This is a genomic window from Pseudomonas putida (genome assembly GCF_003228315.1).
Lineage (GTDB): Bacteria > Pseudomonadota > Gammaproteobacteria > Pseudomonadales > Pseudomonadaceae > Aquipseudomonas > Aquipseudomonas putida_S.
Map to the genome: position 1 here is coordinate 1,607,309 of NZ_CP029693.1, position 55,579 is coordinate 1,662,887.

At 62.3% G+C, this 55,579-nt stretch carries 55 protein-coding genes and 1 pseudogene (2 of these 56 cut by a window edge); 27 read left to right on the forward strand and 29 right to left on the reverse strand.

The features are described from left to right. On the reverse strand, positions 1-15 hold the 5' end (the start) of the coding sequence (locus DKY63_RS07195) for an SDR family oxidoreductase (protein ID WP_110963468.1). 729 nt of this gene lie to the left of the window's left edge; 15 of the gene's 744 nt are visible here — the first part of the coding sequence; it begins with the start codon at positions 13-15; its stop codon lies off the left edge, out of view. Between the two features lie 122 nt (positions 16-137). Here DKY63_RS07195 and DKY63_RS07200 point away from each other — a divergent pair, with 122 nt between their 5' ends. Continuing rightward, positions 138-1,055, forward strand: a complete 918-nt coding sequence (locus tag DKY63_RS07200) for a LysR family transcriptional regulator (RefSeq protein WP_110963469.1) — start codon at positions 138-140, stop codon at positions 1,053-1,055. A gap of 115 nt (positions 1,056-1,170) precedes the next feature. Further along, entirely contained in the window at positions 1,171-1,626 is a 456-nt protein-coding gene (locus DKY63_RS07205; RefSeq protein ID WP_110963470.1) for a hypothetical protein, read from the forward strand. A gap of 776 nt (positions 1,627-2,402) precedes the next feature. Here DKY63_RS07205 and mqo read toward each other — a convergent pair. Beyond that, the gene (mqo, locus tag DKY63_RS07210; protein WP_110963471.1) at positions 2,403-4,046 is read right to left on the reverse strand and encodes a malate dehydrogenase (quinone); all 1,644 of its coding nucleotides are present in this window, start codon (positions 4,044-4,046) and stop codon (positions 2,403-2,405) included. Between the two features lie 541 nt (positions 4,047-4,587). On the opposite strand from mqo, the gene ilvD reads away from it, so the two are divergent. Continuing rightward, positions 4,588-6,270 carry a dihydroxy-acid dehydratase gene (gene ilvD / locus DKY63_RS07220; RefSeq protein ID WP_110963473.1) on the forward strand — a complete coding sequence of 561 codons (1,683 nt, stop codon included), beginning with the start codon at positions 4,588-4,590 and terminating at the stop codon, positions 6,268-6,270. 149 nt (positions 6,271-6,419) lie between these two features. Here the strand turns inward: ilvD and DKY63_RS07230 are convergent, their stop codons facing one another. From DKY63_RS07230 to DKY63_RS07265, 8 genes are all read right to left on the reverse strand, one after another. Then, positions 6,420-6,860 carry a heme-binding protein gene (locus DKY63_RS07230; protein ID WP_110963475.1) on the reverse strand — a complete coding sequence of 147 codons (441 nt, stop codon included), beginning with the start codon at positions 6,858-6,860 and terminating at the stop codon, positions 6,420-6,422. 31 nt (positions 6,861-6,891) lie between these two features. Further along, entirely contained in the window at positions 6,892-8,526 is a 1,635-nt protein-coding gene (locus DKY63_RS07235; RefSeq protein ID WP_110963476.1) for an ABC transporter ATP-binding protein, read from the reverse strand. Further along, positions 8,516-9,424 (reverse strand): ABC transporter permease, encoded by a 909-nt coding sequence (locus DKY63_RS07240; RefSeq protein WP_239499383.1) that lies wholly within the window; start codon positions 9,422-9,424, stop codon positions 8,516-8,518. Before DKY63_RS07240 ends, DKY63_RS07235 begins: the two co-directional genes overlap by 11 nt. Then, positions 9,421-10,377, reverse strand: a complete 957-nt coding sequence (locus tag DKY63_RS07245) for an ABC transporter permease (protein ID WP_110963477.1) — start codon at positions 10,375-10,377, stop codon at positions 9,421-9,423. The genes DKY63_RS07240 and DKY63_RS07245 overlap by 4 nt, the downstream gene beginning before the upstream one ends. 55 nt (positions 10,378-10,432) lie before the next feature. Then, positions 10,433-12,034, reverse strand: coding sequence for an ABC transporter substrate-binding protein (locus tag DKY63_RS07250; RefSeq protein ID WP_110963478.1), 1,602 nt, complete (start codon positions 12,032-12,034; stop codon positions 10,433-10,435). Between the two features lie 101 nt (positions 12,035-12,135). Then, positions 12,136-13,629: an aldehyde dehydrogenase family protein gene (locus DKY63_RS07255; RefSeq protein ID WP_110963479.1), complete on the reverse strand. Its 1,494-nt coding sequence runs from the start codon at positions 13,627-13,629 to the stop codon at positions 12,136-12,138. Next, complete coding sequence (locus tag DKY63_RS07260) at positions 13,626-14,732, reverse strand: mandelate racemase/muconate lactonizing enzyme family protein (protein WP_110963480.1); 1,107 nt, start codon at positions 14,730-14,732, stop codon at positions 13,626-13,628. The genes DKY63_RS07255 and DKY63_RS07260 overlap by 4 nt, the downstream gene beginning before the upstream one ends. Continuing rightward, positions 14,713-16,395, reverse strand: coding sequence for a GMC family oxidoreductase (locus tag DKY63_RS07265; protein WP_204354309.1), 1,683 nt, complete (start codon positions 16,393-16,395; stop codon positions 14,713-14,715). Before DKY63_RS07265 ends, DKY63_RS07260 begins: the two co-directional genes overlap by 20 nt. A gap of 137 nt (positions 16,396-16,532) precedes the next feature. Between DKY63_RS07265 and DKY63_RS07270 the strand changes: the two genes are divergently transcribed. Next, positions 16,533-17,426, forward strand: a complete 894-nt coding sequence (locus DKY63_RS07270; protein WP_110963481.1) for a LysR substrate-binding domain-containing protein — start codon at positions 16,533-16,535, stop codon at positions 17,424-17,426. 84 nt (positions 17,427-17,510) lie between these two features. Here the strand turns inward: DKY63_RS07270 and DKY63_RS33030 are convergent, their stop codons facing one another. Next, the gene (locus tag DKY63_RS33030) at positions 17,511-18,374 is read right to left on the reverse strand and encodes a methyl-accepting chemotaxis protein (protein WP_430523148.1); all 864 of its coding nucleotides are present in this window, start codon (positions 18,372-18,374) and stop codon (positions 17,511-17,513) included. Then, positions 18,369-19,193 (reverse strand): annotated as a pseudogene (locus DKY63_RS33035) (MCP four helix bundle domain-containing protein); the annotation flags it as partial. The gene DKY63_RS33030 and the pseudogene DKY63_RS33035, both read right to left, overlap by 6 nt. Before the next feature lie 148 nt (positions 19,194-19,341). Between DKY63_RS33035 and DKY63_RS07280 the strand changes: the two are divergent. Then, complete coding sequence (locus tag DKY63_RS07280; RefSeq protein ID WP_110963483.1) at positions 19,342-19,773, forward strand: nuclear transport factor 2 family protein; 432 nt, start codon at positions 19,342-19,344, stop codon at positions 19,771-19,773. Positions 19,774-20,034: 261 nt separating this feature from the next. Here DKY63_RS07280 and nirD read toward each other — a convergent pair whose 3' ends face one another. Both nirD and nirB read right to left on the reverse strand, forming a co-directional pair. Further along, positions 20,035-20,415 (reverse strand): nitrite reductase small subunit NirD, encoded by a 381-nt coding sequence (gene nirD, locus DKY63_RS07285; protein WP_110963484.1) that lies wholly within the window; start codon positions 20,413-20,415, stop codon positions 20,035-20,037. Continuing rightward, a complete protein-coding gene (gene nirB / locus DKY63_RS07290; RefSeq protein WP_110963485.1) occupies positions 20,415-22,973 on the reverse strand; it encodes a nitrite reductase large subunit NirB in 2,559 nt (852 codons plus the stop codon). Before nirB ends, nirD begins: the two co-directional genes overlap by 1 nt. 590 nt (positions 22,974-23,563) lie before the next feature. Here nirB and DKY63_RS07300 point away from each other — a divergent pair. Genes DKY63_RS07300 through msrA form a run of 3 tightly spaced genes read left to right on the forward strand, consistent with a single transcriptional unit; the run spans position 23,564 to position 25,215 of the window. Next, on the forward strand, positions 23,564-24,169 hold the full coding sequence (locus tag DKY63_RS07300; protein ID WP_110963487.1) for an SCO family protein: 606 nt from the start codon (positions 23,564-23,566) through the stop codon (positions 24,167-24,169). Beyond that, the gene (locus DKY63_RS07305) at positions 24,169-24,657 is read left to right on the forward strand and encodes a copper chaperone PCu(A)C (RefSeq protein ID WP_110963488.1); all 489 of its coding nucleotides are present in this window, start codon (positions 24,169-24,171) and stop codon (positions 24,655-24,657) included. Before DKY63_RS07300 ends, DKY63_RS07305 begins: the two co-directional genes overlap by 1 nt. Before the next feature lie 51 nt (positions 24,658-24,708). Further along, positions 24,709-25,215 carry a peptide-methionine (S)-S-oxide reductase MsrA gene (gene msrA / locus DKY63_RS07310; RefSeq protein ID WP_110963489.1) on the forward strand — a complete coding sequence of 169 codons (507 nt, stop codon included), beginning with the start codon at positions 24,709-24,711 and terminating at the stop codon, positions 25,213-25,215. A gap of 128 nt (positions 25,216-25,343) precedes the next feature. On the opposite strand, the gene DKY63_RS07315 is transcribed toward msrA, so the two are convergent. Beyond that, the gene (locus DKY63_RS07315; RefSeq protein WP_110963490.1) at positions 25,344-25,754 is read right to left on the reverse strand and encodes a DUF1801 domain-containing protein; all 411 of its coding nucleotides are present in this window, start codon (positions 25,752-25,754) and stop codon (positions 25,344-25,346) included. 246 nt (positions 25,755-26,000) lie between these two features. Between DKY63_RS07315 and DKY63_RS07320 the strand changes: the two genes are divergently transcribed. Next, entirely contained in the window at positions 26,001-26,579 is a 579-nt protein-coding gene (locus DKY63_RS07320) for a hypothetical protein (protein ID WP_239499384.1), read from the forward strand. Positions 26,580-26,787: 208 nt separating this feature from the next. Here the strand turns inward: DKY63_RS07320 and DKY63_RS07325 are convergent, their stop codons facing one another. From DKY63_RS07325 to DKY63_RS07355, 7 genes are all read right to left on the reverse strand, one after another. Continuing rightward, the gene (locus DKY63_RS07325) at positions 26,788-27,660 is read right to left on the reverse strand and encodes a mechanosensitive ion channel family protein (protein WP_110963492.1); all 873 of its coding nucleotides are present in this window, start codon (positions 27,658-27,660) and stop codon (positions 26,788-26,790) included. A gap of 220 nt (positions 27,661-27,880) precedes the next feature. Then, positions 27,881-29,878 carry a peptidase U32 family protein gene (locus DKY63_RS07330; RefSeq protein ID WP_110963493.1) on the reverse strand — a complete coding sequence of 666 codons (1,998 nt, stop codon included), beginning with the start codon at positions 29,876-29,878 and terminating at the stop codon, positions 27,881-27,883. Positions 29,879-30,090: 212 nt separating this feature from the next. Continuing rightward, a complete protein-coding gene (locus DKY63_RS07335) occupies positions 30,091-30,471 on the reverse strand; it encodes a RidA family protein (RefSeq protein WP_110963494.1) in 381 nt (126 codons plus the stop codon). A 59-nt stretch (positions 30,472-30,530) separates the two neighbouring features. After that, entirely contained in the window at positions 30,531-31,652 is a 1,122-nt protein-coding gene (locus tag DKY63_RS07340) for an agmatine deiminase family protein (RefSeq protein WP_110963495.1), read from the reverse strand. 153 nt (positions 31,653-31,805) lie between these two features. Beyond that, positions 31,806-32,909, reverse strand: coding sequence for an extracellular solute-binding protein (locus tag DKY63_RS07345; RefSeq protein ID WP_110963496.1), 1,104 nt, complete (start codon positions 32,907-32,909; stop codon positions 31,806-31,808). Position 32,910: 1 nt separating this feature from the next. After that, the gene (gene aguB, locus DKY63_RS07350; protein ID WP_110963497.1) at positions 32,911-33,819 is read right to left on the reverse strand and encodes an N-carbamoylputrescine amidase; all 909 of its coding nucleotides are present in this window, start codon (positions 33,817-33,819) and stop codon (positions 32,911-32,913) included. Between the two features lie 4 nt (positions 33,820-33,823). Further along, positions 33,824-34,876: an agmatine deiminase family protein gene (locus tag DKY63_RS07355; protein WP_110963498.1), complete on the reverse strand. Its 1,053-nt coding sequence runs from the start codon at positions 34,874-34,876 to the stop codon at positions 33,824-33,826. A gap of 135 nt (positions 34,877-35,011) precedes the next feature. On the opposite strand from DKY63_RS07355, the gene DKY63_RS07360 reads away from it, so the two are divergent. Continuing rightward, positions 35,012-35,866, forward strand: coding sequence for a LysR substrate-binding domain-containing protein (locus DKY63_RS07360; protein WP_110963499.1), 855 nt, complete (start codon positions 35,012-35,014; stop codon positions 35,864-35,866). A gap of 136 nt (positions 35,867-36,002) precedes the next feature. Here the strand turns inward: DKY63_RS07360 and DKY63_RS07365 are convergent, their stop codons facing one another. After that, entirely contained in the window at positions 36,003-36,938 is a 936-nt protein-coding gene (locus DKY63_RS07365) for a Ppx/GppA family phosphatase (protein WP_110963500.1), read from the reverse strand. A gap of 201 nt (positions 36,939-37,139) precedes the next feature. Here DKY63_RS07365 and ppk2 point away from each other — a divergent pair, with 201 nt between their 5' ends. Next, on the forward strand, positions 37,140-38,057 hold the full coding sequence (gene ppk2, locus DKY63_RS07370; protein ID WP_110963501.1) for a polyphosphate kinase 2: 918 nt from the start codon (positions 37,140-37,142) through the stop codon (positions 38,055-38,057). Positions 38,058-38,618: 561 nt separating this feature from the next. Here the strand turns inward: ppk2 and DKY63_RS07380 are convergent. Further along, positions 38,619-39,617 carry a bile acid:sodium symporter family protein gene (locus tag DKY63_RS07380; protein WP_110963503.1) on the reverse strand — a complete coding sequence of 333 codons (999 nt, stop codon included), beginning with the start codon at positions 39,615-39,617 and terminating at the stop codon, positions 38,619-38,621. 341 nt (positions 39,618-39,958) lie between these two features. Here DKY63_RS07380 and DKY63_RS07390 point away from each other — a divergent pair, with 341 nt between their 5' ends. From DKY63_RS07390 to DKY63_RS07420, 7 genes are all read left to right on the forward strand, one after another. After that, entirely contained in the window at positions 39,959-40,549 is a 591-nt protein-coding gene (locus tag DKY63_RS07390) for an amino acid synthesis family protein (protein WP_110963505.1), read from the forward strand. A 43-nt stretch (positions 40,550-40,592) separates the two neighbouring features. After that, the gene (locus DKY63_RS07395; protein WP_110963506.1) at positions 40,593-41,426 is read left to right on the forward strand and encodes an alpha/beta fold hydrolase; all 834 of its coding nucleotides are present in this window, start codon (positions 40,593-40,595) and stop codon (positions 41,424-41,426) included. Next, on the forward strand, positions 41,423-42,904 hold the full coding sequence (locus tag DKY63_RS07400; RefSeq protein ID WP_110963507.1) for an aldehyde dehydrogenase: 1,482 nt from the start codon (positions 41,423-41,425) through the stop codon (positions 42,902-42,904). The genes DKY63_RS07395 and DKY63_RS07400 overlap by 4 nt, the downstream gene beginning before the upstream one ends. 12 nt (positions 42,905-42,916) lie before the next feature. Continuing rightward, complete coding sequence (locus DKY63_RS07405) at positions 42,917-43,402, forward strand: flavin reductase family protein (RefSeq protein ID WP_110963508.1); 486 nt, start codon at positions 42,917-42,919, stop codon at positions 43,400-43,402. 145 nt (positions 43,403-43,547) lie between these two features. Continuing rightward, complete coding sequence (locus DKY63_RS07410) at positions 43,548-43,937, forward strand: carboxymuconolactone decarboxylase family protein (protein ID WP_110963509.1); 390 nt, start codon at positions 43,548-43,550, stop codon at positions 43,935-43,937. Between the two features lie 56 nt (positions 43,938-43,993). Further along, positions 43,994-44,746, forward strand: a complete 753-nt coding sequence (locus tag DKY63_RS07415) for a GntR family transcriptional regulator (protein WP_110963510.1) — start codon at positions 43,994-43,996, stop codon at positions 44,744-44,746. Between the two features lie 2 nt (positions 44,747-44,748). Beyond that, complete coding sequence (locus tag DKY63_RS07420) at positions 44,749-45,312, forward strand: NUDIX hydrolase (RefSeq protein WP_110963511.1); 564 nt, start codon at positions 44,749-44,751, stop codon at positions 45,310-45,312. A 127-nt stretch (positions 45,313-45,439) separates the two neighbouring features. Here DKY63_RS07420 and DKY63_RS07425 read toward each other — a convergent pair whose 3' ends face one another. Further along, positions 45,440-45,727 (reverse strand): DUF1330 domain-containing protein, encoded by a 288-nt coding sequence (locus tag DKY63_RS07425; protein ID WP_110963512.1) that lies wholly within the window; start codon positions 45,725-45,727, stop codon positions 45,440-45,442. Positions 45,728-45,811: 84 nt separating this feature from the next. Between DKY63_RS07425 and ribBA the strand changes: the two genes are divergently transcribed. The 5 genes from ribBA to DKY63_RS07455 all read left to right on the forward strand — a co-directional run bounded on the left by ribBA (position 45,812) and on the right by DKY63_RS07455 (position 51,148). Continuing rightward, positions 45,812-46,921 (forward strand): bifunctional 3,4-dihydroxy-2-butanone-4-phosphate synthase/GTP cyclohydrolase II, encoded by a 1,110-nt coding sequence (gene ribBA, locus DKY63_RS07430; RefSeq protein ID WP_110963513.1) that lies wholly within the window; start codon positions 45,812-45,814, stop codon positions 46,919-46,921. Positions 46,922-47,206: 285 nt separating this feature from the next. Next, positions 47,207-48,232: an ABC transporter substrate-binding protein gene (locus DKY63_RS07440; protein ID WP_110963515.1), complete on the forward strand. Its 1,026-nt coding sequence runs from the start codon at positions 47,207-47,209 to the stop codon at positions 48,230-48,232. Beyond that, complete coding sequence (locus tag DKY63_RS07445) at positions 48,229-49,161, forward strand: ABC transporter permease (RefSeq protein WP_162634955.1); 933 nt, start codon at positions 48,229-48,231, stop codon at positions 49,159-49,161. Before DKY63_RS07440 ends, DKY63_RS07445 begins: the two co-directional genes overlap by 4 nt. Positions 49,162-49,167: 6 nt before the next feature. Continuing rightward, positions 49,168-49,977 carry an ABC transporter permease gene (locus DKY63_RS07450; protein ID WP_110963517.1) on the forward strand — a complete coding sequence of 270 codons (810 nt, stop codon included), beginning with the start codon at positions 49,168-49,170 and terminating at the stop codon, positions 49,975-49,977. Positions 49,978-49,993: 16 nt separating this feature from the next. Continuing rightward, a complete protein-coding gene (locus DKY63_RS07455) occupies positions 49,994-51,148 on the forward strand; it encodes an ABC transporter ATP-binding protein (protein ID WP_110963518.1) in 1,155 nt (384 codons plus the stop codon). Positions 51,149-51,357: 209 nt separating this feature from the next. Here DKY63_RS07455 and DKY63_RS07460 read toward each other — a convergent pair whose 3' ends face one another. Beyond that, complete coding sequence (locus DKY63_RS07460) at positions 51,358-52,560, reverse strand: NAD(P)/FAD-dependent oxidoreductase (protein WP_110963519.1); 1,203 nt, start codon at positions 52,558-52,560, stop codon at positions 51,358-51,360. Positions 52,561-52,855: 295 nt separating this feature from the next. On the opposite strand from DKY63_RS07460, the gene DKY63_RS07465 reads away from it, so the two are divergent. Continuing rightward, positions 52,856-53,425, forward strand: coding sequence for an RrF2 family transcriptional regulator (locus DKY63_RS07465; RefSeq protein ID WP_110963520.1), 570 nt, complete (start codon positions 52,856-52,858; stop codon positions 53,423-53,425). Between the two features lie 3 nt (positions 53,426-53,428). Here DKY63_RS07465 and DKY63_RS07470 read toward each other — a convergent pair whose 3' ends face one another. Together DKY63_RS07470 and DKY63_RS07475 are read right to left on the reverse strand one after the other, a co-directional pair. Beyond that, positions 53,429-53,770, reverse strand: a complete 342-nt coding sequence (locus DKY63_RS07470; RefSeq protein WP_110963521.1) for a hypothetical protein — start codon at positions 53,768-53,770, stop codon at positions 53,429-53,431. A 73-nt stretch (positions 53,771-53,843) separates the two neighbouring features. Beyond that, positions 53,844-54,062 (reverse strand): hypothetical protein, encoded by a 219-nt coding sequence (locus DKY63_RS07475; RefSeq protein WP_110963522.1) that lies wholly within the window; start codon positions 54,060-54,062, stop codon positions 53,844-53,846. Positions 54,063-54,229: 167 nt separating this feature from the next. Between DKY63_RS07475 and DKY63_RS07480 the strand changes: the two genes are divergently transcribed. Further along, the gene (locus DKY63_RS07480) at positions 54,230-54,469 is read left to right on the forward strand and encodes a hypothetical protein (RefSeq protein ID WP_110963523.1); all 240 of its coding nucleotides are present in this window, start codon (positions 54,230-54,232) and stop codon (positions 54,467-54,469) included. 30 nt (positions 54,470-54,499) lie between these two features. Next, a complete protein-coding gene (gene osmE / locus DKY63_RS07485) occupies positions 54,500-54,853 on the forward strand; it encodes an osmotically-inducible lipoprotein OsmE (protein ID WP_110963524.1) in 354 nt (117 codons plus the stop codon). Between the two features lie 148 nt (positions 54,854-55,001). Here osmE and DKY63_RS07490 read toward each other — a convergent pair whose 3' ends face one another. Then, positions 55,002-55,193, reverse strand: coding sequence for an SPOR domain-containing protein (locus tag DKY63_RS07490; RefSeq protein ID WP_110963525.1), 192 nt, complete (start codon positions 55,191-55,193; stop codon positions 55,002-55,004). 222 nt (positions 55,194-55,415) lie between these two features. Between DKY63_RS07490 and DKY63_RS07495 the strand changes: the two genes are divergently transcribed. Beyond that, positions 55,416-55,579 carry the 5' portion of an NUDIX hydrolase gene (locus DKY63_RS07495; protein WP_110963526.1) on the forward strand. 199 nt of this gene lie beyond the right edge of the window, so only the first 164 of its 363 coding nucleotides appear in the window; it begins with the start codon at positions 55,416-55,418; the stop codon falls past the right edge of the window.

Sequence of the window (55,579 nt, forward strand, 5' to 3'; positions counted from 1 at the left end):
GATGTTGTTGCTCATGGTTCAGTACTCCTGAAGGGGCTTGCTTGAGTTGATGGGTTCAGTCTGTACTGGTTTTATTCGTCAGAAAATGGAAGAGTTCGGATTTTAGAATTCCACTTTCTGGAACGGAGTCGACGGCCATGCTCAATCGAATGGAGCTGATCCGGATCTTTTCGGTGGCGGCGCAGTGCACCACCTTTCGCGAAGCGGCCACGCGCCTGGGCACCTCGCCGCAAACCGTGACGCGGGCGATCAAGGAGCTGGAACGCACCTTCGGCGAATTGCTGTTCCACCGCAGCACCCGTCAGGTGCATGTCACCACCTTTGGCGCCGAGCTTGCCCAGAAGGCCCGTGAAACCCTGGACCAGGTGGATCAGCTGTTTATCGCCCACAGCAAGCAGCAGGACCAGGGTATCGTCGGACGCGTCGGCATCACGGCGCCCCACGCCATCGGCAAGCTGTACCTGACGCAATTCCTCAAACCGCTGATGCGGGAAAATCCCGGGCTGCGCATTGACCTGAGCCTGGATGACCAGATCACCGACGCAGTGGCCAGCCGGATCGACATTGGCGTGCGGGTTGGCGCCGTGCGGGATCGGCGTTTTATCGCCAGGACGGTGGCGCGCATCGTGCTGAAAATCGTTGCGGCCCCTGCCCTGCTCGATACGGTGGCGCGTCCCGAGACTGTCGAGGAACTGAAGCGCCTGCCGCTGTCCATGTTGATGGATCGCAACAACGGTCGCCCCTGGCCGTGGCTGCTGGCCGAGGGGCAAGTGTTCCTGCCGGTGTCTCCGGCCTTCACCTGCGATGACCCGGAGACCGAGCGCGAGATGGTGCTGGAGGGGATCGCCTTCGGGCAGTTGCCGGGTTATCTGGCAGACCCGTACCTGACTGACGGGCGACTGGTGGAAGTTCTGCAACAGGAAGTCCCGGCGCCCTTCGAGCTGATCATGTATCGCCCGCAAACCGGGCCGGTGGCGCCTCGGGTGCGGCTGGTGTACGACCATCTGGTGAAGTGCTTCTCCGACCCGGAGATTTTCCCGCAAAGTTCGCCATGAACTCGACGATAGGCGCCGATCAGTACAATTTCCCTTAGGTTTCGCTTCACGAACCCGATTAATGAGCTATACCGGCTAATTCCCCATTGCAGTTCTTCGACACAGGAGTTTGGCAATGAAACCTGGAATCCCACTCGCGGCGCTCATCATCGGCACCAGCCTGCTCGGTTGCGCCAGCTCTTCCTCAGACCGTGGCGTGAACGTTCCCCTGACGGCCACCCGCAACAACGCCGGTCAGATCGGCAACGTCACCCTGACTGACCTTGAGCAGAAAACCGGCCTCAGTTTCTTCATCAGCGGCGTGCCCAATGGCGCCGTCCTGCCCTTGCGGGTGCAGTCGTTCATCTACAAAGGCAGCTGCCAGCAACCCGGCGCCGTGGCCTTTGCCATGAATGATCAGGTCAACACCTCACGGCAGCCAATCAAGGGCTGGACCTTCTCGCGCATCGCACCGGTGGCGAGATCCGTGCTGCTGTCCGGCGATTACTCCGTGGTGGTGCGCAGCACGGCGGACAGTGGCAACCAGGATCTGTTTTGCGGGGATATCAAGCAGGGCAATCCGGTGAAATAGCTGGGGCTGGAAAATTTCCGGCGCCTGAGCGGACGCCTTCGCGGGCAAGCCACGCTCCCACAGGGTTTCGCGGTGTACGCAGAAATCGCGGCCAACCCATATCCCTGTGGGAGCGGGCTTTCCCGCGAAGTGGCCCTGACAGGCACAACAAAATCCGGATCAGCTTCACACCGGCGAAATCGTCGCCAACACGCCAATCAAAATAGTCACCAGCAGAAAGCCACCCAGAAAAATCGCCATCTTGCCCATAAGGCCCCCTACACATTGAGTTTGCGGTGCACCGCGCGTGTGGCGGCGGAACGTGCCGTTATTGTGCGGCGCCAACTGAGTGCATTACAGACGCAGAAAGCGCGGAAAAATACGGATCAGATGGGATTCGGGGCATGAAAAAGCCCACTGACGCTCGGTCATGACGTCTATCGCGAGCTGCCTGCTCGCGATCGTGGTCTTCTTTTCGAATACATATCCATTGCTGCAGTAACAGCCACTTAAAGTTCAGCCCTTACGGCGGGGCAGATCGGTGATTCCTGTAGGAGCGAGCCTGCTCGCGATGGACGACAGAACACCGCGGGGTGTCAGGCTGCCAGCGTTATCGTTGACGACCATCGCGAGCAGGCTCGCTCCTACAGGGGATCGGGTACGTCCGTGAAATCAGGTCGGCTGGCAAGCCAGCTCCCACAGGTACCTGCGCGCCCATGAAATCCGGGGGCGACCATCAACAAAAAAGCCCACTGACCGTCTCCGGTTCAGTGGGCTTTTCGATTACGTGTATTTACTTACAGCGCCATATCAGTCGCCGCATTCTCTTTCACAGGCTTGGCCTTTTCCGCTTCAACAGCCGGAGCTGCCACCTGACCAATCACCGGAGGCGTAGGCAGTTCCAGCACCTTGGCGGTGTAGGCCCACTCCTCGGCCACTTTGGCCGGGTCGTTGTTCAGCTGGGTGCCGTAGCTCGGGACGATCTTGTGCAGCTTCTCTTGCCACTCAGGGGTCGCGACCTTGTCCTTGAACACCTTCTGGATCACCGAGAGCATGATCGGCGCAGCGGTCGAGGCGCCTGGCGAAGCACCCAGCAGGCCGGCCATCGAACCGTCGGCGGAAGCGACGATTTCGGTACCCAGCTTCAGCACGCCACCGGCGGCTTCGTCACGCTTGATGATCTGCACGCGCTGGCCCGCTTGCCACAGGCGCCAGTCTTCGGCCTTGGCGTTCGGGAAGTATTCCTTCAGGGCGTTGAGGCGGTCTTCATCCGACAGCATCAGCTGGCCGGCCAGGTACTCCACCAGCGGGTATTCCTTGATGCCCACGCGGGTCATCGGCCACACGTTGTGCGTAGTGGTGGTGGTCAGCAGGTCCAGGTACGAGCCTTCTTTGAGGAACTTGGTGCTGAAGGTCGCGAACGGGCCAAACAGGATCACGCGCTTGCCGTCCAGCACACGGGTGTCCAGGTGTGGAACCGACATCGGCGGCGCGCCAACGGAGGCTTTGCCGTAGGCCTTGGCCAGGTGCTGCTCGGCGATGGCCGGGTTGTCGGTCACCAGGAACGAGCCACCCACCGGGAAGCCGGCGTATTCACGGGCTTCAGGAATGCCCGACTTCTGCAGCAGGTGCAGGGCACCGCCGCCGGCGCCGATGAACACGAACTTGGCGTCGGTTTCCGACTTGCTGCCGTCCTTGAGGTTCTTGTAGCTCACGCGCCAGGTGCCATCGGCATTGCGGGTGATGTCCTGCACTTCGCTGGACAGCTTCAGGTCGAATTTCGGCGTGGTTTGCAGGTGTGCAACGAACTGGCGGGTGATTTCGCCGAAGTTCATGTCGGTACCCAGCGGGCTCCAGGTGGCCGCGATTTTCTGGTTCGGGTCACGCCCTTCCATCATCAGCGGGACCCACTTCTTGATCACTTCCGGGTCTTCGGAGTACTGCATGCCGGCGAACAGCGGGCTCGCCTGCAGGGCTTCGTAGCGCTTTTTCAGGAACTTGATGTTGTCATCGCCCCACACGAAGCTCATGTGCGGTGTGGTGTTGATGAACGAACGCGGGTTCTTCAGCACGCCCTGCTGGACCTGCCAGGCCCAGAACTGGCGGGAGACCTGGAAGGCTTCGTTGATTTCAACGGCCTTGGGGATCGAGACCTTGCCGTTCTCGTCTTCAGGGGTGTAGTTCAGCTCGGCGAGTGCGGAGTGACCGGTACCGGCGTTGTTCCAGCCGTTGGAGCTTTCCAGGGCGACGCCGTCCAGACGCTCGATCATTTCCATCGAGGTGCCGGGTTCCAGCTCGTTGAGCCACACACCCAGGGTGGCGCTCATGATGCCGCCGCCAACCAGCAACACATCGACTTTCTTGGCGTCTGCGGCCTGCGCTGTCGTCATCCCCAACGACAGAGCCAGCCCCAGCAGGGCCGTGTTCACTTTCTTAAACATCTGTAACACCTTTGATAAAACGTCATCCGCCCTTTTGATTCTTACCCGCAGGCCCCGTGTTTCACGGCATTCAGGCAAATGTCGTGGGCGCCTGGTCGTAAGTTTCGCAGGGTGGGCACACAAGGCCGATGAACCGCATCGACCCCAGTTATAAGTCCCTACTGAACTGACTTTTTATCTTTTTTGGCTTCAGCTACTTGAGCGACAGTGATTCCGTTCGCCCGCCGCGAAAGCAGGAAAACCGAATAGGTCAAACCAAGTTGTTGCGAAGAATATCACGACACGGCAAACCCGCGCGTCTGTTGATGCCCCTGTGGGAGCGAGCCTGCTCGCGATGGACCAGAGAACGCCGCGGGGTATCAGGCTCCCAGCGTTATCGTTAACGACCATCGCGAGCAGGCTCGCTCCTACAGGGGACAGCGGCTTCGCCAGCCGTTACAAAAATTGCGTTGAAAAGGTAATGGTGAACTGATCGGCATTAGGCGCCCCCGGCCTTCTATACTCAAGCGGGTCTTTTTTGAAGAGCGTGTGAGGGCAAGCCATGAGCGACAAAGACGATCTGCGCAAGTATTCCGCTGAAGTGGTCGATGGCATCGAGGCCGCGCCGGCCCGGTCCATGCTGCGCGCCGTGGGCTTTACCGACGAAGACTTCAAGAAGCCGCAGATCGGTATCGCCTCCACCTGGGCGATGGTCACGCCGTGCAACATGCACATCGACAAGCTGGCGCTGGAAGCCGAAAAAGGCGCCAACGCCGCCGGGGCCAAGGGGGTGATTTTCAACACCATCACCATTTCCGACGGCATCGCCAACGGCACCGAAGGCATGAAGTATTCCCTGGTGTCCCGCGAGGTGATCGCCGACTCCATCGAGACCGTGACCGGGTGCGAGGGCTTTGACGGGCTGGTGACCGTGGGCGGTTGCGACAAGAACATGCCCGGCTGCCTGATCGGCATGGCGCGGCTCAATCGGCCGTCGATCTTTGTTTATGGCGGCACCATCCGCCCGGGTGCCGGCCACACCGACATCATTTCCGTGTTCGAAGCCGTGGGCCAGCATGCCCGTGGCGACATCAACGCGATCCAGGTCAAGCAAATCGAGGAAGTGGCGATCCCCGGCCCCGGTTCTTGCGGTGGCATGTACACCGCCAACACCATGGCCTCGGCCATCGAAGCGCTGGGCATGAGCCTGCCCGGTTCCAGTTCCCAGGATGCCGTGGGCAGCGACAAGGCTTCGGACAGTTTCCGCGCCGGGCAGCAGGTGATGGAACTGCTCAGGCTCGACCTCAAGCCCCGGGACATCATGACCCGCAAGGCCTTCGAGAATGCCATTCGCGTGGTGATCGCCCTCGCCGGCTCCACCAACGCCGTGTTGCACCTGCTGGCCATGGCCCATGCGGTGGATGTCGAATTGACCCTGGATGACTTCGTTGAACTGGGGACAGTCTCCCCGGTGGTGGCCGACCTGCGCCCCAGCGGCAAGTACATGATGAGCGAGCTGGTGGCCATCGGCGGCATCCAGCCGCTGATGAAGCGCATGCTCGCCGCCGGCATGTTGCACGGCGATGTCATGACCGTGACCGGCAAGACCCTCGCCGAAAACCTTGAAGCGGTCGCCGATTACCCGGATGGCCAGGACGTGATCCTGCCCTTCGACCAACCGATCAAAAAGGACTCGCACCTGGTGGTGCTGCGCGGCAACCTTTCGCCCAGCGGCGCGGTGGCCAAGATCACCGGCAAGGAAGGCTTGCGCTTCGAAGGCAAGGCGCGGGTCTACCACGGCGAAGAAGGCGCGCTGGCGGGAATTCTCAACGGCGAAGTGCAGCCCGGCGAAGTGATCGTGATTCGCTACGAAGGCCCCAAGGGCGGGCCGGGCATGCGCGAAATGCTCTCCCCCACGTCAGCGGTGATGGGCAAGGGCCTGGGCAAGGACGTGGCGCTGATCACCGACGGGCGTTTTTCCGGTGGTTCCCATGGTTTCGTGGTAGGTCACATCACCCCGGAAGCCTTTGAAGGCGGGCCGATTGCGCTGATCGAAAACGGTGACACCATCACCATCGACGCGGAGAGTCGGCAGATCACGGTGGATGTGTCCGAGGCCGAAATGGCCAGGCGCAAGGCACGCTGGGTGCGGCCGCCGTTGAAGTACAAGCGCGGGGTGTTGGCCAAGTATGCGAAGACGGTGTCCAGTGCTTCGGAGGGGGCAGTGACTGACAAGTATCTTTAGGCAATAAGTCTGGCGGCGCCTGGAATGACGCCTTCGCGAGCAGGCTCGCTCCCACATGGGTTCTGTTGTGAACACAGCATTTGTGAACACTGAAGATCCCTTGTGGGAGCGAGCCTGCTCGCGAAGAGGCCTTATCAATCACCCAAAAATCAACAGGCCTGACGCTGCCCGACAGGCTCACGCAAGAAATCCAGCGCCGCAACCGCCACCTTGGCCACCTGCGCGTCCTGGTCCGGCTTGACCCCGGACACACCGACGGCCCCCACCACCTGCCCCGCCACCAGAATCGGCACGCCACCTTCCAGCGTGGCACTGAGCACCGGCGCCGAAAGGAAGGCGGTACGTCCGCCATTGATCATGTCTTCATAGGCCTTGGTTTCCCGTCGCCCAAGCGCCGCGCTGCGGGCCTTTTCCGTGGCGATGTAGGCGCCGACCGGCGCACAACCGTCCAGGCGTTCGAGGGCCAACGGGTGGCCGCCGTCGTCCACCACGGCGATGGTCACCGGCCACTGAGACGCCCGGGCTTCATCTCGGGCAGCGTTGAGCATCAGTAAAACTTCGGCTTGGGTCAGTACCATTTTGCTTTGCATGGTCAGGGCTTCCGGATTCAAGTCAGGGTAATCACGAGACACGTTCGGCCAGTCTTCGGGTCAGCCAGTCGGGGTCCATCTGCGGCACCGATGCCAGCAGCCGCGCCGTGTAGTCGTGGTGCGGCGGGCTGAACACCTGGGCCAGCGGCCCCTGTTCGACGATCTTGCCCTGATGCATCACCACCACCTGGTCGGCGATGCTGCGCACGGTTTCGATGTCGTGGGTGATGAACAGGTAGGACAGCCCCAGCGACGCCTGCAACCGTTGCAGCAATTGCAGAATCTCCTTGGCCACGATCTGGTCGAGCGCCGAGGTCACTTCGTCGCAGATGATCACCTTGGGCTCGGCAGCCAAGGCCCGGGCAATGCAGATGCGCTGCTTCTGCCCGCCGGACAGCTCACCGGGGAAGCGGTCGATGATCCGCGCGGGCGAGAGTTCGATCTGCTCGAGCAACTGATGAATTCGTGCTTCCTTGGCCTTGCCGGTGAGCCCCAGGTAGAACTCCAGTGGCCGCCCGAGGAAATCGCGCACCCGCTGACGCGGATTGAGCGCGGTGTCCGGCATCTGATAAATCATCTGGATGTGGCGCAACAGCTCGCGGCTGCGCTGACGATAATCGAGCGGCAACGCCTCGCCCTGGAACGACAGCTTGCCCTTGCTCGCCGGCAACAGCCCGGTCAGGACCCGGGCAACCGTGGACTTGCCGGAACCGGATTCGCCCACCACCGCCACCGTCGCCCCTTTCGGCACTTCCAGGGAAATGTCATGCAGGATCGGCAGCTGCCCGTAGCCGGCACTCACGCCCTCAAGCTTCAACACCGGCGCTTCCTTGGCAAACACCCTGGGCTCGTGATGCATCTCGCGCACCGCCCACAGGGTCTTGGTGTAGTCCATTTGCGGCGCGGACAGCATCCGCCGCGTGTCGGCCTCCTCCACGGTGTTGCCGTGGCGCAGCACCATGATCCGGTCGGCCATCTGCGCAACCACCGCCAGGTCGTGGGTGATATAGATGGCAGCAGTCCCGGACTGCTCGACCACCTCGCGGATCGCCGCCAGCACTTCCACCTGGGTGGTCACGTCCAGCGCCGTGGTCGGTTCGTCGAAGATGATCAGGTCAGGCCGGCAGGCCATCGCCATGGCCGTCATCGCGCGCTGCAACTGGCCACCGGAGACCTGATGCGGGTAGCGAAAGCCGATGTTCTCAGGGTCCGGCAGGCGCAGGCGGCGATACATCTGCACCGCATCGCTGCGGGCCTGTTCTTCGCTCATCACGTTGTGCAGCACGGCGGTTTCGACGAATTGATCGATCAGGTTGTGCGCCGGGTTGAAGGCTGCTGCCGCCGACTGCGCAACGTAGGCGATGCGCGAGCCCCACAGTTGCAGCTTCTGCTCGCGGGGTGCCTTCGAAAGGTCAGTGCCGTCAAAGACGATGCTGCCCTGGGTGATCCGGCAACCCGGCCGTTCGTAGCCCATCGCCGCCAGGCCAAGGGTCGACTTGCCGGCCCCGGACTCGCCGATGAGGCCGAGGATTTCTCCCCGGTGCAACTCCAGGTCGATGCCCTTGACGATTTCCTGCCAGGCCCCGCCGCACTGCGCCTCGATGCGCAGGCCGGTGATTTTCAGCAGCGTGTCTTTCGCTTGAATCTTGTTGTTTTCACTGGTCATCGCGCAGGCCACTCGTCAGATGCAGGAACCAATCCACCACGAAATTCACGCCGATGGTCAGCAGGGCAATGGCCGCCGCCGGCAGCAACGGCGTGATGTCGCCATAGGAAATCAGCGTGGCGTTGTCGCGGACCATCGAACCCCAATCCGCCGTTGGCGGCTGGATCCCAAGGCCGAGGAAACTCAAGGCGCTGATGAACAGAAAGGTGAAGCAGAACCGCAGGCCGAACTCGGCCACCAGCGGCGCCATGATGTTGGGCAGGATTTCGCGGAACATGATCCAGCCGTTGCCTTCGCCGCGCAGGCGCGCCACTTCGACAAAATCCATCACCGCGACGTTGCCGGCGACCGCACGGGTCAAGCGAAACACCCGGGTCGAATCCAGCACCGCAATGATGATGATCAACGCCGGAATCGAGGTACCGAACAGCGTCAGCAGCATCAGGGCGAATATCAGTTGCGGGATGGCCATCAGCACATCGACGATCCGCGACAGCGTTTGATCCACCCAGCCGCCCCGCGCCGCCGCCAACAACCCGGCCGCACCGCCTAGCAGGAACGCCAGGCTGGTGGCCAGCGCGACGATGCCGATGGTATTGCGGCCGCCATACAGCAAGCGGGTGAGCATGTCGCGACCGAGGTTGTCGGTGCCCAGCAGGAACTGCGGTCCCCAGGGTTCGAACGCCTGGGCGACCACCTGGGATTCGCCGTAGGGCGTCAGCCAGGGGGCGAAAATCGCGCCGAGGGTGTAGAGCACGATGACCAGCATGCCGAGCTGCGCCGTCCAGGGTGCCGCGCGCAATCCGCGCCACACGCGTTTGCACCGGCTTGAGCGTTGTGGAGGCTGGAGCACAGAGGCCAATCCCGAGCTGTCCAGGTTCATGTTTGACTTGATCATTTAGGGTGCCTCAACCGTGGGTTGCTGAGGACTGACAGCACATCCGCCGTCAGGTTGAGCACGATGTAAGTGGCCGCGAATACCAGGCTGCACGCCTGGACCACCGGCATGTCGCGCTTTTTCACCGAGTCGACCATCAACTGGCCCATCCCCGGATAGACGAACACCACCTCGACCACCACCACGCCCACGATCAGGTAGGCCAGGTTGAGCACGATCACGTTGATGATCGGCGCCCAGGCATTGGGCAAGGCATGGGTCAGGATCACCCGCCAGCGCGGCACGCCCTTGAGGGTGGCCATCTCGATGTAGGGACTGGCCAGCAGGTTGATGATCGCCGCCCGGGTCATGCGCATCATGTGCGCCATCACCACCAGGGTCAGGGTCAGCGCCGGCAGCGTCACCCGGTAGATGCGTTCCAGCAGCGGCTGGGACGGATCGACGTTGGCCAGGCTCGGCAGCCAGCCCGCCTTGACCGAGAACAGCAGGATCAGCAAGTAGGCGAGGAAGAACTCGGGGAAGGAAATGAAGGTCAGCGTGGCGCTGTTGATCATCCGGTCGAAGAAGCCATTGCGGTAGATCGCCGCGAGAAAGCCAAGGCCCAGGGCCAGGGGCACGGCGATCACCGCCGTGACCGAGGCCAGGAACAGGGTGTTGAGCAAGCGGCTGCCCAGCAGCTCGGCAATCTGCCGGCCGTTGGCCAGCGAACTGCCGAAGTCGCCCTGGACGAAAGCCGTGAGCCAATGGATGTAGCGCATGTGCAGCGGTTGATCGAGCCCCAGCCCATGCCGGAAGGCCGCGACGGCCTCCGGCGTGGCGGACTGGCCGAGGATTTCCGTGGCGATGTCGCCGGGCAGGAAATCCACGCCCAGCAAGATGATCACGGAAACGAACCAGAGGCTCAGGCAACCCAGCGCCAGGCGCCGGGTCAGCAGGGTTTTGATGTCGGTCATGAGTGTTTACCCCCGTGGTCGTTACGCGCCTGTCCACCAAAAGCCGGGGAACGTCTCATGCAAACCACCAGCGTTCCGCGGCACGCAGGCCGTCCAGGTCCCAGTTGCTGGCCAATTTGTCGTGGCCGATGCGCCGGGAGATGCCGTCGACATAGTTGGCGAACAGTGGAATCAGCGCGCCGCCGTCGTCACGCAACATGCCTTGCATCTCGCCGTACATCTGCCGGCGTTTGGCGTCGTCGAGTTCCGAACGCGCCGACAACAGCAGCGAGTTGAATTGCGTGTTGTCCCAGAAGGTTTCGTTCCAGCTCGCACCCTTGCCGTAGACCAGCGAGAACGCCCAGTCGGCAGTGGGTTTGCCGCCCCAGTAGTCCATGCTCCAGGCTTTTTTCATCCAGACGTTTTTCCAGTAGCCGTCGTTCGGCTCGCGCACGACGTTGATGTCGATGCCCGCCTTGGCCGCGTGCTCCTTGAACAGCACGGCGGTATCCACCGCACCGGCAAACGCCGCGTCGGCCGCGCTCAAATCCACCTTCAAGCTGTCCAGGCCCGCCTGCTTGAGATAGAAGCGGCTCTTGTCCGGGTCGTACTCGCGCTGCGCCAGCTCCTTGTTGAAATAGCGGTAGCCGGAACTGATCGGGTGGTCGTTGGCGACCTCGCCGTGTCCATGCAGGATGGTTTCGAGCATGGTCTTGCGGTCCACCGCGTGCTTGAGCGCCATGCGCACGTTGTTGTCGGTGAACGGCGCCATGGTGGTGTTCATCGGCAGGCTGTAGTGCTGGCCGCCGTTGATCGAGGAAATCTCCAGCGCGGGGTTGCGCTTGAGCAGGTGCACGGTCTTCAGGTCGCAGCCGTTCATGGCGTGGATTTCGCCGGTGCTCAAGGCATTGGTGCGTGCGCCGACATCGGCGATCACCAGGAACTCCACCGAGTCGAACCAGCCGCGATCGGGCTTCCAGTAATTGGGGTTGCGCTTGACCAGCGTGCGCACGCCCGGGTCGAAGGACTCGCGCATGTAGGCACCGCAGCCGATCCCGGCGGTGGCATCGACCTTGCCGTCCTGGGATGGCATCACTGGCAAGTGATAGTCGGATAGCAAGTAAGGGAAGTCGGCGTTGCCGCCGCTCAGGGTGATGGTCACCTGATCCTTGCCGTCGGCGCGGATATCGTCGATGGGCGCCAGCAGGCTGTTGGCCGCCGACTTCGAATCCTTGCCGCGATGGTGGTTGAGCGAGGCCACGACGTCGGCGGCTTCCAGCGGCTTGCCGTTGTGGAACACCACCCCTGGGCGCAGCTTGAACGTCCAGACCTTGGCGTCGGGCGAAGGCTCCCAGCTTTGCGCCAGCTCGCCGATCAGCTCGCCGGTGTTGGTGACTTCGGTCAGGTAGCTGTGGATCGAGTGACCGACCGACTGCATGTAGTTGTCGCCGAAGGTGCCGGGATCGAACGAGTCGGTGGTCGATCCGCTGGCGATACCCAGCTTGAAATGCCCGCCGCGCTTGGGCGCCGATGCCGTGGTATCGGCCATGGCAAAGCCCGGAAAACCGCTGGCCAAAGCCATGCCGGCGCCCGCCGCCAGCATGCCTTGCATAAAGGTACGTCGATCGATTCGCCCTTGTTTCAGGCCCTGTGTCAGATCGTCAATGAGTTTGCTCATGAGGTGTCCCCGTTATTGGCTGTTTTATCAGGAGTTGTCTCAGCGGGCTGTCTTCACCCTCGCCGGACCCACACACGTGTCGCTGTACCTGTGATCGCTTTTCAAATCCTTGCGGTCACCGCCTTGACCCGGCAATAACTGCGCAAGCCTTCCAGTCCCTTCTCCCGTCCGAAGCCGGACAACTTGTTGCCGCCAAACGGCGTTTCGACGCCACCGGCGTAGTACTCGTTGATGTACACCTGCCCGGCATCGATATCCCGCGCCAGGCGCAGGGCCTTGGTGATGTCCCGGGTGTAGATGCCCGCCGCCAGGCCGAACGGCGTGCCGTTGGCCAGCTCCAGCGCATGCTCGGCCGAGTCGGCCACTTGTACCGCCAGCACCGGGCCGAAAATCTCTTCCTGCACCAGGCGATCCATCGGCCGCAGGTTGTCGAGCAGGGTCGGCGCAAAGAACCAGCCCGAGCCGCTGGCCGGATCGGTCAACCGCGTGCCGCCGGCCGCGACCTTGATCCCGCGAGCCCTGGCATCTTCGACATAGCCGCTGATCTTCTCCAGCTGTTGCAATGAGCTGATGGCGCCAATGTTCGGATTCTTCAGGCCATGGCCGAGGGTCAGTTGATTGGCGCGGGCCGCCAGGCGCTCGACGAATTCGGCGTGGATGCTGCGCTCGATGACCAGCCGCGAGCCGGCCGAGCAGATTTGCCCGGCGTTGGAATAGATGGCCCACAGCGCGTCTTCGATGGTCGCGTCCAGATCACAATCGGCGAGCACCACCATCGGTGACTTGCCACCCAGTTCCAGGGTGACGCTGGTGATGTTGCGCGCAGCTGCCTGCATCACCGCGCTGCCGGTTTGCACCGAGCCGGTGAAAGTGACATGGCGCACCTTGGGATGCGCCACCAACGGCGCGCCGACCTTGGCCCCGGTGCCGGTGACGACGTTGCACACCCCTGCCGGCAGCCCGGCCTGATGCAGGATCTGGGCGAGCAACAGCGCGCTCAGCGGCGTCTGTTCGGCGGGTTTGAGCACCGCCGTGCACCCCGCCGCCAGCGCTGGCGCCAGGCCTCGAGCCGCCGTGGAAAATGGATAGTTCCAGGGAATCACATGGGCGGTGACGCCGACCGGTTCGAGCATCGTTTGGGATACGTAGTCCGGCCCCAGCGCCATGGTCTCGCCATGCAGCTTGTCGGCCGCACCGGCGTAGTACTCGAACAGGCGCGCGGCGGAACGCACGTCGGACTGGGCTTCACTCAGGGTCTTGCCGTTGTCCAGGGTTTCGATCACCGCCAGGCGCTCGGCGTTGGCGCGGATGCCTTCGGCGGCGCGCAGCAGGATGCGACTGCGCTCGGCGGGGGTGCCCTTGCTCCAGGGACCGCGCATGGCACGGTCGGCGGCATTCACCGCCAGTTCGACGTCCTGTTCGCAACCGCTGGCAAACGCGGCAAACGCGCGGCCCAATCCCGGATCGAACGTCTCCATGGCGTCGCCGCCGGCAGCCGCGTGCCACTGTCCGTCGATCCAATGATCCCGTGGCAAACCGGCCAGGGTGCCGGTGGCAAAATATTCGGCGATCAGTGCTTCGGTTTCGTTGCTCATTTAGCCACCTCGCTGACCTGATAGCTGGAACGTTCCAGCCACTGCGGCGAGACCTCGATGCCCCAGCCCGGCGCATCGCTGACGGTCACGTGGCCGTCTTCGACGGTGTACGGCGACTCGACGAACAGGCCGTCCTGCCACGGGTAGTAATCCAGGCCTTCGATGGACAGTTCCAGGTACTTGCCGGCGTTGGGAATGGCCTTGAGGTAGTGCATGGTGAACAGGGTCACCAACGACAGGTTGGCGCTGTGCGGGGTGCACGGCAGCCCCGCCTGCGCCGCCATTTTCGCGACCTTCATCGAACGGGTGATGCCGCCCAGGTACAGCACGTCCGGCTGCACCACATCGACGGCGCGCATGTCGATCATTCGGCGCCAGGTCGCCAGGTCGCAGTCCTGCTCGCCGCCGGTCACGTCCAGGCGCAGGGCGTCGGTCACCTGTTTGGTTTGCTCCAGCTCCCAGTACGGGCACGGCTCCTCGAAGTGCTCGATGCCGTAGTCCTGCAACATCCCGCCCACCTCGATGGCGCGGCGTGGGGAGAACCCGGAATTGCCGTCCACCAACAAGGACACGTCGTCACCCAACGCTTTGCGGACGGTCGGCACGATCTGTTCGGTGCGTCCTGGCCACTCGTCAACGTCATGCCCGCACTCGCGCCCGACGCGGAACTTGAAGGCATCAAAACCATAGCTGTCGCGCAATTGCTGGAAACGCCGGGCTTCGTCATCGGCGCTGATGTCGCGGCGCATCGACGAGGCGTAGGCGCGCAATTTCCCTGGCGTGCCGCCCAGCAACTCGACCACCGGCTTGCCTTCGACCTTGCCGCGCAAGTCCCACAGGGCGGTATCCAGCCCGGCCATCGCCCGGCACATATAAGTGCCGGGAAACTTGTGCTCACGCTCGGGGATCAGGGTGATCAGGCTGTCGATGTCCATTGCATCGGCGCCCAGCGCCCAGGGTGCGACCTGGCGATGGAACACTTGCGCGGTGATGTCGGCGTTGTAGGTGGACAGCTGCCCCCAGCCGACCGCCCCGGTGTCGCTGGTGACGCGAACGAACCCGACGTAAGGATCGCAAAAGGTTTCAAGCTTCTTGATGCGCATCACGACACTCCACTTTCTTGTTATCGGCCAGGATCAGGTCCGCTGCTTTCTGCGCGACCATGATGGTTGGGGCATTGGTGTTGCCCGAAGTAATGGTGGGGAAGATCGACGCGTCGACGACCCGCAGACGCTCGATGCCATGCACCCGCAAACGGGTATCGACCACCGAGGTGCGTGCATCCAGCCCCATGCCGCAGGTGCCGATGGGATGGAACACCGAGCCGCAGCGCTGACGGAAGTCTTCGAGGATCTGTTCATCGGACATGCCGCCCAGATCCGGCTCGATGGCCTCCTTGATCAGGCCGCGCAAGGCCTGGGTGCGGACCATTTGCTGAATCAGGCGGCCACCGGCGATGACCGCCTCGACATCCTCCGGCTCCGAGAGGTAATTGGGGCGGATCTGCGGGCTGACGCGCGGGTCGGCGCTGCGGATGTCGATGCGTCCGCGACTCTTGGGCCGGCACGGCTGGAACGAGATGATGAACCCCGCGAACGGGTCCGGATTCATCAACGGGCGCTTGCCTTCCGGAGCGGTCGAATAGGTCACCGGGTTGAAATACAGCTGCGTGTCCGGAGCACTGCCCAGCGCATCGGCACGCACGAAACCGCCGGACTGGTTGACGCTGACACTCAGCGGGCCCTTGCGAGTCAGCACATAGCGCAGCCCTGCCCACAACTTGCCGTGCATCGGGTGCAGCAGGTTGTTGAGGGTCGGCTCGGTGGCCTTGTAGTAGTAGTTGATGCCCAGGTGGTCCTGCAGTTGCCCGCCCACGGCCTCGTTGTCCAGCACCACCGGAATGCCGTGACGCTTGAGCAACGCGGCGGGCCCCACGCCGGATAATTGCAGCAGTTGCGGCGAGTTCACCGCGCCCGCGCTGAGGATTACCTCGCGCCGGGCATGGGCGACAAACACCTGGCCATCCTGTTCGAACTCGACACCGACGGCGCGGCGCCCCTCGAACAACACCCGATGCACCAGTGCGTGGGTCATCAGGCGCAGGTTGTCACGCTGCAGGGCCGGACGCAGGAAGGCATCCGCCGCCGAGCAGCGCATCCCTTTGTAGGTGTTGATCTGGTAGGACCCTACCCCTTCCGGGCTGCTGCCGTTGAAGTCCTCGGTGTAAGGCAGGCCGACTTCCCGGGCGGCGGCGAAAAAATGCCGGCGCAGCGGATGCAACTCGGCGCTGACGTCGGACACATACAGCGGGCCGCCCTGCGCGGCGTTGCCCTGGGCATCGACGCGGCGCTCGGAGCGTTGGAAGTAAGGCAGCACATCAGACCAGCCCCAACCGGTATTGCCGAGTTTTTCCCAGCTGTCGAAATCCACCGGCAGGCCACGGCAGTACACCATGGCGTTGATCGAGCTGGAGCCGCCGATGACCCGCCCGCGCGGCCAGTAGCTACGGCGTGAATCGATGGCCGATTCCGGCTCGGTCTCGTACTTCCAGTTGATCCGTTCATCGAAAAAGGTACGCCCGTAACCGATGGGCATCTTGATGAAGAACTTGCGGTCGCTGCCGCCGGCTTCCAGTACCAGTACCCGTGCCGTGCGGTCGGCGGAAAGACGTTCGGCCATTACCGAACCTGCCGAACCGCTGCCCACGATGATGTAGTCAAACGCCCCCATTACCGCCATGTCCCTTGCCTCTTGCTCGAAGTTCATCGCAGAACCGGTTGGTTAGCCGGCAGGCCTTTTTTGTTTGTGTGGCCTACTTGTTCGCGCTCATCATTTCGGTAAAGCTCCTTCAAGACAAACAAGAAAAAAATGGCCTTTGGGCCAAAAAAATTTAAGGCTCGGCCATGTCCTATAAACTCCCCCACCTCCCCTGGTTGCGTACCTTCGAGGCCGCCGCGCGCAGCCTGAGTTTCTCTGCCGCCGCCGAAGACCTGCACATGACGGCCGCCGCCGTCAGCCTGCAAATCCGCTCGCTGGAGCAGTACCTGGGCTTTCAATTGTTCGAGCGCCTGCCGCGCGGCGTGAAGCTGACTGACATGGGCCTGGCGTACCTGCCGTCGGTGCGCAAGGCGTTTGACGAGTTGTCGCTGTCGACCGTGGGGCTGTTCGGCAGTCGCGGCGACTGCTCGATCACCGTGCGCTCCACCGCCGCGTTCGCGGTGCTGTGGCTGGCGCCCAAGCTGCACTCGTTCATCGAGGCGCACCCGGACATTGAAATCCGCTTGCTGGCCGACATCTGGGCAGACGCACAGGGGGCGGACCAAAGCGCGGTGGATATCCGTTTTGGCGACGGACATTGGGAGGGATTCGAAGCTGAGCTGATCCAGAAAGAGGCGTCGATACCGGTGTGCAGCCCGGCCTGGCTTGAGCGTGCCGGATCCCCCCAGGCACTGGTCAGCCTGGCCCGGCAAAACCCGATTCACATCATGGGTTGCGAGGATCTATGGACCCGCTGGTTCCGCGCCGCCGGTGTCGCGCAGGACTGCGAGCGCAAAGGCCTGCAGGTCGACACCTCCCTCACGGCGCTGGAACTGGCCAGCGCCGGCTCGGGCTTCGCCCTGGTGCTGCGCAGCCTGACCAGGTCCTATATCGATTCCGGGCGGCTGGTGTCGCCCTTCGAGGGTGAACTGCCCATTGACCAGGCCCATTACCTGCTGCAGCCCAAGGCCGGGAAACGGCCGAGCCCTGAGGTGCTGATTTTCAGGCAGTGGTTGTTGGAAACGGCGCGGGGTCAGTAAAAAGCAAAAGATCGCAGCCTGCGGCAGCTCCTACAGAGGGCCGTTGTAGGAGCTGCCGCAGGCTGCAATCTTTTTAAAAACACCTCAAAGCCTGAAGCGGTCCACCGACTGCGAAAGCTGCCCCGCCAGGCTCGACAACTCATCGGTGGTCGCCGCCGTCTGTCCAATCACCTTGCTGTTGCCTTCGGACATGCCGGCGATCATCTCCACTTGGTGAGCAATCTCATTACTGGCCAGGCTTTGTTCGCCGATGGTGCGGCTGATGTCGTTGACCAGTTGCGTGGTGTTGAGGGTAGCGTCGAGGATTTCGCGGATGGCCCGTTCGACCTCGGCGGTCACGGCCATGCCCTTGTCGACCTGGGCCACGCCCGCCTCCATGCTGGTCACCGCCTCGCGGGTGTTCTGCTGGATGCGCGAGACCATGGCGGCGATTTCCTGGGTGGAGGCACTGGTGCGCCCGGCCAGGCTGCGCACTTCGTCGGCCACCACGGCAAACCCGCGCCCCTGCTCACCGGCGCGGGCGGCCTCGATGGCGGCGTTCAGGGCCAGCAGGTTGGTCTGGTCGGCGATGCCCTTGATCACCTGGATGATGCTGAAAATCCCTTCGGACTCCTTGTCCAGCGTGCGGATGACCTGGGCCGACTGCTGCGCGGAACGGGCGATGCCGTCCATGTCGTTGACCACCTGATGGATCACCCGTCCGCCATCCTTGGCCAGGGTTTCGGCCTGGTTGGCCATGTCCAGAGCGCGCTCGGCGTGCCGGGTGATTTCTTCGATGCTGGCGGTCATTTCGCTGGCGGCGGCCGCCATGGTGCTGGCCGCCGCGCTCTGCTGCTGGCTGCTGCCGGCGACTTCGTGGCAACCGTTGCTGAGCAACTCGCTCATGCCACTGACACCATGGGCGTTGCTGCGCACCACTTCGATCATGCCGCGCAGATCCCGCTGCATGGTCGCCAGGCTGCGGATCAATTGACCGGCTTCGTCTTCGCGTCGGGTCTCGGCAATCGGCTCGCTGAGGTTACCGTGGGCGATGCTTTGGGCAATGCGGCTGGCGGTCTGCAACGGCCCCATGATGCTGACGATGGCCGAGCGGCCCAGCACCAACAGAAGCAGCAGGCTGGCGATCAGCACCACAGCGACCGTGAGGTTGGCATTGCTGATGGCTTGGGCCGTGCCCTGGCTGGTGTGCTGAGTGTTGGTTTCAATCAGCTCGCTGAGCGCCGCCATCTGGCCTTCCAGTTGGCTGAATGCGTTGTTGAAACCACTGAGTTCCTTTTGCGCGGCCTCGGGGTTTTCCAGGGCCAGGCCGACAATGCGCTCGGCGGCGCTGATGTAGGTGTCGAGGCTGGGCTTGATCTGGTTCAGCGCGGTTTTCAGGGTGTCGTTGACCGGCAGCTTGAGGTTGTCCGCGAGCATCTGCCGAAAATGCGCGGCGTGTTCCTCCAGGGAACTGCGCACCTCGGCCTTGGTGCTGGTGCTCTTGTCCAGCCCCACCAGCATCGCCGACAGCACGTCGGCACGCAGGGCGTCGTGCATCATGTCGGCTTCGAGGTGATTGCGCAGCGCGGACATGCTGACGTCATTGTCCTGCACCGCTTGCGCCATCCGGCCATTCCCCAGGTAACTCACCAGTCCCATGATCATGGCGGCGAGCACGCCTGTTCCGATCAGCAACAGTAAACGCAGTTTTATGGACACTCTGTGGTTCCTCTTTTCGCACGTTTCGATTGATGCAAGCCCATTGCTGAAAGGGTTATCGGCGCGCATCGGCAGTAGTTGAAAGCCTGCACCCGGTTATAGCGAGTTTTACGACATGCGGTAGCAGGCGGCCCTGATCAATCTGCGTTCGAGCATCTTCCATTCCGGGCGAAACCTGCTAGGTTGTACGACGACTTACAACAACAAGGAAATACCCATGAAAAGAGTCAAAGTGCTGGTTGGTTTTCTCTGCCTGTTCAGCGGCTATGTCGCCGCCGCCCCCTCGTCCAGTGACAAGGACGTTGCGCAAGCCGTCGATCACCTGACCGATGCGATGCTGCACAAGAACATCGCGCAGCTTCAGGCGCTGACCGCCGACAACCTGACCTACGGGCATTCCAGCGGCAAAATCCAGGACAAGAAGGCCTTCATCGACGATATCGAGACGGGCAAAAGCGCGTTCAAGACCCTGGAAATGCAGAACCAGACCATCAGCGTTTCCGGTGACGTAGCGCTGGTGCGCCATCACTTCTCGGGGCAGGCGATCAAGGGGGGTGACGTGGTTCCGACCGAGATCGAGAACTTTCAGGTCTGGCAGAAACAGGGAGGGAAATGGCTACTTGTAGGACGACAGGCCTATAAATTCTGATGTTGGTTTAACTGATGGATCGCGCTCGACGGGTTCTTCTGTAGGAGCGAGCCTGCTCGCGATGGTCGTTAACGATAACGCTGGATGCCTGACACCCCGCGGCGTTCTCGGGTTTATCGCGAGCAGGCTCTCCTTCAAGTGAAAGGTGAGACTGCTCGCGGAAAACGCCAGGACAATGCAGTCATCCAGATACGGCGCGTTATCGTTTACGTCCATCGCGAGCAGGCTCGCTCCTACAGGGGACGGTGGGTCCTCGCTTGGTCAGGCGATGCCGACCTCCACCCTGCCCTCATTCAACCGTGCCGGCCACACCCGCAAGCGCTGCTCCGGATACTCCAGGCAACTGCCGTCTTCCAGGCGAAAGTGCTGTTTGTAAATCGGCGAGGCCACCACCAGGTCGCCCTTGATGCTGCCCACCAGGCCACGGCCAATGACATTGGCCCCCGATTGCGGATCGTGGTTGTCGATGGCGTAGAGGGTCTGGCCCTCGATGCCCGGCAGGTAGAACAGCGCCACTTGCGCACCGTCCAGCCACACCACCACACCGGAGTCGTTCACCAGATCCTGCTGGCTGCACACCGCTTGCCAGACGTCGACGTTTTCTGCACGGGCGGCCATGCGTTGGGTATTGGACTGATTCATCAGACACGCTCCTTGACGGGGATGAGGTTGAGTTCGGCGGCCATGATCGGGCGCCGCTGGCCGCGCTCCTGGACAAAGTGGATGTCCGGGTCCGGGCGTTTGTCGTTGACGAAGGTGCGGAAGCGCTTGAGCTTTTCCGGGTCTTTGAGGGCGTTGGCCCACTCGCACTCATAACGATTGACCACCAGTTGCATCTGCGACTCGAGTTCCTCGCCCAGGCCCAGGCTGTCGTGGATGATCACGTCCTTGAGGTAGTCCAGGCCGCCTTCCAGACTTTCGCGCCAGACCGAGGTGCGCTGCAACTTGTCGGCGGTGCGGATGTAGAACATCAGGAAGCGGTCGATGTAGCGGATCAGCGTCGCGTCATCCAGATCGGTGGCGAACAGTTCGGCATGACGCGGGCGCATGCCGCCGTTGCCGGCGATGTACAGGTTCCAGCCCTTCTCGGTGGCGATCACCCCCACATCCTTGCTCTGTGCTTCGGCGCACTCACGGGTGCAACCAGACACCGCGAACTTGAGCTTGTGCGGCGAACGCAGGCCCTTGTAGCGATCTTCCAGGGTCAGGGCCATCTGCACGCTGTCCTGCACGCCGTAGCGGCACCAGGTACTGCCGACGCAGGATTTCACCGTGCGGGTCGACTTGCCGTAGGCGTGACCGGTTTCGAAACCGGCCTCGATCAGTTCACCCCAGATGTCCGGCAATTGATGCAGCTGGGCGCCGAAAAGGTCGATGCGCTGGCCGCCGGTGATCTTGGTGTAGAGGTCGTATTTCTTCGCTACCACGCCGATAGCGATCAGCTTGTCGGCGGTGATTTCGCCGCCGGGAATGCGCGGCACCACCGAGTAGGTGCCGTTCTTTTGCATGTTGGCCATGAAGGTATCGTTGGTGTCCTGCAACGGCACCAGCGAGGGGTCCATGATCGGCTGGTTCCAGCACGAGGCCAGGATCGAGCCCACGGCGGGTTTGCAGATGTCGCAACCGGTGTGTCCGCGCCCATGCTTGGCCAGCAGTTCCTCGAAACTGATCACCCCTTCCACCCGCACCAGCGCGTACAGCTCCTGGCGGGTGTAGGCGAAGTGTTCGCACAGGCTCTTGTCGACGCTGACGCCCCGGGCGATCAGTTCATGCTCGAAGACTTGCTTGAGCAGCCCGGCGCAACCGCCGCAACCGGTGCAAGCCTTGGTCTGCGACTTGAGCAGGCCGAGATCGGTGCAGCCGCCGTCGATGGCCGAGCAGATGGCGCCCTTGGTCACGTTGTGGCACGAGCAAACCGTGGCCGATTCCGGCAAGGCGCCGGGGCCGAGGGTCGGCGCGCCTTCGGACGACGGCAGGATCAGGCCCGCCGGTTCCGCTGGCAAGGCAATCGCGTTCTGCATGTATTGCAGCAGGGTGTCGTAGTAGCTGTTGTCGCCGATCAGCACCGCGCCGAGCACGTGCTTGCCGCTGGCGTCGACCACAAGGCGACGGTAGCTGGCGCACGTCTCGTCGATGAACTGGTAGCTGCGCGCGCCGGGGGTATTGGCGTGGGCATCGCCGATGGAGCCGACGTCCACTCCCAACAGCTTGAGCTTGGTCGACATGTCGGCGCCACGGAATGGTTCGGCGCTGTCGTCGCACAGGCGTGCCGCCACGCTGCGGGCCATCTGGTAGCCGGGGGCAACCAGACCGAACAGGCTGCCGTTCCACGACGCGCATTCGCCGATGGCATAGATGTTCGGGTCGCAGCTCAGGCAGGTGTCATCGATCACCACGCCGCCGCGCGGGCCGATCTCCAGCGCACATTGGCGGGCCAGTGCATCCTGGGCGCGGATGCCGGCGGAGAACACCACCAGGTCGGTTTCGAGGAACTCGTCGTTGGCGAAGTTCATCCGATAGCGGTATTGCTCGCCGGCGCTGATCGACTGCGTGGCGCGGGACAGGTGCACGCCAACGCCCAGCCGCTCGATCTGCGCCTTGAGCGCCAGGCCACCGAGGTCATCCAGTTGCACCGGCATCAGGCGCGGCGCGAACTCCACCACATGGGCTTCCAGGCCCAGACTTTTCAGGGCATTGGCCGCCTCCAGGCCGAGCAGGCCACCGCCCACCACCACACCGCGCCGGGCATTGGCCGCCGCGGCGCGGATGGCGTCGAGGTCTTCCAGGGTGCGATACACCAGGCGCGACTCGCCTTCGGCGCCTTCGATCGGCGGTACGAACGGGTAGGAACCGGTGGCCAGAATCAGCTTGTCGTAAGCCACGCGGCCTTGTGCGGTGACGACCTGGCGCTGTACGCGGTCGATTTCCAGCACCGGTTCACCCAGATGCAACGTGACGCCCGGCGTCTCGTACAGCGAGGCGTCGCTCAACGCCAGCGACTCGGCATCGCGACCGGTAAAGTACTCGGACAGATGCACACGGTCGTAGGCGCGCATCGGCTCTTCGCTGAAGACGTGCAGGCGATAGCGGTCAAGGGCACCGCGTTCGATCAGTTGCTCGACACAATGGTGTCCGACCATGCCATTGCCGATCACGACCAGCGTTTGCAGCTTGTTCAACGTGGCTACATTGCAATTCATATACGACCCTGCCAATCACGGTTCAAAAAGCAAAAAAAACGCCTGAAACCTTGCGGTTCCAGGCGTCTTTGCCTGTTCTTCTGCGGTGTCGAAGCCGGACGGCCATGCCCGGTCCACCGATGTTGCCCACGACCTGTGCGGTTGATCGATCGACGTTGACCGAGGGGGCTTTGGGGGATCTTTGCAGGGTTTGTGCCAGACGATGGTTCAGGGCTGTGGAGGCGGCGATTCAGGCGGGTTTCAGCGGATTGACCGGGGATCAATGACGGTCAGGTGGATCGGCAAATCGCTACGCGCTGGTGCACGCTGTCTGTCCCTGCGCTTTATAAAAGTGCGCTTTTCTGTAGGAGCGAGCCTGCTCGCGATGGTCGTCAACGATAACGCTGGATGCCTGACACCCCGCGGCGTTCTCAGGTTCATCGCGAGCAGGCTCGCTCCCACAAAAGCCCCCCGCGACCATTTGGCGCACGACCTTCGGGCGATCGATTAAGCGTGATCGGGCAACAGTTTGTTAACATCCCTGCGCTTTTTCTCGCCTGGTCGGTCAGGCACTGTGTTTTTTCTGTCGCTACACAGGAAGCTTTATTTCCATGAGTACGTTGTATTCCCGCCGTTCGGTGCTGCAGGGCATGAGCCTGCTGAGCCTCGGCCTGCTGGCTGGCTGCGACGACAGCAGCAAGCTGTCGTTCAAGTACGGCAAGGATCTGAGCGACAAGATCATGGGCCGTTCCTTCAAACTCACCGATTCCCAGGGCGAAACCCGGATGCTCGGCAGCTACCGGGGCCTGATGCCGATGATCTTCTTCGGTTTCACCCAATGCCCGGCGGTCTGCCCGACGACGCTGGCCCGCGCGGCCCAGGCGAAGAAACTGATGGGCCGCGATGGCGAACGCCTGCAGGTGGTCTTCATCACCCTGGACCCCGAGCGCGATACCCCGGAATTGCTCGACAAATACGTCAAGGCCTTCGACCCGAGCTTCGAGGCGCTGTACGGCACGCTGGAAGAAACCGCCGCCGTGGCCAAGGAGTTCGGCGTATTCTTCGAGAAGGTCCCCAGCGGCGATACCTATACCCTGTCCCACACCGCCACCAGTTACGTGTTCGACTCCCGGGGCAATCTGCGCCTTGGCCTGTCCGCGTCCCTTACCGCTCAAGAGTGCGCAGAGGATCTGCTCACTGTCATGGAGGTCTGCTGATGACTTCGTTTTGCGCTGCACGTATCAAACAACTCGCCCTGGGCGTTGCCCTGATGGGTCTGGCCTGGCAAGCGTCCGCTCAGACTCAGGTCAGTGACGCCTGGGTCCGTGCCACCGTGGCCGGGCAGCATTCGTCCGGCGCGTTCATGACCCTGAAGGCCGACTCCGACAGCAAGTTGATCAAGGTTGAATCGCCGGTGGCCAAGCTGGTGCAAATCCACCAGATGAGCATGAAAGACGATGTGATGCGCATGGGTCAGGTCGAGTCGGTCGACTTGCCCGCCGGCAAGCCGGTGAGCCTGGATCCCAATGGCTACCACATCATGCTGATGGACCTGACTGCTCAGGTGGCCGATGGCAGCAAGGTGCCGCTGACGTTGACCGTGGAAAATGCCAAGGGCGAGAAAGAGACGATCAAGGTTGAAGCCGATGCCCGTGCGCTCAACACGATGGATCACAGCAGCATGGACCACAGCAAGATGCAGTAAGGGTCTGACGGTCTCGATCAACGAGGCCGTTCATTGATGGGAGGTGCGTACATGACGACGAACACCGAAACCGCCATCCTCGCCGGCGGTTGCTTCTGGGGCATGCAGGATCTGTTGCGACGCTACCCCGGCGTGCTGGCCACGCGGGTCGGCTACTCCGGCGGCGATGTGCCCAATGCGACCTACCGCCACCATGGCACCCACGCCGAAGCGATCGAGATCGTCTTTGATCCGGCGCAGATCAGCTATCGCCAAATCCTCGAGTTCTTCTTCCAGATCCACGACCCGAGCACCAAAAATCGCCAGGGCAATGACCTGGGGACGAGCTATCGTTCGGCGATCTATTACCTGAGCGAAGAACAGAAGCGCACTGCCCTGGACACGGTCGCAGACGTCGACGCCTCCGGGCTCTGGCCCGGCAAGGTGGTGACCGAGATCGAGCCGGCCGGGCCGTTCTGGGAAGCGGAGCCCGAGCATCAGGATTATCTGGAACACTATCCGAACGGCTACACCTGCCACTTCATCCGGCCGAACTGGGCGTTGCCCAAGCGCGGATGAACACCGGCCTGCTTTTCTGTAGGAGCGAGCCTGCTCGCGATGAACGCGAGAACGCTGCGGGGTGTCAGGCCTCCAGCGTTATCGTTGGCGACCATCGCGAGCAGGCTCGCTCCTACAGGGAAAGCGGGTTATTTGCGCTTGGAGGTGTTGAGTGTCACGGCGGCGCGAATCAGCGCCTTGAACGCGGCTTCATCGATCACCTCGCCCTCATGCAAATCGATGGCGCGCCGGGTGTTGCCTTCAAGACTTGAGTTGAACAGCCCTGCAGGATCCTCCAGTGCCGCCCCCTTGGCGAAGGTCATCTTCACCACCTGCTTGTAGGTCTCCCCTGTGCAGATGATTCCGTCGTGGGACCACACCGGCACGCCCCGCCACTTCACTTCCTCGATCACCTCGGGATCGGCCTGTCTGACCAGCGCCCTCATCCGGGCCAGCGTCTGGCCGCGCCAATCGTTCAGTTCGTGGATTTTCGCGTCGATAAAATCGGAGGCAGAGTCCATGCCCTGCGCGGGTGTCGAGCCCGTGTTGTCCTTGTGCATGATGGTTGTCGTCTTCTTCAGGGGAGCCGATGACTTGAGTCGGCAAAGGGGTGTAATCCACGAGTAAGGCACAGCAACGCGTGGTCTGCCATGTCGCCGGTCGCCCGGTAACGCGCCTGAAAAATCCGTGATTGGTCTCACACAAATTGCTCATCAAATAAACAATTGCAAACTAGACTTGATTAATGGACGAAGCGCAGCACTCACCGGATCAGCCAAAAAATTAATAAAAACAAGGATATAACCTTGAACATCAGAATCTTTGTCCTGATGGGGAGCTTGCTGGTGTCCGCCGGCGCATTGGCCAACGGGAGCATTCCCGTGCTGGAGCTGGACTTCACAAGGTCGGCCACCGAAACCCTGAAAAAACACGGGATCAACGACGCCTGCATCATCGTCGCCTCCAATCCCAGCGGGTTCACCTATTGCCGCGAAGGCTCGGCAACGCTCTGGAAATACCAGGCGCGGGACCTCAATCAACCCGGCGGCCAGGGCCCGATGCTGGTCTCGCTGGATGACGGGCGTATCAGCATCGCCGAAGACGACAGCCCCGCTTGCGTGGAAGAACTGCCCAAGCCCACAGTCGATCCGGTGATCACCCGTACCATCGCCATCAGCCTGATCGTGCTGTTTCTGATTCTGGGTTTGCGCTTCACCTACAGGGCCACCATGGACGGCTACTTTGCCCGCACCGTGTATTCCGGCACCCACCTGCAGCGTTCGACCGGCTCCGCCCGCGCCCATCGCTCGGCCTCCAAGGCCCTGGTCTGTTTTGCGATCTCGGCGGCCGTGACCTTCATCTATTTCGGCTACGGCGCGTTTTGAGCATCGCGCCCGGTAGCGAACCGGCCATCCTCGCCCCCCTGTAGGAGCGAGCATGCTCGCGATGGTCGTTAACGATAACGCGTACTGACTGGTTGAACGCAGCGTTCTTGAGCCCATCGCGAGCAAGCTCGCTCCCACAGGTACAGCGGCGGATTCAAACGTGCGTTCAGGGCTGCGGGCGATTGACCACGCAGCCCCTGAGGGACAGTCACTCTTTTACCAGTGGCCCTGGCAGCGCGGCGCCTTGCTGGAAGATCACGGTCTGCGCCGGCATTGGCGCCGGGAAGCCGGCTTCGCCGAGGGCATCCTTGATGACGCGGTTGGTGTCGAAGTAGACCTGCCAGTAGTGCTCGTTATGGCAGTACGGACGCACCGCCAGCACCGGGCCGACCAGATTGAACTCGAGAATTTCCACGTCGATTGCCGGGGTTTCCAGCACGTTGGGAACGGCGGCGATCTTTTCCTTGAGCAAGGCGGCCGCCGCTTTCCAGTCAGCGGCACCGGACAGCTGGGCCTTGAGCTCGACCCGGCGAAACGGGTTGTGGGTGAAGTTCTGGATGTTGTCGCTGAAGATCTTGTTGTTGCCCACCAAGGTCAGCACGTTGTCCGGGGTGTTGATCGAAGTGGCGAACAGGCCGATCTCCATCACGGTCCCGGTCACGCCGCCGGCGCTGATGAAATCGCCGACCTTGAACGGACGCAGCACAATAATGAAGGCGCCGGCCGCGAGGTTGGCCAGCAGCCCCGACCAGGCCATGCCGATTGCCAGGCCGACCGCAGCGAGCAGTGCCGCAAAGGTGGTGGTCTGCATCCCGAGGTAACCGAGGATGGCGATGACCAGGATGATGTTCAGGGTGACGGTGATGGCCGAACCGACATAGCGCAGCACGGTGGGGTCGACTTTCTGCTTGCCCAGGGCTTTTTGCACCATGCCGACGGCAAATCCGATCAGCCAGCGGCCGACGATCCAGAAGGCAATGGCGGCCAGCACCTTGACCGCAAAAGCGACACCGTAGGCCTGCACGACTGCAATCAGTGCGTTGAACTTCTCGGTGGTTACGTTAACGATTGTCTCGTCCATGGCAGAAGCTCGCAAATGAGGATTGACCTCAAGACGCTAGCACAGCCTTGGCGGGTCGCCAGTGGGATTGCTCCGGGATCAGGGCTGCAAACAAATGGCGGGTTCGACAAATGACCTGTAGGAGCAAAGCTTGCTCGCGATGGCGGTGCATCAGCCGCCACATCAGTAAACAAACTGACGCCATCGCGAGCAAGCTTTGCTCCTACAAGGAGGCGCGCCCTTAGTGCGGGGCGCGGGGGATGGTTTTGAGCAGGTCTTCGGGGCTGATGTAACCGACCACGGGCTGCACGCTGCCCGGTTGCGGCATGTTGAGGATGTGGCCTTTCATCTTGCCGATGATGTGCATTTCGCAAGGCTTGCAGTCGAACTTCAGGGTCAGCACTTCGTCGCCGTGAATCAGCTGCATCGGCGCGACCTTGGTGCGCACGCCGGTCACGCCCTTGGCCTGTTTCGGACACAGGTTGAACGAGAAGCGCAGGCAGTGCTTGGTGATCATCACCGGCACTTCACCTGCTTCTTCGTGGGCCTCATACGCCGCGTCGATCAGCTTGACCCCGTGACGGTGATAGAAATCCCGGGCCTTCTGGTTGTAGACGTTGGCCAGGAACGACAGGTGCGATTCCGGGTACACCGGCGGCGGATTGGTCTCGGCCTTGCGGCCTCCGCGCGGATGCGCCTTGATGCGCGCCAAGGTCAGTGCCTCGATCACTTCCCGGCGCAGCGCCTTGAGCTGCGAGTTGGGAATGAAGAACGCCTGCGGCGCGTCCAGCTTCACGTCGGTGGCGTGGTACTCGGTGGTACCCAGTTGGCAAAGCAGATCGCGCAATTGCTCAAGCGCCTGCTCCGGCTTGTTGGCCACACCGAACGGACCGTCCAGGGACAGGCTGGCGCTGACGCCCTCCTCGCTGGTGGCGGTCAATTGCAGACGCTGCTCGTCCAGGCGCGCGACCCAGGCCACGCCAATGCGACGTTCGGCGGAGGTCTTCTGCAAGGCCTGCTGCCAGTTGTGATCGAGGTTGCGGTTCAGGGGATGGTTGGGCCGCAGCTTGTACAGCCCTTCCGGCATTTCGTTGGGTTCGACGCGATAGCGATAGCGCTTCTCGCCATCTTCCTCGAATTCACCCTTGGGCTCGGCAATGTTGGTGCGCCAGCCGACGACTTCGCGCTTGACCAGCACGTTGAGGCCATCACCGTTGGACAACGGCTCCTCGGTGACCACGATCAAATCGCGCTTGCCGACTTTTTCCACCACGCCCACCGGCAGGCCGGTGAAGGTCGGCGAGTCGAAGGCGCCGATGTCGATCTTGCGCTCGCTGACAAAGTAGTCAGTGCTGCCACGGTGGAAGGTCTTGTCCGGATCGGGCACGAAGAAGTGCGCGGTGCGGCCGCTGGAAGCGCGGGCCAGGTCCGGGCGGTCTTCGAGCACATCGTCCAGGCGCTGGCGGTAGTAGGCGGTGATGTTCTTCACATAGCCCATGTCCTTGTAGCGCCCTTCGATCTTGAACGAGCGCACGCCGGCTTCGACCAGGGCGCGAATGTTGGCGCTCTGGTTGTTGTCCTTCATCGACAGCAGGTGCTTTTCGTAGGCGATTACGCCGCCCTTTTCATCCTTAAGGGTGTACGGCAGGCGGCAGGCCTGGGAACAGTCGCCACGGTTGGCGCTGCGCCCGGTCTGCGCATGGGAAATGTTGCACTGGCCGGAGAACGCCACGCACAGCGCGCCGTGGATGAAGAACTCGATCGCCGCCTCGGTCTCGTCAGCGATGGCGCGGATTTCCTGCAGGTTCAGCTCGCGGGCCAGCACCAGTTGCGAAAAGCCGGCCTGGTCGAGGAATTTCGCCCGGGCCAGGGTGCGAATGTCGGTCTGGGTACTGGCATGCAATTCGATCGGCGGGATGTCCAGTTCCATCACGCCCAGGTCCTGGACGATCAGCGCATCGACGCCGGCGTCGTACAGCTCGTGGATCAGCTTGCGCGCCGGCTCCAATTCGTTGTCGTGCAGGATGGTGTTGATGGTGGTGAAGACCCGCGCGTGGTAGCGGTGGGCGAACTCCACCAGGGCGGCGATATCGCTCACCTCATTGCAGGCGTTGTGGCGCGCGCCGAAGCTCGGGCCGCCGAGGTACACGGCGTCGGCGCCATGCAGGATGGCCTCGCGGGCGATGGCAACATCGCGGGCAGGGCTGAGCAATTCCAGGTGATGCTTGGGCAAGGACATATGTTTTTTTAGTCAGGCGGTCACGGTCGAGGGGCGCATTGTACCGGTGAATGGCCTGAGGGGCATCTGTGTGCTGCCGGGTGGCAGCAGGATCACCCAAATCCCTGTAGGAGCGAGCCTGCTCGCGATGGCGGTGAGTCAGTTGATACTTTTTTGACTGTCAGACCGCTATCGCGAGCAGGCTCGCTCCTACAGGGGGAGCAGTGCCGGAATCAGGCCTTGGCCGCCATCGCGACGACTTCCACTTTCATGCCTTCCACCGCCAGCGCTGCCACACCCACGGCGGCACGCACCGGCCATGGCTTGGCGAAGTAGCGCTTGTAGACTTCGTTGAACGCCGCACGGTCGGCCATGTCGGTGAGGTAGATGGTCAGATGCATGACGCGGTCCATGGAGCTGCCGGCGCGCTCCAGTGCGACCTTGAGCGCCTGCAGGGTGCATTCGCTCTGCACGGTGATGTCGCCCAGTTCCAGGGTGCCATCGGCGCGGGTCGGGATCTGGGTGGACATCAGGATGCCGTTGAAGGCGGCAACGTCGGAGGAAATGGAGTCCTCGTCGGGATCGGGGGTGAAGACGATGTCTTGGTTGGCCATGGTGCGCTCTTGTTTGAGGGGTAAAGGGGCGCAGTTTACCAGACGCCCCCGCTACATCTCTAAACCCGTGGCTGATGACTGGTCACACAGTGGATACCGCCGCCACCGGCCGAGATGGCATCGATGTTCAGCTGCACCACTTCACGCTCCGGATACAGCCTTGAGAGCAGGTCGAAGGCCTTGCGATCGGCCGCCTTGTCGCCGAACTCCGGCGCGATGATCGCCCCGTTGATCACGAAGTAGTTGATGTAGCCGGCGGCAAAGTCCGGATTGTCGCGATTGAACTTGCTCTTGCGCGGTTTCAACGGCGGCGACACCGTGTGCACCTGCAGCTTGCGGCCATCGGCATCGGTGGCGTTCTTCAGGATTTCCAGATGCGCGCGGGTGACCTTGTTGTCGTAGGACTCGGGGTCGGTGTCGAGGTTGGCGATCACCACGCCCGGCTTGACGAAACGCGCATAGAAATCGACATGGGCGTCGGTGATGTCCTTGCCTTTGATGCCCGGCAACCAGATGATTTTGCGCAAGCCCAGGCGGAATTTGAGTTCCTCTTCGACTTCGGCCTTGCTCCACTCGGGGTTGCGGTTGGCGTTGATCCAACTGCTTTCGGTCATGATCCCGGTGCCGTGGCCATCCACTTCGATCCCGCCGCCCTCGCCCACCAGTTCGCTGCGCTGATAACTCGCCTCTTCGCGACGGGCCACCAGCTTCGCCACCTGCGCATCCTTGCCGTGGCGCTGCTTGTTGCCCCAGCCGTTGAAGTTGAAATCCAAGGCGCCCAGCCCACCCTTGCCATCGACGACGAAATTGGCGCCGATATCGCGCATCCAGATGTCGTCGAGCTCGGTGATGACGTAGGTGACATTGGTCGTGCCGCAATGCTCTTCGGCCAGATCCCGCTCGCTCTGGCGGCAGAACACGGTCAGTGGTTCGTAGGCGGCGATGGTCCGCGCAATCCGGCCGAGGGCCGCCTGCACGTCGCCGGTGAAGTCTTCCCAGATGGCGTCCTGGGCACCGAAGGCGATGAAGGCTTGTTGGTGTTTGTCGCCTTCGTCGGGCATGTACCAACGGCCTTCGCTGGCGGCCAGCACGGACGACGGTTTCAGGCCAAGCCCCATGCAGGCGACGGCCACGCCGGCGGTAACCGATACCTGTTTGATGAATTCGCGACGCGTTGACATGTAGATGTTCCTGAAAAATTAATTACGACCCGGCCAACAACACTGAACCTGTAGGAGCGAGCCTGCTCGCGAAGGCATTCTTTCAGACGACACCCATGCCGCTGATAGACCGCCATCGCGAGCAGGCTCGCTCCTACAGTGGGCAATGCAGCATCACTGGCCGGTGGCGGTCTTGAACTTGGTCCAGGTTCGCATGCGCGCACGCATGTCCGCCTGGGGGATGTCCTTGCCGGGGATCAAGCGCGCGTAGGTGGCTTCATCAATATAGATGTCCGGGTTGTCGCGCATGGTCGCGTCGACGCTCGGCCGCGCCTTGGCATTGGAGGTCGGGTAGCCGGTGAAGTTGCTGATGGCCGCCATGTTCTCCGGGCGCATGACGAAGTTGATGAATGCATAGGCGTACTCCGGATGCTTGGCATCGACCGGAATCGCCATGGTGTCCATCCATATCGTGGTGCCTTCGCGGGGAATGCGGTACTGGAACCGGGTCTTCTTGCCCGCCGAATCCGACGTGCGTTGCGCCTGGGTCATGTCGCCGCTGTAGCCCAGGGACAGGCACAGGTTGCCATTCACCAGGTCGGTCACCGGTTGCGACTGGAACTTGCGAACGTACGGGCGCATCTTGGCCAGCAGTTCACCCGCCGCCTTCAGGTCTTCGGGCTTGGCACTGCGGGGCTCGCGACCGAGGTAGTTGAGCACCACCGCCAGCACTTCGTCCGGCGAGTCGATCATCGAGATGCCGCAATCGGCGAATTTCGACGCCAGCTCCGGCTTGAACAGCATGTCCAGGCTGTTGACCGGCGCATCGGGCATGCGCTGCTTGATCTGCTCGTCGTTATAGGTCACGCCGATGGTGCCCCAGGTGTAAGGCACCGTGGCCCCGGTGGAATGCTCGTACTGCCCGCGCAATTTTTGCAGTCCCGGTTCGATATCAGACAGTTCGGTGAGTTTCGAGCGGTCCAGCGGCAACAAGCTGCCGGCACGCATCAAGCGTTCGGCCACGGTGTCGCCGGGGAAGATCAGGTCGTAGCCGCTGCCACCGGCGAGCATCTTGGCTTCCAGCGTCTCGCTGCCGTCCATGACGTCGTAGATCACCTTGATCCCGGTTTCAGCGGTGAAGCGGCTCAAGGTGTCTTCGGCAAAATAATCGGCCCAGTTGTACAGCCGCAGGGTTTTCTCCTCGGCATGCAGTGCCGGCACCACCGCACCGATGGCCAGCCCGAGGACGGCGGGCAACAGTCGATTGAAGGTACGCATATCAGACCCCCTGGCCATTCCAGCGTGCATGAAGGTGGCGCCCGTCCAGGCTCAACATGGCCCCGTACATTTCCGGGCGACGGTCGCGGTAGATGCCCCAGCTCAGGCGCTCTTCGCGCATGGCGGCCAGATCGAGGCTGTGCACCAGCACGCCGGTGCTGTCGCGGTCGGCCTCGGCGAGCAATTTGCCCTTGTGGTTACTGATGAAGGACGAACCGTAGAAGCTCATCTGCAAGTTTGGATCAAGGGTCGCCACCTCCCGGCCGACGCGGTTGGACGCCACCACCGGCAGGATGTTCGCCGCCGCATGACCGCGCATGGTCATTTGCCAGTGATCACGCGAATCCAGCGTGGCGCAGCCAGGTTCCGAGCCGATGGCGGTAGGAAACAGCAGCACTTCGGCGCCCATCAAGGCCAGGCAACGGGCGGTTTCGGGGAACCACTGATCCCAGCAGATGCCCACGCCGATGCGCCCGAAGGCCGTGTCCCAGACCCGGAAACCGGTGTCGCCGGGGCTGAAGTATTCCTTCTCCTGATAGCCGATGGCGTTGGGGATATGGGTCTTGCGATACACCCCCAGCAAACGCCCGTCGGCATCGGCCACGGTCAAGGAATTGAAGTAAGCGTTGCCGGCCTTCTCGAACCAGCTCAGGGGCAACACCACACCCAACTCCCTGGCCAGCGCGGCGAAGCGCTTGAGAACCGGACTGTCGCCGAAGGTCTGCGCAAGGGCCAGGTGCTGATGGCTTTGCTCGATGCAGAAGTACGGCGTGGCGAACAGCTCCTGCAAGAGGATGACCTGTGCGCCCTTGGCCGCCGCTTCACGCACCAGCTGTTCGGCTTGATCGAGGTTGTGGTTCAGGTCCCAGGTGCAGGGCATCTGGGTGGTGGCGATGGTCAACAGGGTCATGGCCTCAACCCTCCACCGGCCAGGCCGGCTGTTGCTGGGTGATGCAATGCACCCCGCCGCCGCCATGGGCCAGATTATTGATGCGCACCGGTACCACTTCGCGTCCGGGGAATGCCTGGGCAAGGGTCTTTGCCGCCACGTCATCGGCGGCAATGCCGTAGGCCGGCATGATGATCGCGTCGTTGGCGATGTAGAAGTTGGTGTACGAGGCGCAAAACACTTCAGCTTCAGTGTCCACGGCTTCGCTGGCTTCATACAGCTCGATCAGCTCGAACTTGCGGCCCTTGGCATCGGTGGCCAGTTCCAGGGCGCGACGGTTCTCCCGCGCCACTTCGGCATACACCGATTGCTGGTCGTGGGTGGCGTCCACCAGCAACACGCCGGGACGGGCGAAGGCGCACACGCCATCGACATGGCCATCGGTCATGTCGCCGGTGACGTAGTCGGGGTCGCCCGGCAGCCAGATGGTTTTCTTCACGCCCAACAGACGGGCGAAGATGTCTTCCATCTCGGCTTTGCTTATGCCCGGGTTGCGGTTGGGGTTGAGCAGGACCGACTCGGTGGTGATCAGCGTGCCTTCGCCGTCGACGTGGATGGCACCGCCTTCATTGCTCAGGTGCGTGCCAAAGCACGGCAGGCCCAGATGATTGAGTGCGCGACGCGCCAGACCTTCATCCAGATCATGGGCCGACTTGCCGCCCCAGGCGTTGAAGCGCCAGCTCACACCGGCCAGGCCTTGTTGCGGATGGCAGACGAAGCTTGGGCCGGAGTCACGGCACCAGCTGTCGTTCACCGGCAGCTCGATCAGTTCGATGTTGGCGCCGCACAGGGCCTTGGCGCTGTCTACTGCCGAGGGGTCGACGACCATCTTCACCGGTTCGAAACGGGCAATCGCGTTGGCCACGCCGGCGAAATCTTCCTGCACCTGCGCCAGGGTCACGCGCCAACCCGACTCCCAGAGCGCCTGGTTGTGCGGCCAGACCATCCAGGTCGCGGCGTGGCGAACCCACTCCGCCGGCATCATCCAACCACTGTTTCCCATCTCGTTCTGCTGCATGATAAAAAGCCCTTTAGTTAAGCCATTGTGTTCAATGAAAACTGCCTTGGCGGTCTTGGCATACATGCTACGGCGCGTAAAAATGGCAAACAAACGATGGATTTTGCAGAAAAGTGATTAGAGGAACTTATCAGTATGCTCAAGCACTGGCCGCCGCTCAGCACCCTGCGCGGCTTTGAAGCGGCTGCCCGGCTGGGCAGTTTTCACAAGGCTGCCGAGGAGTTGCACCTGACCCAGTCGGCCATCAGCCAGCAGATTCGCAGCCTCGAGGCGTACCTTGAACAGCCGCTGTTTTTTCGCAGCGGGCGCAGCGTCAGCCTGACCGATGCCGGCCACGATCTGCTCAGCACCACCCAGGCGATGCTGCAGCAACTGGCCGTGGGCATCCGCCGACTCGGGCAATATCAGAAACCCAATCAACTGGTGCTCAACACCACGCCGGCGTTCGCCCGCCACTGGCTATTGCCGCGCCTGGGGGATTTTCGCAACCGGCACCCGCAGATCGACCTGTGGATCTACAGCACCGATGAGGTGCCGGACATGGCCACCCAGACCATCGACATCGCCGTGCGCGATGACATCAGCTCCCAGGCCGAGTGCAGCTTCAAGGTGCTGTATGCCGACCGCCTCTACCCGGCGTGCCACCCCGGCGTTTTGGCGCAACCTGTCGAGGCACGCACCACGCTGCACGGCGAACGGGAAATGGATTGGAGTCATTGGGCGGTGGAGGCCGGGGTCGATGTCGGCCAACAGGATCAGGGTCTGAACTTCTCCGATCCGGGCCTGTTGCTGGATGCCGCGTGCGCGGGGCTGGGTATTGCCCTGGTCAGCCAGGTGCTGAGCCGGCAGGCGCGGGCCACCGGCCTGTTACAGCCGCTGGTGGAACAGACCATTCGCGGTCCGAACTGGGCGCTGTTGACCCATCGCGACAGTGAAAACAGTGCGCTGGCGTTCAGTGAGTGGCTGGTGGAGAACCTGGATGCGCAATAAACCCTGTAGGAGCGAGCCTGCTCGCGATGGTCGTTAACGATAACGCTGGCTGCCTGACACCCCGCGGTGCCGGTGCCTCCATCGCGAGCATGCTCGCTCCTACAGTTGATTGCGTTCGCCCGAACAACCCGAGTAATCAGTGCCGGGACATCAGGCCGTGCAGGACCCCGAAGCGCAAGCCAGGCTCGGACGGTGTCATGTGCGAAATGCCGAAGACCTTGAACGCCGCGAGCATCAGCACCAGGCCGCCCGGCAGGATGCTCATGCGATGGGCTTGCAGGCCCGCCAGTCGCAGCTTTTTGACGTGCCCGACTTCCAGCAGGCGTACGGACAAACGCAGCAGGCCACTGTAGGTGATGCCGCTCTGGCCGAAGTCGTTCAGGCCGTTGGCATTGAGGATCCTGGCCAGCATGCGTGCGGTGCCGGATGAGCCGATGGTCTGCTGCCAGCCCTTGGCTCGATAACGCCGGGCCACCTTATCGAACGCCAGGGTAGCCACGCGCTCGGCCTCGAGCAGTGCTTCGGCAGTGATGCGCCCTCCGGCGAAGTAGCGCGCACCGAAGGTGCCGCTGCCGATGGCAATGCTCTGGGTGACCAAAGGCTCGGTGCCGCGCCCCAGAATCAACTCGGTCGACCCCCCGCCGATATCCACCACCAGCCGCATGCTCTCGGCGCAGGGGATCGTGTGAGCGACGCCGGCATACACCAGTCGGGCTTCTTCCTGTCCGGAGATGACGTCGATCCGAAACCCCAGGTGACGCTCGGCACTGGCCAGGAAAAGCTCGGCATTATCGGCCTCGCGCACCGCGCTGGTGGCCACCGCCCGCACCCGCCCGGCCTCGAAACCGCGCAGTTTCTTGCCGAATCGCGCCAGCGCCTGCCAGCCGCGATCCAGCGCCAGTTCGTCCAGCGCCCCGCCCTGAAACCCTTCCGCCAGCCGCACCGGCTCGCGCAAGGTTTTCACCTCCTGAATCATGAACGCCTGATTGCGCCTGACAGGCTGGCCGATCATCAGGCGAAACGCGTTGGAGCCCAGGTCAATGGCGGCAAAAAGGGAGGCGTCACCTTTCATGGTTGGGATTCCTGGCAGTTTTCTTATCGGCCCGCGAGCGGCATTGCACCGCACGCTGAAGCGGTTTGCGCCGATCCTGCCATGGGTTCGGTGACATCCCGATGACAGCGCAATTAAATCTGCCATCACCTGTTCGTCACCACAGCGTCACATGCCCCGGCATAGCATGCTGGCTTCCACCTCTCGTCGGGAGTTCTGACCATGCTGTTGACCAACGACACCCTGATGCAACGCATCCATCGCGAACTGCTCGATCACAGCGACGAAGAGCTTGAACTGGAGCTTCTGGAGGATGATCACGACCTCGGTTCCCTGTTCGGCGATCACCCCGACGAAAGCCCGCAAAAACAGGAACGCCGGCGTTACTTCAGCGAACTGTTCCGCCTGCAGGGTGAGTTGGTGAAGCTGCAGAGCTGGGTGGTCAAGACCGGGCACAAGGTGGTGATCCTGTTCGAAGGCCGCGACGCCGCCGGCAAGGGCGGTGTGATCAAGCGCATCACCCAGCGTCTCAACCCCCGGGTCTGCCGGGTCGCCGCCCTGCCCGCGCCCAATGACCGCGAACGCACCCAGTGGTATTTCCAGCGCTACGTCTCGCACCTGCCGGCCGCCGGCGAAATCGTCCTGTTCGACCGCAGCTGGTACAACCGCGCCGGGGTCGAGCAAGTGATGGGCTTTTGCAACGCGGATCAATATGAAGAATTCTTCCGCACCGTGCCGGAGTTCGAACGGATGCTCGCCCGCTCGGGCATCCAGTTGATCAAATACTGGTTCTCGATTTCCGACCAGGAACAGCACCTGCGCTTCCTCAGCCGCATCCATGACCCGCTCAAGCAATGGAAGCTCAGCCCCATGGACCTGGAATCGCGCCGACGCTGGGAGGCCTACACCAAGGCCAAGGAAGTCATGCTCGAACGCACCCACATCGCCGAAGCGCCCTGGTGGGTGGTACAGGCCGACGACAAGAAAAAGGCCCGGCTCAACTGCATCCATCACCTGCTGAGCCAGATGCCTTACGAGGAAGTCGAGCTGCCGGTGATCGAACTGCCGCAGCGCGTGCGCCAGGAAGACTACTCACGCAATCCGACGCCACCGGAAATCATCGTGCCGCAGGTTTACTGACGAACCGGCGTCTAGGCGTCATGAATCTGTAACCTGGCTGCCGCAATACTGACGCCATACACCGCGTGCTTTTTTTTCCCGCCGTCCTTAAGGACGGCTTTTTTTTGCCCGCTCCCCCTGTAGGAGCGAGCCTGCTCGCGATGGACGAAGGGACACCGCGGGGTGTCAGGCTGCCAGCGTTATCGTTGACGACCATCGCGAGCAGGCTCGCTCCTACAGGGGACCGCGATCTGCTTTTGCTTTGGTTTTTGATCTTGATTTTGATGTTGACCTGCCCCGTCGGAATACCGGAGCGAGGGAACCCTGAGCCTAAGCGAAGGGCCGTACGTCAGGGGATAAAAGCGCTTGGTTACTTGGCGCTTTTCCAAGTAACCCGCCGTCAGGGCGGAACCATAAGCAGCCATCACCAAAAAAACGGATATGTACCCAGTCAACAACACACACGCCAGCTGTAGGAGCGAGCCTGCTCGCGATGGTCGTCAACGATGACGCTGGCTGTCTGACACCCCGCGGTGTTCCGTCGTTCATCGCGAGCAGGCTCGCTCCTACAGGGTTCCTGCCTCAGGGATCGACCTGCCCCATCAGCTCGGCCACCGATTCCTCGCGCTTGGCATAGCGCTGCGCCAACACCGCGCAGACCATCAGTTGAATCTGATGAAACAGCATCAACGGCAGGATCAGCACGCCGATGGTGCTGCCGGCGAACAGCACTTGGGCCATGGGTACGCCGGTGGCGAGGCTTTTCTTCGAACCGCAGAACAGGATGGTGATGCGGTCTTCCTGGTTGAAACCAAAGGCCTTGCCCAGCACGGTCGACGCCACCAGCACCAGCACCAGCACCACGCAGCAGGCCACCACCAGCCCCGCCAGGTCCCGCAGCGGAATCTGATGCCAGATGCCTTCATTCACCGCTTCGCTGAACGCGCCATAGACCACCAGCAGAATCGAGCCCTGGTCGACGAATTTCAGCCAGCTCTTGTTGCGCCCCACCCAGGCGCCGATCCAGCGCCGGGCGATCTGCCCGGCAATGAACGGCAGCAGCAGTTGCACGCTGATCTTGAGGATCGCGTCCAGGGTCGAGCCGCCGTCGCCATGCACATTGAGCAGCAGCGTCACCAGCAGTGGTGTGAGGAAGATCCCGAACAAGCTGGACGCCGCCGCGCTGCAAATCGCCGCCGGAATGTTGCCGCGCGCCAGGGACGTGAACGCAATCGCCGATTGCACCGTGGCGGGCAGCGCGCAGAGATAGAGCATGCCCATGTACAGGTTGTCGCCGATCAGCGGTGACAGCACCGGCTTGAGCGCCAGGCCCAGCAGCGGAAACAGGATGAAGGTCAGGCTGAATACCAGCAGATGCAGGCGCCAGTGGCCGGCGCCGGCAATGATCGATTCGCGCGACAGCTTGGCGCCGTGCAGGAAGAACAACAGGGCAATGGCGATATTGGTCAGCCAGCCAAAGCCCACCGCTACCTGCCCGCTGGCAGGCAGGAAGCTGGCGAGAAGGACCACGCCGACCAGGGTCAGGGTGAAGTTGTCGGGCAGGAAGCGAGGGCGAGTCATGGGGATCATCCGGGTTTGCCAGGAACGTGGGCTCGACTCTACTCCGCCGCACAGCGGCCGGCTAACGCTAGTAAGCCAGTACATGTCGCGTAACGGACAAATCCACCATTCCCCTGTAGGAGCGAGCCTGCTCGCGATGGACGTCAACGATAACGCTGAAAACCTGACACCCCGCGGTGTTTTTGCCTCCATCGCGAGCAGGCTCGCTCCTACAGGGGATCGGTGTCGACCGCGCGTTTCATCGCCCGCTGACGAGAAACTCATTCACAGCTCTTGCACAACCGATATTATGGTATACCATCATACGCACAGACACTTTCTTCCCCCATACGGAGCAGCTCATGAGTTTCGAAATCCGCAAGATCGTCAGCTATGTCGAAGAAACCTTCATCGAAGGCGGCAAGGCCACCGATAAACCCGTGACTATGGTCGGGCTGGCCGTGGTGATGAAAAACCCGTGGGTGGGCAACGGTTTTGTCGAAGACCTCAAGCCGCAGATCCGCGCCAACTGCTCCGACCTGGGCGCGATGATGGTCGAGCGCCTGGTGGGCATCATCGGCGGTGCCGAGAAAATCGAGGCTTACGGCAAGGCAGCAGTGGTCGGCGCCGATGGCGAAATCGAGCACGCCTCCGCCGTGATCCACACCCTGCGCTTCGGCAACCACTACCGCGAAGCGGTCAAGGCCAAGAGCTACCTGAGCTTCACCAACAAGCGCGGCGGCCCGGGTACCTCGATCCAGATCCCGATGATGCACAAGGACGACGAAGGCCTGCGCTCGCACTACATCACCCTGGAAATGCAGATCGAAGACGCCCCGCGCGCCGACGAAATCGTCGTGGTCCTGGGTTGCGCCGATGGCGGCCGCATTCACCCGCGCATCGGCAACCGCTACATCGACCTGGAAGAACTGGCGGCTGAAAAAGCCCAGTAAGACGGGTCGGTCACTACAACAAAAAGGTATGCAGGAGCGCTCCATGATTCGGCTCACCGCTGAACGCACCCCGGCTGGCACCAGTTACCTGGCGACCGGCCAAGGCCAGCCCGTGGTCTTGATCCACGGCGTGGGCCTGAATAAAGAAATGTGGGGCGGCCAGATCGTTGGCCTGGCCACGCAGTACCGCGTCATCGCCTACGACATGCTGGGCCACGGCGCCAGCCCGCGCCCGGCAAGCGGCACGCCCCTGCTCGGCTATGCCGATCAGTTGCTGGAGCTGCTCGATCACTTGCAATTGCCCAAGGCGGCGGTGATCGGTTTTTCCATGGGCGGGCTGGTGGCGCGGGCATTTGCCCTGCACTACCCGCAACGCCTGCAAAGCCTGGTGGTGCTCAACAGTGTGTTCAACCGAACTGAAGAGCAACGCGCCGGCGTCATCGCCCGCACCGCCCAGGCCGCCGAGCACGGACCGGACGCCAACGCCGAAGCCGCGCTGTCGCGCTGGTTCAGCCGCGAATATCAGGCGGCCAACCCGGCGCAGATCGCCGCGTTGCGCCAGACCCTCGCGCAGAACGACCCGCAGGGTTACCTGACCACTTATGAGCTGTTCGCCACCCAGGACATGTACCGCGCCGACGACCTGGCCAGTATCCAGGTGCCGACGCTGGTCGCCACCGGCGAACTGGACCCCGGTTCGACCCCGGACATGGCCGAGCAACTGGCCGCGCGCATTCCCGGCGCGACGGTTGCCGTGCTGCCCGAACAGCGGCATATGATGCCCGTAGAATCGCCGCGCCTGGTCAACCAGCTGTTGCTGGAGTTCCTCGACAAGGCGCATTCCCGACCCAACCATTTGAAGGGGATCGTTGCATGACACTCGCACGTTTCCAGATGTGCATCGGCGGCGAATGGGTCGATGCCCTCTCCGGCAAGACATTCCAAAGCCTGAACCCTGCCCTGGCCGAAGCCTGGGCCGAACTGCCCGATGCCGACGAAGCCGATGTCGAGCGCGCCGTGCAGGCGGCGCAGACGGCCTTCGACAGCCCGGCCTGGCGCGGCCTGACCGCCACCGCGCGTGGCAAGTTGCTGCGGCGCCTGGGTGACCTGATCGCCGAAAACAAGGAACAACTGGCGCAGCTGGAAAGCCGCGACAACGGCAAGCTGATTCGCGAGACTCGCGGCCAGGTCGGTTATCTGCCGGAGTTTTTCCACTACACCGCAGGCCTTGCCGACAAGCTCGAAGGCGGCACCCTGCCCCTGGACAAGCCGGACCTCTTTGCCTACACCGTGCACGAAGCCATGGGCGTGGTGGCGGCGATCATTCCGTGGAACAGCCCGCTATACCTGACCGCGATCAAACTGGCGCCCGCCCTGGCGGCGGGCAACACCATCGTGATCAAGCCCTCCGAACACGCTTCGGCGACCATTCTGGAATTGGCACGCCTGGCACTTGAGGCCGGGATTCCGCCGGGTGTGGTCAACGTTGTCACCGGCTACGGCCCGAGCACCGGCGCCGCCCTGACCCGTCACCCGCTGGTACGCAAGATCGCCTTCACCGGCGGTGCGGCCACGGCGCGCCATGTGGTGCGCAGCAGCGCCGAGAACTTCGCCAAGCTGTCGCTGGAACTGGGCGGCAAGTCGCCGAACATCATCTTCGCCGACGCCGACCTCGACAGCGCGATCAACGGCGCCATCGCCGGCATCTATGCCGCCTCCGGGCAGAGCTGCGTGTCCGGTTCGCGCCTGCTGGTGCAGGACGAGATCTACGATGAATTCGTCAGCCGCCTGGTGGAACGCGCCCAACGCATTCGCATCGGCAACCCTTCGGATGACAGCAGCGAAATGGGCCCGATGGCCACCGCGCAGCAACTGGCCGTAGTCGAAGGCCTGGTAGCCGACGCCATCGCCGAAGGTGCGCGCCTGCGCATCGGCGGCAAGCGCCCGACGGGGGTGGGCGACGGCTGGTTCTATGAGCCGACCCTGTTCGAGTGCGACCGCAACTCGATGAAGATCATGCAGGAAGAAGTGTTCGGTCCGGTGGCGTCGGTCATTCGTTTCAAGGACGAAGCCGAAGCGCTGGCGATCGCCAACGACTCGCAGTTCGGCCTCGCCGCCGGCATCTGGACTCGCGATCTGGGCCGCGCCCACCGGCTGGCCCGGGATGTGCGTTCGGGGATCATCTGGGTCAACACCTATCGCGCGGTCTCGGCCATGGCGCCGATCGGCGGCTTCAAGAACAGCGGCTATGGACGCGAAAGCGGCATCGATTCGGTGCTGGCCTACACCGAGCTGAAAACGGTGTGGATCAACCTGTCCCAGGCGCCCATGCCTGACCCCTTTGTGATGCGCTAGGAGTGCTGCGAAATGATTGAACCCGGCATTTACAAAGACGTCATGGGCTCGTTCCCGTCCGGCGTCACGGTGGTCACCACCCTCGACCCGCTCGGCGGCATCGTCGGCATCACCGCCAGCGCCTTCAGTGCGCTATCGATCGATCCGGCACTGGTGCTGTTCTGCCCCAACTACGCCTCCGACACCTACCCGGTGCTGCGCGACAGCCAGCAGTTCGCGATCCACCTGCTGTCCGCCGACCAGACGGCCGAGGCCTACGCCTTTGCCGGCAAGGGCAAAGACAAGGCCAAGGGCATCGACTGGCATCTGAGCGATCTGGGCAACCCGATCCTGAGCAAGGCCACGGCGATCATCGAGTGCGAACTGTGGCGCGAATACGATGGTGGTGATCACGCGATCATCGTTGGTGCGGTGAAGAACCTGATTTTGCCTGCGCAGCCGGTGACGCCGATGATCTACCACAAGGGCAAGCTGGGGCCGTTGCCGACCCTGGCTTGAGTGCTTCACACATCCCCAACTGTAGGAGCGAGCCTGCTCGCGATGGTCGTTAACGATGACGCTGGCTTTCTGAATGAACGCGGTGCCCGGAAGACCATCGCGAGCAGGCTCGCTCCTACAGGGGGCGGTGGTGAGAGGAGGATTTATGAGCAATGAGAAGTACGAAAAAGGCCTGCAGATCCGCACCCGGGTGCTCGGCGAAGACTATGTGCAGCGCTCGATCCAGAACGCCGACGACTTCACCCGCCCCCTGCAGGAGATGGTCACCGAATACTGCTGGGGTCATGTCTGGGGTCGCGAGGGTTTGTCGCTCAAGGAACGCAGCATGATCAACCTGGCGATGATCTCGGCGCTCAACCGTCCGCACGAACTCAAGCTGCATGTGCGCGGCGCCTTGCGTAACGGCTTGAGTCGTGAGCAAATACGCGAAATTCTGCTTCAGGTCGGCATTTATTGCGGCGTTCCGGCGGCCGTGGACAGTTTCCGGCTGGCCCGTGAAGCCTTCGCCGAAGCCGACGCCGAGGCCTCAAGTTAACCCCAGGTCTGGTCGATGCCCATCGGGTATCGACAGCCACCTTTAGAGCGTACCCCATGAAACGCCTGCCACTCGACGACAGCTTCAAGGTCAACCGCAACCCCGTTACCCTGCGCGAAATCGTGCTGGATAAGCTGCGCAGCGCCATCATGAACTTCCAGCTTCTGCCGGGAGACCGTCTGGTCGAACGCGATCTGTGCGATCGCCTTGGGGTGAGCCGCACCTCGGTACGCGAAGCCTTGCGTCACCTGGAGTCCGAAGGGCTGGTGGAATTCGCTGACGCCAAGGGCCCGCGCGTGGCCATCATCACCCTGGCCGATGCCGTCGATATCTACGAACTGCGTTGTGTGCTCGAAGGCCTGATCGTCCAGCTGTTCACCCTGCGGGCCAAGGCCAAGGACATCAAGGCCCTGGAAAAAGCCCTGGAGGAAAACCGCCAGGCGCTGAAGGAAGGTGAACTGCAACAGGTCATCGATTCGGTGCAGGGTTTCTACGACGTCCTGCTCGAAGGCTCAGGCAACCACGTTGCGGCCACTCAGTTGCGCCAGTTGCAGGCGCGCATCAGTTACCTGCGCGCGACCTCGGTGTCCCAGGAAAACCGCCGTGGCGCCAGCAACCAGGAAATGGAACGCATGGTCGAGGCGATCAAGAGCGGCGACCCGTTGGCCGCCCATCAGGCTTGTGTCGATCACGTGCGCGCCGCTGCCGCCGTCGCCCTCGAATACCTCAAGCGCAAACAGGAAGAGACCGGGGCAATTCCCGAAATCACCCTGCCGATCGCGCTCAAAGAACCTCGCATAGGTCGCTGATCATGTTCAGCCCGAGCTTTTGTCCGAAATGCGGCGCCGGTGGCCTCACGTCACAGGTGCCGCCGGGCGATACGCACGAGCGCCTGATGTGCAGCGGCTGCGGCTACATCCACTACGTCAACCCGAAAATCATCGCCGGCTGCATCATCGAGCAGGACGGCAAATACCTGCTGTGCCAACGGGCGATCCCGCCGCGTCCCGGCACCTGGACCTTGCCGGCGGGCTTCATGGAAGCCGGCGAGACCACCGAGCAGGCGGCCTTGCGCGAGGTCTGGGAAGAAAGTGGCGTGCGCGGGGAAATCCTCTCGCCCTACTCGATCTTCAGCGTGCCGCAGATCAGCGAGGTGTACATCATCTTCCGCGCCATCGCCCTGGAGATCACCGGCCAGCACGGGCCGGAGACCCTGGACTACAAATTCTTCGCGCCCGAGGAGATTCCCTGGGACAGCATCTACTACCCGGCGATCCGGCAGATTCTCGAGCGTTATATCGAGGAGCGGCAGGCTGGGGTCTACGGCATTTACATCGGCAACGATGACAGTGGCAAGGTTCACTTCATCCGCTGATAGCACACTCCCCCTGTAGGAGCGAGCCTGCTCGCGATGGACGTCAACGATAACGCTGGCTGCCTGACACCCCGCGGTGCCCCTGCCTCCATCGCGAGCAGGCTCGCTCCTACAGGTATCGGTTCCTTCAGTTCACGCCTTCCACGATAACGATCTCCGCCCTTCCCGCCCCCTCACGGTGCCGCTTCGCCTCCTGATACTCCGGCGAGCGATAACACGCCAGCGCCTGCTCATACGAGTCGAACTCGATCACCACATTACGCTGCGCCCCTTGCCCTTCCAGCACTTCGCAGCGCCCGCCACGGGCCAGCATGCGCCCGCCGTACAGGGCGAAGGCCTGCGGGGCCCGCTGGGTGTATTGGCTGTATTGATCAGGGTCGGTGACTTCCACGTGAGCTATCCAGTACGCCTTCATATGTGACCTCTCGGTTTGTTTTGTATCATGGTATACCATAATATGAATCAACCCAGCCAACCCGGCAAAGAATGAGACTGCATCATGGCCTTCAACACGATCGAAGAAATCATCGAAGATTATCGCCTCGGCAAAATGGTACTGCTGGTGGATGACGAGGACCGCGAAAACGAAGGCGATCTGCTGCTGGCGGCCGACCGTTGCAGCGCGCAAGCCATCAGCTTCATGGCCCGCGAGGCACGTGGCCTAATCTGCCTGACCCTGACTGACGAGCATTGCCAGCGCCTGGGCCTGGAGCAGATGGTCCCCAGCAACGGCAGCGTGTTCAGCACCGCGTTCACCGTCTCCATCGAAGCTGCCACCGGCGTGACCACCGGCATTTCCGCCGCCGACCGCGCGCGCACCGTGGCGGCGGCCGTCGCCCCGGGCGCCAGCGCCGCCGATATCGTCCAGCCCGGCCACATCTTCCCCTTGCGTGCCCGCGAAGGCGGCGTGCTGACCCGCGCCGGGCATACCGAAGCCGGTTGCGACCTGGCGCGCCTGGCCGGCTTCACCCCGGCGTCGGTGATCGTCGAGGTGATGAACGATGACGGCACCATGGCCCGCCGCCCGGACCTGGAAGTGTTCGCGCAAAAGCACGGGATCAAGATCGGTACCATCGCCGACCTGATCCACTACCGCCTGAGCAACGAGCACACGGTCGAGCGCATCGGCGAGCGTGAACTGCCCACCGTGCACGGCACCTTTCGTCTGATCACCTTTGAGGATCGCATCGAAGGCGGTGTCCACATGGCCATGGTCATGGGCGAACTGCGCCGCGAAGAACCGACGCTGGTGCGGGTGCATGTGATCGACCCGCTGCGCGATCTGGTCGGTGCCGAATACAGCGGTCCGTCCAACTGGACCCTGTGGGCTGCGCTGCAACGGGTGGCCGAGGAAGGACGCGGCGTGGTGGTGGTACTGGCCAACCATGAATCGTCCCAGGCGCTGCTCGAACGCGTGCCGCAATTGACCCAGTCGCCCCGGCAGTTCAGCCGCTCGCAGTCGCGGATCTATTCGGAAGTGGGCACCGGCGCGCAAATCCTGCAGAACCTGGGCGTGGGCAAGCTGCGGCACTTGGGCCCGCCGCTCAAATATGCTGGGTTGACCGGGTATGACCTGGAGGTGGTGGAGAGTATTCCTTTCACCGGGTAATTGGAGAGTCCCCCTGTAGGAGCGAGCCTGCTCGCGATGGACGTCAACGATAACGCTGGCTGCCTGACACACAGCGGTGCCTGTACCTCCATCGCGAGCAGGCTCGCTCCTACAGGGGGAGGTGTTTGCCAGATAGCCGGTACGGCAAAATGCTTGCACAAAGTTTGGAATACCATAATATGATATTCCATAGACCGGACAGTCTCAGCGACTCGATGGACCTACTGCTCCCGATAGGCGGGCACTCAAAGCCCCGCTCATAAACACAACAATGAGGGCGTGAAAATGGTGTTGAACAAAGGTGTCACCGCAGTGCTGTTCGCGGGTCTGCTGAGCGTGACCAGCCAGGCATTGATGGCGGCTGAAAGCGTCAACTTCGTCAGCTGGGGCGGTACCACCCAGGATGCGCAGAAGCAGGCCTGGGCCGATCCGTTCAGCAAGGCCAGCGGCATCACCGTGGTTCAGGATGGCCCCACCGACTACGGCAAGCTCAAGGCCATGGTCGAAAGCGGCAACGTGCAGTGGGACGTGGTCGACGTCGAAGCCGATTTCGCCTTGCGCGCCGCCTCTGAAGGCTTGCTCGAACCGCTGGATTTCAAAGTGATCGAGCGCGACAAGATCGACCCGCGTTTTGTCAGCGATCACGGCGTCGGCTCGTTCTTCTTCTCCTTCGTCCTCGGCTACAACGAGGGCAAGCTCGGCGCCGCCAAGCCGCAGGACTGGACCGCGCTGTTCGACACCAAGACTTACCCCGGCAAACGCGCCCTCTACAAATGGCCAAGCCCTGGCGTACTCGAACTGGCCCTGCTGGCCGACGGCGTACCCGCCGACAAGCTCTACCCGCTGGACCTGGACCGCGCCTTCAAGAAACTCGACACCATCAAGAAAGACATCGTCTGGTGGGGCGGCGGTGCCCAGTCGCAACAGCTGCTGGCCTCCGGCGAAGCCAGCCTGGGCCAGTTCTGGAACGGCCGGATTCACGCCCTGCAGGAAGACGGCGCCCCCGTCGGCGTCAGCTGGAAACAGAATCTGGTGATGGCCGACATTCTGGTCATCCCTAAAGGCTCGAAGAACAAGGACGCGGCGATGAAGTTCCTGGCCAATGCCAGCAGCGCCAAGGGACAGGCCGACTTCTCCAACCTGACCGCCTACGCCCCGGTCAACGTCGACAGCGTGGCGCGCCTGGATTCGGTGCTGGCCCCTAACCTGCCGACGGCCTACGCCAAGGACCAAATCACTCTCGACTTCGCGTACTGGGCCAAGAACGGTCCGGCCATCGCGACACGGTGGAACGAATGGCTGGTCAAATGAAAATGATGGCGACCGCAACCCGCCAATCCACGTCCGTCGGGAGCGCCTCCGGCGCTGCCGGCAAGGCCGCTGCGATGACGCAAACCCCGACTTTGGCACAACGCTGGCGCGGCTCGAGCAACCTCATCCCCGCCCTGCTGTTCCTCGGCCTGTTTTTCCTCGCGCCGCTGATCGGCCTGCTGCTGCGCGGCGTGCTGGAACCGACGCCGGGCCTGGGCAACTACGAACAGCTGTTTGCCAACTCGGCGTATGCGCGGGTCCTGCTCAACACCTTCTCGGTGGCCGGCCTGGTGACCATTTTCAGCCTGCTGCTGGGCTTCCCGCTGGCTTGGGCGATCACCCTGGTGCCCCGCGGCTGGGGTCGCTGGATCCTCAACATCGTGCTGCTGTCGATGTGGACCAGCCTGCTCGCCCGCACCTATTCGTGGCTGGTGCTGCTGCAAGCCTCGGGCGTGATCAACAAGGCGCTGATGGCCATGGGCATCATCGATCAGCCGCTGGAGATGGTGCATAACCTCACCGGCGTGGTGATCGGCATGAGCTACATCATGATCCCGTTCATCGTGTTGCCGTTGCAGGCGACCATGCAGGCCATCGACCCGATGATCCTGCAGGCCGGCTCCATCTGCGGCGCCAGCCCCTGGACCAACTTCTTCCGGGTGTTCCTGCCGCTGTGCCGGCCGGGGCTGTTTTCCGGCGGGCTGATGGTGTTCGTGATGTCCCTCGGTTACTACGTGACCCCGGCGCTGCTGGGCGGCGCGCAGAACATGATGCTGCCCGAGTTCATCATTCAGCAGGTGCAGTCGTTCCTCAACTGGGGCCTGGCCAGCGCCGGCGCCGCGTTGCTGATCGTCATCACGCTGGTGTTGTTCTACTTCTACCTGAAGCTCCAGCCGGAATCCCCGGTTGGCGCCAGCAACGCGAGGTAAGCCGTCATGCTCCTGACCCCCAATGCCATGAGCCGCCAGATGCGCCTTGGCCTGTATGCGACCACCGGGCTGATCGGGCTGTTCCTGCTGCTGCCGATCGTGTTCATCGTCCTGCTGTCGTTCGGCTCCTCGCAGTGGCTGGTGTTCCCGCCTCCGGGCTGGACGCTGAAATGGTACGGCCAGTTCTTCTCCAACGCCGACTGGATGAACGCGGCCCTGGCCAGCCTCAAGGTCGCGGTGCTGACCACGATCTTCGCCGTGGCCCTGGGCTTGCCCACCGCGTTCGCCCTGGTCCGTGGCCGCTTCCCTGGCCGGGAAATGCTCTACGGCCTGTTCACCCTGCCGATGATCGTGCCGCTGGTGATCATCGCCGTGGCGGTGTACGCACTGTTCCTCAAGCTGGGGTACACCGGGACCATGTTCGCCTTCGTGGTCAGCCATGTGATCGTGGCGCTGCCGTTCACCATTATCTCGATCATCAACTCGCTGAAGCTGTTCGATCAGTCGATCGAGGATGCGGCGGTGATCTGCGGCGCCTCGCGCCTGCAGGCGGTGTACAAGGTGACCTTCCCGGCGATCCGTCCGGGCATGGTGGCCGGCGCCCTCTTCGCCTTCCTCGTCTCGTGGGATGAAGTGGTGCTGAGCGTGATGATGGCCAGCCCGACCCTGCAAACCCTTCCCGTGAAAATGTGGACCACGTTGCGCCAGGACCTGACACCGGTGATCGCCGTCGCCTCGACGCTGCTGATCGGCCTCTCGGTATTGGTCATGGTCATCGCCGCCGCCCTGCGCCGGCGCAACGAACTCAACGCTTGAGCACCAGGAGTACGACATGAGTGCAGTAATCAAAGATGCCGCGCAGCCAAACGACAAGCCCCTGGTGAGCCTGTGCAACCTGAACAAGTTCTACGGCGACTTTGCCGCCGTGGACAACATCTCCCTGGACATCAAGGACGGCGAGTTCCTGACCTTCCTCGGCTCCAGCGGCTCCGGCAAGAGCACCACCCTGTCGATGCTCGCCGGCTTCGAAACCCCGAGCAGCGGCGAGATCCTGGTCAACGGCCAGTCGCTGGTCAACGTGCCGCCGCACAAGCGCGACATCGGCATGGTGTTCCAGCGCTATTCGCTGTTCCCGCATCTGTCGGTGCGCGACAACATCGCGTTTCCGCTGACCATCCGCAAACTCGATGCCGCCGAGCGTGAGCGCCGGGTCGATGCGATGCTCAAGCTGGTGCAGCTGGAAAAATTCGCCCACCGCCGCCCTTCACAACTCTCCGGTGGCCAGCAGCAACGCGTCGCCATCGCCCGGGCGCTGGTCTATGAACCACGCATCCTGCTGATGGACGAACCGCTGGGCGCACTGGACAAAAAACTGCGCGAAGACCTGCAGGATGAATTGCGCCAACTGCATCGACGCCTGGGCATCACCATCGTCTACGTGACCCACGACCAGGAAGAAGCGATGCGCCTGTCCCAGCGCATCGCGATCTTCAGCCACGGCAAGATCGTCGGCCTGGGCAGCGGCTACGACCTGTACCAGAACCCGCCGAACGCCTTTGTCGCGTCGTTCCTGGGCAACTCGAACTTCCTCAAGCTCAAGGCCCAGGGCAATGCGGTGGCGACCTTTGAAGGCCAGCCGCTGTCGATCCGCCTGACCGCCGGCCTGCAAACCGATCAGGATGTGTTGCTGATGGTGCGCCCGGAAAAGGCCCTGGCGTTGAGCGCGCAACAGGCCAGCGAGGAACCGTTGGCCGCTGGCTGGAACGAGGTCTCGGCCAAGGTCGTGGAGGTGTTGTTCCTCGGTGAAAGCCAGACGTGCAGCGTGGTGACGGCGGGCGGTACCTCGATGACCGTCAAGGCGCTTTCAGCCGCCGGCATGCCGCTCAAGGCGGGGGATCCGGTGAAGGTCCGCTGGGCCACGGCCGATGCCTGCGTCTACACCGAATGGGCGGAAAGTGATTTGAACAAGGCCGCTGGCGCCCACTGATGAGTCACCCTCGGGTCGCCGCAACGTCGGGTTGTGGCGGCCTTTTTTTCGTCCGGAGTTTTTTATCGACTGTACCGCCGCCATCGCGGGCAAGCCTTGCTCCCACAGGGTTTTGTGTCGTTTGCCGCATTTGAGGCTGAACAAAAAAATCCCGCCCGGACAACCCGGGCGGGATTCGCTTCAAGCATCAAGCGTTATGGGAGTCGTGATCAGGCAATCGGAATCAGCGGATCCGCAGCCGCCCAGGCGACGTCACGGTCGGCCACCGGCGGGTAGATCCACACGGTGTTGATCTGGGTCTTGAGCTCTTTGCCTTCCTGTTTGGTCAGTTTGACCTGACGATCCCAGCCTTCGGTGTACACCGCGCCCCAGGCACCAAGGTCCAGGCAGGTGACGTATTTCGGCTGGCGGTAGGCCGTCGGGTCCACACCGAGGATCTGCGCCGCGACGTTGTTGCCGGCATGACGACCCAACACGATGGCGTGCTGGCAGGTCATCAGCGCGTGGTTGCCGATGTCATCGGTGGCCGCGTAGGCGACGTCGCCGGTGGCGTAGACATCATCCTGGCCAATGACTTTCAGGTGGTCGTCAACGTGCAGGCGGCCGAGGTGGTCACGCTCACCGGGGATCTGTTCGGTCAGCGAGTGGGCGCGCACGCCGGTGGTCCAGACCACAGTCTTGGCTTCGATGCGCTGCCCGTCCGACAGGCTCACACCATTGGCATCGACCGCCACCACCGAGGCGTTCAGGTGCCACTTCACACCGGTTTCAATACTGGCTTCGGCAATTTTTTCGGCGATTTCCGGGCCCATCGAACCGCCGACCTTGTCGCCGCGATCGACGACGATCACATTGATGTCGGCACGGTCACCGAGGATGGCACGCAGGCGGGTCGGCATTTCAGTCGCCGTTTCGATCCCGGTGAAGCCGCCACCGGCGACCACTACGGTGTTGCGCGCCTTACTTTCCGGCTGGTTGGCCAAGGACTTGAGATGGTTCTCCAGGCGCACGGCCTGTTCGATCTGGTCGACGTCGAAGGCGTGTTCAGACACACCCGGGGTGTTGGGCAGTGCCAGGCCGCTGCCGGTGGCCAGAACGAGTTTGTCGTAGATCACCACCTGCTTGTTACCCGAAGCATCGGTGTAGCCGACGCTTTTGTTCGCCACGTCGATGGAGTCGGCGGAGCCCTTGATGAACTTCGCGCCTACCGCGTCGAGCAAATCACCGATGGGCGCGGCCAGCGTGTGGGCGTTCGGCTCGTAGAAGCGTGGACGAATCCGCAGCTCGGCCTGGGGCGCCAGGATCGCGACTTCGGTGTTGTTGTGGTCGTGAATGTTGAACAGACGGGTTGCGCTGATCGCTGTCCACATGCCACCGAAACCTGCGCCGATTACCAAGATGTGTTGTTTCATTTTTAACTCCGGGGAAGAAACCAGGCATTGAAAGTTGGTTGGGGCCAGGAGGTTGATCTCGTCTCTCCTTCGAGAGGCATGGCTCACTGCCCGCTGACAACTACGACTATATTGATCCGAGTTAATCCTCGCAACGGATTTCTTTCAATGAGTTCCATCGATGAGATTGATACAGACTGATGAACCCGTATCCATTGCGCTTCGCCGAACCCATCACAGAATGGGAAAAACGCACTCGTTGTCCAGAAAGCCCCTAGCTGGTAGCATTTGCGACAACATTAGTCGGAGATATCTGATGGCTCTTTACAGTGCCGGCGTCGAGTACGGCATTCACTGCCTGGCGTTCCTGGTCGGCAATCACGGCGACACCCGCGAAGCGAGCGTGCGCGACCTTGCCGAGCTGCAAGGCGTGCCGCTGGACTATCTGGCGAAAATCTTCACCAAACTGGCCAAGGCCAAACTGGTGGCCGCCACCGAAGGCGTGCGCGGTGGTTTCAAGCTGGCGCGGCCTGCTGACGAAATCACCCTGCTGGACATCGTCAACGCCATCGACGGGCGCAAGGCGATTTTCGAATGCCGGGAGATTCGCGGTCGTTGCGCGTTGTTTGAAGGCCTGACGCCGGAATGGGCGGTGGAAGGACGCTGCTCGATCCATGCCGCCATGCTGACGGCACAAAAGCGCATGGAAGAGGCTCTGGACCAGCAAACGATCCTGGACATCGCCCGCAAGGTCGGGCGCAAGGCGCCGGCAGAGTTTGGAGAAAAGCTGGAAAGCTGGATGAATGATCGTCGCGACAGGAAAGGCGCCAGCGGTGCCCAGACGAGTGACGATCAACTCATCCAGGTCACCGAAATCTCGAACTGACGGTTACAGGCAGTCGCGCACTGCCTTGCGCATGGCGCCCGACTTCGCCCAGGGCGGCCCCTGGTAGAGCGACACCCGGCTGCCATCCTTGTATTTCACGATATCCAGAATCTCATCGGCAGTGATGATGCTCGGCGCGGTGATCCGGTAGCCGTTGGATATCGACGCTTGTGTGGTGTGCGACACCTCTTGTTGCCAGAGCGGCAGCACACAGGCGGCAAGCTCCTTCGGCGGCTTGTCACTGTACTTGCCCATATTCGGCTCGCCCGGTACCAGTGACGCCGGCAACGAACAGCCCGCCAGCAATGCCAAAACCACTCCCCCCAACCACATCCGACTCTGCATGAAGCGCCCTTAACTCCTGAAAAAAGACAATGTAGCCTGCCGCCGTCCGGACAGCCATGGACTGCTCCGGTTTTCAGCGACTGGCGCTCAAATCGCCGGGCCTCGGGTATGACTGCTCGTTCAAATAACTCATCCAGCGCTCATAGGCTTCGTGCTGCCACTGGCTCACCCGGTCCCATTCCGGCCCGCTGAGCTGGTGTTCGCTGATGAGGTTCATCATTTCACTGGTGGCCGCGTCCAGGTCGGCGATCAGTTGATGGGCATGCGCTCGAAAGTCATCGGTTGCCGTCATGTTGAACGTCCCCTGCCCTGGCGATAAATCGCTACCTCCCTACGACAGCGGATTTTCCATTTCGCACCAATTTCCCGACCAAAGGAAGGCACAACGCCACTGACGAACTCAACCCCCGCCGGCGCAAATGGGTCTAACCTTTTAGCGCAGAGATACAGGAGGTCATCATGTGGCTTAACGAATCGGAACAAGCGCTGCGGCGCGATCTGCAAGGGCTCGCGTCGGACCTGCGATGGTCGGCGGTAGAGCTTGTGCGAATAGCGCAACAGCTGCGCCAGGCGGGCAATGAAGTCGATGCGCAAGCCGTGCAGCGGCTGTGCGATCTGTTTCAGGGGGACGAAGAGCGATTGCTGGGCTACGCCGAGGAGGTCAAGGCCAAGGTCATCAGCCGCAACAAGCCGGAATGAAAGAACGCTGATCAGTAGAGGAGCCAGACCATGAACAGAACTCTGCCTGTGTTCGTCATCGCGATGATGACGCTGGCAGGCTGCAATACCGACTCGCAAGTATTTCGCGATCAACCCCTGGTGGCCAAGGTCCAGATCGGCATGAGCCAGGAGCAGGTCCAGCAAATCGGCGGAGCGCCGCTGTCGATCAGTAACCGCACTGTCGAGGCTGGCACCTGTTTCGATTACAAACTGGTCCAGCCCGACCGCCGACAACCGTACAACATCAGCTTCGATAGCCGTGGCAAGGTTGATCACAAGGGTTTCATGACCTGTGCCGAATGGAGCAGCGCCCAGCAGAAAGCCCGTGAACCTGCACGTTCCAGCGGGGGCGGTGGTTATTAATGAAGTGATTCATGTAGGAGCGAGCCTGCTCGCGATGATCTCAAGGACGACGCGTTCAATCAGTAAGCACGCGTTATCGTTAACGACCATCGCGAGCATGCTCGCTCCTACAGATACAGCGGTATTTCGACATGGTTCAACGATTGGGTTATTCGCTGCGCGACTGCCTGCCCGATCGTGTTCTGTAGCCGGGCAATGAGGCGGCAAACGCCAGTGCTTCCTCCCTGCTGGCAAACGACCCGAGCCGATCACCCTTGGTGCAGACCCGCCAGGGGCCGTTGTTCACGCTGAGTACGTCATAACCGTTCATATGCATTCTGTTCAGCATCGGAACACTCATGGTCATCTCCTTCTCGGCAAGATTCCAAAGCTCACTAACCTACCTTACACCCGCAGTTCGCCGGGAAAACGACCGAACGTCGCATCAAACACCACCTGAATGGCACTTTTACCCCTGAAAACGCCTCAACATGGCAAATGCCTGCGGCAATGGATCCAGCTTGATTATTGCTTTTTTGTTACACTTTTATGACAGCAACCACCGAGCATCCATGAGCAACCCATGAAAGTACGCGCCACCGTCATTTGCGAGCAGGACCGCCACATTCTTCTGGTCAGAAAACCGAAGAGTCGCTGGATGTTGCCTGGCGGAAAGGTGGAAAGCGGCGAGACCCATGCCAGTGCTGCCGCTCGCGAACTGGCGGAAGAAACCGGGCTGGGCGTGGA

Excerpts from the sequence above, each read along its gene's own strand:
- DKY63_RS07450 (WP_110963517.1), top strand. The coding sequence starts at position 49,168 with ATGCTCCTGACCCCCAATGCCATGAGCCGCCAGATGCGCCTTGGCCTG.
- DKY63_RS07335 (WP_110963494.1), bottom strand. The coding sequence starts at position 30,471 with ATGGCCAACCAAGACATCGTCTTCACCCCCGATCCCGACGAGGACTCC.
- mqo (WP_110963471.1), bottom strand. The coding sequence starts at position 4,046 with ATGTTTAAGAAAGTGAACACGGCCCTGCTGGGGCTGGCTCTGTCGTTG.
- ppk2 (WP_110963501.1), top strand. The coding sequence starts at position 37,140 with ATGCTGTTGACCAACGACACCCTGATGCAACGCATCCATCGCGAACTG.
- DKY63_RS07205 (WP_110963470.1), top strand. The coding sequence starts at position 1,171 with ATGAAACCTGGAATCCCACTCGCGGCGCTCATCATCGGCACCAGCCTG.
- DKY63_RS07460 (WP_110963519.1), bottom strand. The coding sequence starts at position 52,560 with ATGAAACAACACATCTTGGTAATCGGCGCAGGTTTCGGTGGCATGTGG.
- DKY63_RS07400 (WP_110963507.1), top strand. The coding sequence starts at position 41,423 with ATGACACTCGCACGTTTCCAGATGTGCATCGGCGGCGAATGGGTCGAT.
- DKY63_RS07480 (WP_110963523.1), top strand. The coding sequence starts at position 54,230 with ATGTGGCTTAACGAATCGGAACAAGCGCTGCGGCGCGATCTGCAAGGG.
- DKY63_RS07420 (WP_110963511.1), top strand. The coding sequence starts at position 44,749 with ATGTTCAGCCCGAGCTTTTGTCCGAAATGCGGCGCCGGTGGCCTCACG.
- DKY63_RS07380 (WP_110963503.1), bottom strand. The coding sequence starts at position 39,617 with ATGACTCGCCCTCGCTTCCTGCCCGACAACTTCACCCTGACCCTGGTC.
- DKY63_RS07440 (WP_110963515.1), top strand. The coding sequence starts at position 47,207 with ATGGTGTTGAACAAAGGTGTCACCGCAGTGCTGTTCGCGGGTCTGCTG.
- DKY63_RS33030 (WP_430523148.1), bottom strand. The coding sequence starts at position 18,374 with ATGCAGCGGGATCTGCGCGGCATGATCGAAGTGGTGCGCAGCAACGCC.
- DKY63_RS07405 (WP_110963508.1), top strand. The coding sequence starts at position 42,917 with ATGATTGAACCCGGCATTTACAAAGACGTCATGGGCTCGTTCCCGTCC.
- DKY63_RS07445 (WP_162634955.1), top strand. The coding sequence starts at position 48,229 with ATGAAAATGATGGCGACCGCAACCCGCCAATCCACGTCCGTCGGGAGC.
- DKY63_RS07260 (WP_110963480.1), bottom strand. The coding sequence starts at position 14,732 with ATGCGCATCAAGAAGCTTGAAACCTTTTGCGATCCTTACGTCGGGTTC.
- nirD (WP_110963484.1), bottom strand. The coding sequence starts at position 20,415 with ATGAATCAGTCCAATACCCAACGCATGGCCGCCCGTGCAGAAAACGTC.
- DKY63_RS07415 (WP_110963510.1), top strand. The coding sequence starts at position 43,994 with ATGAAACGCCTGCCACTCGACGACAGCTTCAAGGTCAACCGCAACCCC.
- DKY63_RS07465 (WP_110963520.1), top strand. The coding sequence starts at position 52,856 with ATGGCTCTTTACAGTGCCGGCGTCGAGTACGGCATTCACTGCCTGGCG.
- DKY63_RS07330 (WP_110963493.1), bottom strand. The coding sequence starts at position 29,878 with ATGTCCTTGCCCAAGCATCACCTGGAATTGCTCAGCCCTGCCCGCGAT.
- DKY63_RS07390 (WP_110963505.1), top strand. The coding sequence starts at position 39,959 with ATGAGTTTCGAAATCCGCAAGATCGTCAGCTATGTCGAAGAAACCTTC.
- DKY63_RS07300 (WP_110963487.1), top strand. The coding sequence starts at position 23,564 with ATGAGTACGTTGTATTCCCGCCGTTCGGTGCTGCAGGGCATGAGCCTG.
- ribBA (WP_110963513.1), top strand. The coding sequence starts at position 45,812 with ATGGCCTTCAACACGATCGAAGAAATCATCGAAGATTATCGCCTCGGC.
- DKY63_RS07490 (WP_110963525.1), bottom strand. The coding sequence starts at position 55,193 with ATGAGTGTTCCGATGCTGAACAGAATGCATATGAACGGTTATGACGTA.
- DKY63_RS07360 (WP_110963499.1), top strand. The coding sequence starts at position 35,012 with ATGCTCAAGCACTGGCCGCCGCTCAGCACCCTGCGCGGCTTTGAAGCG.
- DKY63_RS07395 (WP_110963506.1), top strand. The coding sequence starts at position 40,593 with ATGATTCGGCTCACCGCTGAACGCACCCCGGCTGGCACCAGTTACCTG.
- msrA (WP_110963489.1), top strand. The coding sequence starts at position 24,709 with ATGACGACGAACACCGAAACCGCCATCCTCGCCGGCGGTTGCTTCTGG.
- osmE (WP_110963524.1), top strand. The coding sequence starts at position 54,500 with ATGAACAGAACTCTGCCTGTGTTCGTCATCGCGATGATGACGCTGGCA.
- DKY63_RS07255 (WP_110963479.1), bottom strand. The coding sequence starts at position 13,629 with ATGAGCAACGAAACCGAAGCACTGATCGCCGAATATTTTGCCACCGGC.
- DKY63_RS07305 (WP_110963488.1), top strand. The coding sequence starts at position 24,169 with ATGACTTCGTTTTGCGCTGCACGTATCAAACAACTCGCCCTGGGCGTT.
- DKY63_RS07240 (WP_239499383.1), bottom strand. The coding sequence starts at position 9,424 with ATGATCAAGTCAAACATGAACCTGGACAGCTCGGGATTGGCCTCTGTG.
- DKY63_RS07315 (WP_110963490.1), bottom strand. The coding sequence starts at position 25,754 with ATGCACAAGGACAACACGGGCTCGACACCCGCGCAGGGCATGGACTCT.
- DKY63_RS07470 (WP_110963521.1), bottom strand. The coding sequence starts at position 53,770 with ATGCAGAGTCGGATGTGGTTGGGGGGAGTGGTTTTGGCATTGCTGGCG.
- nirB (WP_110963485.1), bottom strand. The coding sequence starts at position 22,973 with ATGAATTGCAATGTAGCCACGTTGAACAAGCTGCAAACGCTGGTCGTG.
- DKY63_RS07245 (WP_110963477.1), bottom strand. The coding sequence starts at position 10,377 with ATGACCGACATCAAAACCCTGCTGACCCGGCGCCTGGCGCTGGGTTGC.
- DKY63_RS07425 (WP_110963512.1), bottom strand. The coding sequence starts at position 45,727 with ATGAAGGCGTACTGGATAGCTCACGTGGAAGTCACCGACCCTGATCAA.
- ilvD (WP_110963473.1), top strand. The coding sequence starts at position 4,588 with ATGAGCGACAAAGACGATCTGCGCAAGTATTCCGCTGAAGTGGTCGAT.
- DKY63_RS07365 (WP_110963500.1), bottom strand. The coding sequence starts at position 36,938 with ATGAAAGGTGACGCCTCCCTTTTTGCCGCCATTGACCTGGGCTCCAAC.
- DKY63_RS07230 (WP_110963475.1), bottom strand. The coding sequence starts at position 6,860 with ATGCAAAGCAAAATGGTACTGACCCAAGCCGAAGTTTTACTGATGCTC.
- DKY63_RS07250 (WP_110963478.1), bottom strand. The coding sequence starts at position 12,034 with ATGAGCAAACTCATTGACGATCTGACACAGGGCCTGAAACAAGGGCGA.
- DKY63_RS07340 (WP_110963495.1), bottom strand. The coding sequence starts at position 31,652 with ATGTCAACGCGTCGCGAATTCATCAAACAGGTATCGGTTACCGCCGGC.
- DKY63_RS07270 (WP_110963481.1), top strand. The coding sequence starts at position 16,533 with ATGTCCTATAAACTCCCCCACCTCCCCTGGTTGCGTACCTTCGAGGCC.
- DKY63_RS07355 (WP_110963498.1), bottom strand. The coding sequence starts at position 34,876 with ATGCAGCAGAACGAGATGGGAAACAGTGGTTGGATGATGCCGGCGGAG.
- aguB (WP_110963497.1), bottom strand. The coding sequence starts at position 33,819 with ATGACCCTGTTGACCATCGCCACCACCCAGATGCCCTGCACCTGGGAC.
- DKY63_RS07325 (WP_110963492.1), bottom strand. The coding sequence starts at position 27,660 with ATGGACGAGACAATCGTTAACGTAACCACCGAGAAGTTCAACGCACTG.
- DKY63_RS07345 (WP_110963496.1), bottom strand. The coding sequence starts at position 32,909 with ATGCGTACCTTCAATCGACTGTTGCCCGCCGTCCTCGGGCTGGCCATC.
- DKY63_RS07280 (WP_110963483.1), top strand. The coding sequence starts at position 19,342 with ATGAAAAGAGTCAAAGTGCTGGTTGGTTTTCTCTGCCTGTTCAGCGGC.
- DKY63_RS07265 (WP_204354309.1), bottom strand. The coding sequence starts at position 16,395 with ATGAACTTCGAGCAAGAGGCAAGGGACATGGCGGTAATGGGGGCGTTT.
- DKY63_RS07475 (WP_110963522.1), bottom strand. The coding sequence starts at position 54,062 with ATGACGGCAACCGATGACTTTCGAGCGCATGCCCATCAACTGATCGCC.
- DKY63_RS07235 (WP_110963476.1), bottom strand. The coding sequence starts at position 8,526 with ATGACCAGTGAAAACAACAAGATTCAAGCGAAAGACACGCTGCTGAAA.
- DKY63_RS07200 (WP_110963469.1), top strand. The coding sequence starts at position 138 with ATGCTCAATCGAATGGAGCTGATCCGGATCTTTTCGGTGGCGGCGCAG.
- DKY63_RS07455 (WP_110963518.1), top strand. The coding sequence starts at position 49,994 with ATGAGTGCAGTAATCAAAGATGCCGCGCAGCCAAACGACAAGCCCCTG.
- DKY63_RS07410 (WP_110963509.1), top strand. The coding sequence starts at position 43,548 with ATGAGCAATGAGAAGTACGAAAAAGGCCTGCAGATCCGCACCCGGGTG.